The organism is Pseudoalteromonas sp. 0802 (assembly GCF_013350085.1).
Classification (GTDB): Bacteria; Pseudomonadota; Gammaproteobacteria; order Enterobacterales; family Alteromonadaceae; genus Pseudoalteromonas.
The window spans coordinates 57,672-115,342 of record NZ_JABVXE010000003.1 but is presented as its reverse complement, the minus strand read 5'-3'; the positions used below and the strand labels follow the sequence as shown (position 1 = coordinate 115,342).

At 42.4% G+C, this 57,671-nt stretch carries 57 protein-coding genes (2 of these 57 cut by a window edge); 21 read left to right on the top strand and 36 right to left on the bottom strand.

Annotated features, from left to right (window positions below):
* The 8 genes from era to rpoE all read right to left on the bottom strand — a co-directional run.
* Positions 1 to 432, bottom strand: the 5' portion of a protein-coding gene (era, locus tag HUS61_RS08185; protein WP_054554338.1) for a GTPase Era. The gene continues 501 nt to the left of window position 1, outside the view; the window shows 432 of its 933 coding nt (coding positions 1-432); its start codon is at positions 430 to 432; the stop codon falls past the left edge of the window.
* Positions 422 to 1,099, bottom strand: coding sequence for a ribonuclease III (rnc, locus tag HUS61_RS08180; protein ID WP_054554337.1), 678 nt, complete (start codon positions 1,097 to 1,099; stop codon positions 422 to 424). The genes era and rnc overlap by 11 nt, the downstream gene beginning before the upstream one ends.
* A 2-nt stretch (positions 1,100 to 1,101) precedes the next feature.
* Positions 1,102 to 2,037, bottom strand: coding sequence for a signal peptidase I (gene lepB / locus HUS61_RS08175; protein WP_062566752.1), 936 nt, complete (start codon positions 2,035 to 2,037; stop codon positions 1,102 to 1,104).
* A gap of 26 nt (positions 2,038 to 2,063) precedes the next feature.
* Positions 2,064 to 3,851, bottom strand: a complete 1,788-nt coding sequence (gene lepA / locus HUS61_RS08170; protein WP_175079985.1) for a translation elongation factor 4 — start codon at positions 3,849 to 3,851, stop codon at positions 2,064 to 2,066.
* 70 nt (positions 3,852 to 3,921) lie between these two features.
* On the bottom strand, positions 3,922 to 4,371 hold the full coding sequence (locus tag HUS61_RS08165) for a SoxR reducing system RseC family protein (RefSeq protein WP_054554334.1): 450 nt from the start codon (positions 4,369 to 4,371) through the stop codon (positions 3,922 to 3,924).
* Between the two features lie 3 nt (positions 4,372 to 4,374).
* Positions 4,375 to 5,328: a MucB/RseB C-terminal domain-containing protein gene (locus tag HUS61_RS08160; RefSeq protein WP_175082315.1), complete on the bottom strand. Its 954-nt coding sequence runs from the start codon at positions 5,326 to 5,328 to the stop codon at positions 4,375 to 4,377.
* Positions 5,329 to 5,332: 4 nt separating this feature from the next.
* Positions 5,333 to 5,959: a sigma-E factor negative regulatory protein gene (locus tag HUS61_RS08155; RefSeq protein ID WP_054562254.1), complete on the bottom strand. Its 627-nt coding sequence runs from the start codon at positions 5,957 to 5,959 to the stop codon at positions 5,333 to 5,335.
* Between the two features lies 1 nt (position 5,960).
* Positions 5,961 to 6,542, bottom strand: a complete 582-nt coding sequence (rpoE, locus tag HUS61_RS08150; protein WP_036969086.1) for an RNA polymerase sigma factor RpoE — start codon at positions 6,540 to 6,542, stop codon at positions 5,961 to 5,963.
* A 393-nt stretch (positions 6,543 to 6,935) separates the two neighbouring features.
* Here rpoE and nadB point away from each other — a divergent pair, with 393 nt between their 5' ends.
* On the top strand, positions 6,936 to 8,558 hold the full coding sequence (nadB, locus tag HUS61_RS08145; RefSeq protein ID WP_054554331.1) for an L-aspartate oxidase: 1,623 nt from the start codon (positions 6,936 to 6,938) through the stop codon (positions 8,556 to 8,558).
* Here nadB and HUS61_RS21880 read toward each other — a convergent pair.
* Positions 8,533 to 8,892, bottom strand: coding sequence for a protein YgfX (locus HUS61_RS21880; protein WP_353956787.1), 360 nt, complete (start codon positions 8,890 to 8,892; stop codon positions 8,533 to 8,535). The genes nadB and HUS61_RS21880 overlap by 26 nt on opposite strands.
* A 40-nt stretch (positions 8,893 to 8,932) precedes the next feature.
* The gene (locus tag HUS61_RS08140; protein ID WP_054562257.1) at positions 8,933 to 9,184 is read right to left on the bottom strand and encodes a succinate dehydrogenase assembly factor 2; all 252 of its coding nucleotides are present in this window, start codon (positions 9,182 to 9,184) and stop codon (positions 8,933 to 8,935) included.
* A gap of 120 nt (positions 9,185 to 9,304) precedes the next feature.
* On the opposite strand from HUS61_RS08140, the gene ygfZ reads away from it, so the two are divergent.
* Together ygfZ and HUS61_RS08130 are read left to right on the top strand one after the other, a co-directional pair.
* Complete coding sequence (gene ygfZ, locus HUS61_RS08135) at positions 9,305 to 10,216, top strand: tRNA-modifying protein YgfZ (RefSeq protein WP_175082314.1); 912 nt, start codon at positions 9,305 to 9,307, stop codon at positions 10,214 to 10,216.
* 12 nt (positions 10,217 to 10,228) lie between these two features.
* Positions 10,229 to 10,714, top strand: coding sequence for a peptidylprolyl isomerase (locus tag HUS61_RS08130; RefSeq protein ID WP_054554327.1), 486 nt, complete (start codon positions 10,229 to 10,231; stop codon positions 10,712 to 10,714).
* Between the two features lie 38 nt (positions 10,715 to 10,752).
* Here the strand turns inward: HUS61_RS08130 and HUS61_RS08125 are convergent, their stop codons facing one another.
* The 5 genes from HUS61_RS08125 to HUS61_RS08105 form a co-directional block, all read right to left on the bottom strand.
* A complete protein-coding gene (locus tag HUS61_RS08125) occupies positions 10,753 to 11,223 on the bottom strand; it encodes a hypothetical protein (protein WP_175079988.1) in 471 nt (156 codons plus the stop codon).
* 14 nt (positions 11,224 to 11,237) lie between these two features.
* Entirely contained in the window at positions 11,238 to 12,032 is a 795-nt protein-coding gene (locus HUS61_RS08120) for a YdiY family protein (protein WP_370316364.1), read from the bottom strand.
* A 59-nt stretch (positions 12,033 to 12,091) separates the two neighbouring features.
* Positions 12,092 to 12,412 (bottom strand): HI1450 family dsDNA-mimic protein, encoded by a 321-nt coding sequence (locus HUS61_RS08115; protein WP_054554325.1) that lies wholly within the window; start codon positions 12,410 to 12,412, stop codon positions 12,092 to 12,094.
* A gap of 118 nt (positions 12,413 to 12,530) precedes the next feature.
* Positions 12,531 to 15,644 (bottom strand): efflux RND transporter permease subunit, encoded by a 3,114-nt coding sequence (locus HUS61_RS08110; RefSeq protein ID WP_175082313.1) that lies wholly within the window; start codon positions 15,642 to 15,644, stop codon positions 12,531 to 12,533.
* A 9-nt stretch (positions 15,645 to 15,653) separates the two neighbouring features.
* Entirely contained in the window at positions 15,654 to 16,856 is a 1,203-nt protein-coding gene (locus tag HUS61_RS08105; protein ID WP_251600087.1) for an efflux RND transporter periplasmic adaptor subunit, read from the bottom strand.
* 258 nt (positions 16,857 to 17,114) lie between these two features.
* Between HUS61_RS08105 and HUS61_RS08100 the strand changes: the two genes are divergently transcribed.
* The 7 genes from HUS61_RS08100 to HUS61_RS21795 all read left to right on the top strand — a co-directional run bounded on the left by HUS61_RS08100 (position 17,115) and on the right by HUS61_RS21795 (position 23,287).
* The gene (locus HUS61_RS08100) at positions 17,115 to 17,906 is read left to right on the top strand and encodes a crotonase/enoyl-CoA hydratase family protein (protein ID WP_063706431.1); all 792 of its coding nucleotides are present in this window, start codon (positions 17,115 to 17,117) and stop codon (positions 17,904 to 17,906) included.
* A 69-nt stretch (positions 17,907 to 17,975) separates the two neighbouring features.
* Entirely contained in the window at positions 17,976 to 18,329 is a 354-nt protein-coding gene (locus HUS61_RS08095; RefSeq protein WP_175079990.1) for a CidA/LrgA family protein, read from the top strand.
* Positions 18,319 to 19,029: an LrgB family protein gene (locus tag HUS61_RS08090; RefSeq protein WP_175082312.1), complete on the top strand. Its 711-nt coding sequence runs from the start codon at positions 18,319 to 18,321 to the stop codon at positions 19,027 to 19,029. The genes HUS61_RS08095 and HUS61_RS08090 overlap by 11 nt, the downstream gene beginning before the upstream one ends.
* 33 nt (positions 19,030 to 19,062) lie before the next feature.
* Positions 19,063 to 19,902: a mechanosensitive ion channel family protein gene (locus HUS61_RS08085; protein ID WP_054562265.1), complete on the top strand. Its 840-nt coding sequence runs from the start codon at positions 19,063 to 19,065 to the stop codon at positions 19,900 to 19,902.
* 101 nt (positions 19,903 to 20,003) lie between these two features.
* Complete coding sequence (locus tag HUS61_RS08080; RefSeq protein WP_175082402.1) at positions 20,004 to 21,155, top strand: PepSY domain-containing protein; 1,152 nt, start codon at positions 20,004 to 20,006, stop codon at positions 21,153 to 21,155.
* Positions 21,155 to 21,625 (top strand): hypothetical protein, encoded by a 471-nt coding sequence (locus HUS61_RS08075; protein WP_175082311.1) that lies wholly within the window; start codon positions 21,155 to 21,157, stop codon positions 21,623 to 21,625. The genes HUS61_RS08080 and HUS61_RS08075 overlap by 1 nt, the downstream gene beginning before the upstream one ends.
* Before the next feature lie 249 nt (positions 21,626 to 21,874).
* Complete coding sequence (locus tag HUS61_RS21795; RefSeq protein ID WP_175079993.1) at positions 21,875 to 23,287, top strand: family 43 glycosylhydrolase; 1,413 nt, start codon at positions 21,875 to 21,877, stop codon at positions 23,285 to 23,287.
* A gap of 32 nt (positions 23,288 to 23,319) precedes the next feature.
* Here the strand turns inward: HUS61_RS21795 and HUS61_RS08065 are convergent, their stop codons facing one another.
* Together HUS61_RS08065 and HUS61_RS08060 are read right to left on the bottom strand one after the other, a co-directional pair.
* Positions 23,320 to 24,069 (bottom strand): RIO1 family regulatory kinase/ATPase, encoded by a 750-nt coding sequence (locus HUS61_RS08065; protein ID WP_062566739.1) that lies wholly within the window; start codon positions 24,067 to 24,069, stop codon positions 23,320 to 23,322.
* A gap of 86 nt (positions 24,070 to 24,155) precedes the next feature.
* Complete coding sequence (locus HUS61_RS08060; protein ID WP_062566738.1) at positions 24,156 to 24,620, bottom strand: MarR family winged helix-turn-helix transcriptional regulator; 465 nt, start codon at positions 24,618 to 24,620, stop codon at positions 24,156 to 24,158.
* Between the two features lie 127 nt (positions 24,621 to 24,747).
* On the opposite strand from HUS61_RS08060, the gene HUS61_RS08055 reads away from it, so the two are divergent.
* From HUS61_RS08055 to HUS61_RS08045, 3 genes are read left to right on the top strand one after another with little or no spacing between them, the layout of a single operon-like run.
* A complete protein-coding gene (locus HUS61_RS08055; RefSeq protein ID WP_175082310.1) occupies positions 24,748 to 25,899 on the top strand; it encodes a hypothetical protein in 1,152 nt (383 codons plus the stop codon).
* A gap of 48 nt (positions 25,900 to 25,947) precedes the next feature.
* A complete protein-coding gene (locus HUS61_RS08050) occupies positions 25,948 to 26,838 on the top strand; it encodes a dienelactone hydrolase family protein (RefSeq protein WP_175082309.1) in 891 nt (296 codons plus the stop codon).
* Positions 26,839 to 26,886: 48 nt separating this feature from the next.
* A complete protein-coding gene (locus HUS61_RS08045) occupies positions 26,887 to 27,102 on the top strand; it encodes a hypothetical protein (protein ID WP_054562273.1) in 216 nt (71 codons plus the stop codon).
* Positions 27,103 to 27,179: 77 nt separating this feature from the next.
* On the opposite strand, the gene HUS61_RS08040 is transcribed toward HUS61_RS08045, so the two are convergent.
* The 7 genes from HUS61_RS08040 to HUS61_RS08010 form a co-directional block, all read right to left on the bottom strand.
* On the bottom strand, positions 27,180 to 27,887 hold the full coding sequence (locus HUS61_RS08040; protein ID WP_175082308.1) for a TorF family putative porin: 708 nt from the start codon (positions 27,885 to 27,887) through the stop codon (positions 27,180 to 27,182).
* Positions 27,888 to 27,898: 11 nt separating this feature from the next.
* Entirely contained in the window at positions 27,899 to 29,116 is a 1,218-nt protein-coding gene (locus tag HUS61_RS08035; RefSeq protein WP_058586477.1) for a choline transporter, read from the bottom strand.
* Between the two features lie 130 nt (positions 29,117 to 29,246).
* On the bottom strand, positions 29,247 to 30,917 hold the full coding sequence (gene betA / locus HUS61_RS08030) for a choline dehydrogenase (RefSeq protein WP_175079998.1): 1,671 nt from the start codon (positions 30,915 to 30,917) through the stop codon (positions 29,247 to 29,249).
* Positions 30,917 to 32,380 carry a betaine-aldehyde dehydrogenase gene (gene betB / locus HUS61_RS08025; RefSeq protein ID WP_054554308.1) on the bottom strand — a complete coding sequence of 488 codons (1,464 nt, stop codon included), beginning with the start codon at positions 32,378 to 32,380 and terminating at the stop codon, positions 30,917 to 30,919. Before betB ends, betA begins: the two co-directional genes overlap by 1 nt.
* Position 32,381: 1 nt before the next feature.
* Entirely contained in the window at positions 32,382 to 32,972 is a 591-nt protein-coding gene (betI, locus tag HUS61_RS08020; RefSeq protein ID WP_055020667.1) for a transcriptional regulator BetI, read from the bottom strand.
* Positions 32,973 to 33,265: 293 nt separating this feature from the next.
* Positions 33,266 to 33,733, bottom strand: coding sequence for a nuclear transport factor 2 family protein (locus HUS61_RS08015; RefSeq protein WP_175079999.1), 468 nt, complete (start codon positions 33,731 to 33,733; stop codon positions 33,266 to 33,268).
* Between the two features lie 89 nt (positions 33,734 to 33,822).
* Positions 33,823 to 35,004, bottom strand: a complete 1,182-nt coding sequence (locus HUS61_RS08010; protein ID WP_175082307.1) for an MFS transporter — start codon at positions 35,002 to 35,004, stop codon at positions 33,823 to 33,825.
* 110 nt (positions 35,005 to 35,114) lie between these two features.
* Here HUS61_RS08010 and HUS61_RS08005 point away from each other — a divergent pair, with 110 nt between their 5' ends.
* Positions 35,115 to 36,002 carry a LysR family transcriptional regulator gene (locus tag HUS61_RS08005; RefSeq protein WP_175082306.1) on the top strand — a complete coding sequence of 296 codons (888 nt, stop codon included), beginning with the start codon at positions 35,115 to 35,117 and terminating at the stop codon, positions 36,000 to 36,002.
* A 98-nt stretch (positions 36,003 to 36,100) separates the two neighbouring features.
* Positions 36,101 to 37,192: an alkene reductase gene (locus tag HUS61_RS08000; RefSeq protein ID WP_175082305.1), complete on the top strand. Its 1,092-nt coding sequence runs from the start codon at positions 36,101 to 36,103 to the stop codon at positions 37,190 to 37,192.
* Between the two features lie 4 nt (positions 37,193 to 37,196).
* On the opposite strand, the gene HUS61_RS07995 is transcribed toward HUS61_RS08000, so the two are convergent.
* Complete coding sequence (locus tag HUS61_RS07995) at positions 37,197 to 37,634, bottom strand: MBOAT family O-acyltransferase (RefSeq protein WP_175082304.1); 438 nt, start codon at positions 37,632 to 37,634, stop codon at positions 37,197 to 37,199.
* Positions 37,635 to 37,785: 151 nt separating this feature from the next.
* Positions 37,786 to 40,206 carry an ATP-dependent helicase HrpB gene (hrpB, locus tag HUS61_RS07990; RefSeq protein WP_175082303.1) on the bottom strand — a complete coding sequence of 807 codons (2,421 nt, stop codon included), beginning with the start codon at positions 40,204 to 40,206 and terminating at the stop codon, positions 37,786 to 37,788.
* Positions 40,207 to 40,375: 169 nt separating this feature from the next.
* Between hrpB and HUS61_RS07985 the strand changes: the two genes are divergently transcribed.
* Both HUS61_RS07985 and HUS61_RS07980 read left to right on the top strand, forming a co-directional pair.
* Positions 40,376 to 41,143 (top strand): ABC transporter substrate-binding protein, encoded by a 768-nt coding sequence (locus tag HUS61_RS07985; RefSeq protein ID WP_055020661.1) that lies wholly within the window; start codon positions 40,376 to 40,378, stop codon positions 41,141 to 41,143.
* Between the two features lie 195 nt (positions 41,144 to 41,338).
* Positions 41,339 to 41,536, top strand: coding sequence for a CsbD family protein (locus HUS61_RS07980; RefSeq protein WP_054562286.1), 198 nt, complete (start codon positions 41,339 to 41,341; stop codon positions 41,534 to 41,536).
* A 40-nt stretch (positions 41,537 to 41,576) separates the two neighbouring features.
* On the opposite strand, the gene HUS61_RS21790 is transcribed toward HUS61_RS07980, so the two are convergent.
* The 4 genes from HUS61_RS21790 to metA all read right to left on the bottom strand — a co-directional run bounded on the left by HUS61_RS21790 (position 41,577) and on the right by metA (position 47,603).
* Positions 41,577 to 42,617, bottom strand: a complete 1,041-nt coding sequence (locus HUS61_RS21790) for a GGDEF domain-containing protein (RefSeq protein ID WP_175082302.1) — start codon at positions 42,615 to 42,617, stop codon at positions 41,577 to 41,579.
* Between the two features lie 341 nt (positions 42,618 to 42,958).
* Positions 42,959 to 45,589: a methionine synthase gene (gene metH, locus HUS61_RS07970; RefSeq protein WP_175082301.1), complete on the bottom strand. Its 2,631-nt coding sequence runs from the start codon at positions 45,587 to 45,589 to the stop codon at positions 42,959 to 42,961.
* Positions 45,590 to 45,598: 9 nt separating this feature from the next.
* Entirely contained in the window at positions 45,599 to 46,666 is a 1,068-nt protein-coding gene (locus HUS61_RS07965; RefSeq protein WP_175082300.1) for a homocysteine S-methyltransferase family protein, read from the bottom strand.
* Complete coding sequence (metA, locus tag HUS61_RS07960) at positions 46,656 to 47,603, bottom strand: homoserine O-succinyltransferase (protein WP_062566720.1); 948 nt, start codon at positions 47,601 to 47,603, stop codon at positions 46,656 to 46,658. The genes HUS61_RS07965 and metA overlap by 11 nt, the downstream gene beginning before the upstream one ends.
* 246 nt (positions 47,604 to 47,849) lie before the next feature.
* Between metA and ettA the strand changes: the two genes are divergently transcribed.
* The 3 genes from ettA (at position 47,850) to HUS61_RS07945 (ending at position 50,966) form a co-directional block, all read left to right on the top strand.
* Positions 47,850 to 49,523 carry an energy-dependent translational throttle protein EttA gene (gene ettA / locus HUS61_RS07955; protein WP_175082299.1) on the top strand — a complete coding sequence of 558 codons (1,674 nt, stop codon included), beginning with the start codon at positions 47,850 to 47,852 and terminating at the stop codon, positions 49,521 to 49,523.
* Between the two features lie 115 nt (positions 49,524 to 49,638).
* Complete coding sequence (locus HUS61_RS07950; protein ID WP_175080006.1) at positions 49,639 to 50,004, top strand: PilZ domain-containing protein; 366 nt, start codon at positions 49,639 to 49,641, stop codon at positions 50,002 to 50,004.
* A 53-nt stretch (positions 50,005 to 50,057) separates the two neighbouring features.
* Complete coding sequence (locus HUS61_RS07945) at positions 50,058 to 50,966, top strand: histone deacetylase (protein WP_175082298.1); 909 nt, start codon at positions 50,058 to 50,060, stop codon at positions 50,964 to 50,966.
* An 81-nt stretch (positions 50,967 to 51,047) separates the two neighbouring features.
* Here HUS61_RS07945 and cyoE read toward each other — a convergent pair whose 3' ends face one another.
* From cyoE to HUS61_RS07915, 6 genes are all read right to left on the bottom strand, one after another.
* A complete protein-coding gene (gene cyoE, locus HUS61_RS07940) occupies positions 51,048 to 51,932 on the bottom strand; it encodes a heme o synthase (protein WP_054554292.1) in 885 nt (294 codons plus the stop codon).
* 141 nt (positions 51,933 to 52,073) lie between these two features.
* On the bottom strand, positions 52,074 to 52,433 hold the full coding sequence (gene cyoD / locus HUS61_RS07935; RefSeq protein ID WP_175080008.1) for a cytochrome o ubiquinol oxidase subunit IV: 360 nt from the start codon (positions 52,431 to 52,433) through the stop codon (positions 52,074 to 52,076).
* A complete protein-coding gene (cyoC, locus tag HUS61_RS07930) occupies positions 52,433 to 53,068 on the bottom strand; it encodes a cytochrome o ubiquinol oxidase subunit III (RefSeq protein ID WP_054562296.1) in 636 nt (211 codons plus the stop codon). Before cyoC ends, cyoD begins: the two co-directional genes overlap by 1 nt.
* The gene (gene cyoB / locus HUS61_RS07925; protein WP_054554289.1) at positions 53,065 to 55,053 is read right to left on the bottom strand and encodes a cytochrome o ubiquinol oxidase subunit I; all 1,989 of its coding nucleotides are present in this window, start codon (positions 55,051 to 55,053) and stop codon (positions 53,065 to 53,067) included. The genes cyoC and cyoB overlap by 4 nt, the downstream gene beginning before the upstream one ends.
* A gap of 2 nt (positions 55,054 to 55,055) precedes the next feature.
* Positions 55,056 to 55,970, bottom strand: coding sequence for a ubiquinol oxidase subunit II (gene cyoA, locus HUS61_RS07920; RefSeq protein ID WP_175082297.1), 915 nt, complete (start codon positions 55,968 to 55,970; stop codon positions 55,056 to 55,058).
* A gap of 236 nt (positions 55,971 to 56,206) precedes the next feature.
* Positions 56,207 to 56,626 carry a hypothetical protein gene (locus tag HUS61_RS07915; RefSeq protein ID WP_175080010.1) on the bottom strand — a complete coding sequence of 140 codons (420 nt, stop codon included), beginning with the start codon at positions 56,624 to 56,626 and terminating at the stop codon, positions 56,207 to 56,209.
* Positions 56,627 to 57,041: 415 nt separating this feature from the next.
* On the opposite strand from HUS61_RS07915, the gene HUS61_RS07910 reads away from it, so the two are divergent.
* On the top strand, positions 57,042 to 57,671 hold the beginning of the coding sequence (locus HUS61_RS07910; protein WP_175082296.1) for a M14 metallopeptidase family protein. Its footprint extends 726 nt past the window's final position; the window shows 630 of its 1,356 coding nt (coding positions 1-630); its start codon is at positions 57,042 to 57,044; its stop codon lies off the right edge, out of view.

Genomic DNA, 57,671 nt, shown 5'->3' with positions numbered 1-57,671 from the left:
TAAATCACGGTCTTTAACTTGGTCAATTTTATTCATCACTAATAATACTGGACGACCGCTCTGACGTACTTTATTTAGTACCATCTCATCGTCTTCGTTCCAGTGTGTGCCTTCAACCACAAAGATGATAAGTTCCACATCGCCAATTGAGCTTGATGCAGCACGGTTCATTAAACGGTTAATAGCGCGTTTTTCTTCGACGTGTAAGCCTGGTGTATCAACATAAACAGCTTGGTATTTACCTTCGGTATGAATACCCATGATACGGTGGCGTGTGGTTTGTGGCTTACGTGAGGTAATAGACACCTTTTGCTCAACAATATAGTTAAGTAAGGTTGATTTACCTACATTTGGGCGGCCAACAATGGCAACCATACCGCAGTGCGTATCTAGCTCTGCAGGTTCTTTGCTAATTAAATCATCAAGATTCATTTTTAAGTATCTTTAAGGCTTTTTCAGCGGCTTTTTGCTCAGCTTTACGACGTGAGCTACCTACTGAGATAATGCTATCCATCCCTTCAACAATACATTCAACCGTGAATGTTTGATTGTGCGCTTGGCCTTTTGTATCAATTACAGTGTAGCCAGGTAACGATAATTTGCGCGCTTGTAAGTATTCTTGAAGTAATGTTTTCGGATCTTTTTGATTTAAGCCCGGCGAAATTGCGTCAAGACGCGACTCGTACCAACTTAAAATTAACTCACCACATTGTTCAATGTTTGAGTCTAAGAACACCGCACCAATAATCGCCTCTACGGCATCAGCAAGGGTTGATTCACGGCGAAAACCACCGCTTTTAAGCTCACCCGGACCTAAGCGTAAGTAATCGCCTAAGCCAAACTCTAGGCCAAACTCAGCCAACGTTTGACCACGAACTAGGGTCGAACGCATGCGGCTTAAATCACCTTCGCGTGCTTTTGGAAATTTAGTGTAAAGTGCATTCGCAATCACAAAGCTCAAAATCGAATCACCTAAAAACTCTAAGCGCTCGTTATGTTGGCCTTTATGACTGCGGTGCGTCATTGCCTGCTCAAGCAAAGCTTGATCAGTAAATGTATAACCTATTTTGTTGTATAACTCTGTTACGTTTTTTTTCATCGTTACTGAATATTACCTAGGCGTTCAAAACGAACACCAGTTGGAACCCAGCCTGGTAAAAAGTCATCTGGGCCATTCTCAAATTCAAAACTCATCCATATAAAGACGGCTTTACCTACCAAGTTTTCTTTAGGTACAAAGCCCCAAAAGCGACTGTCTTGGCTATTATCACGGTTATCACCCATCATGAAATAATGATCGGCAGGAACAACCCACTCGTCTGAGCGTGTACCTGGTTGTTGATAATAACGGCCTTTCATTTCAGGAGCTTGCGGGTTAATTAAAATATTATGATTCACTGTGCTTAGGTTTTCTTCTAAGCGCACTAAATTCATCGAACCCTGCTTGAACTCGTCACTATTGAGGATTTCCATATCAATTTTGTTGTATTCATTACACAGCAAATCACCTTGCTGTGTTACACCTTCGGCACATTTTGGCTGAATATAAAGGTGCTTATTGCGATATACAATTTTATCGCCCGGTAAACCAATCGTGCGTTTAATGTAATCCACGCGCTCGTCTAATGGGTATTTAAATACCACAATATCACCACGTTCAGGTTCATCAACATCAACTAACTGGCTGCGCCAAATTGGGTCTTTGATGCCATATGAGTACTTCTGCACTAAAATGAAGTCACCCACTAATAGGGTTGGCATCATTGAGCCTGATGGAATTTGAAACGGTTCAAAAATGAAAGAGCGAAAAATAGTGATCGCTGCAATCATCGGAAAAATTGACTTAGCCGTTTCAGTGATACTTGGCTCAGGTGCAATTAATGCAGCGGTTTCTTCGTCTAATTCGCCGCCTGCTGCGTTTTGAGCAAGGGCAATGCGTTGCTGACGTTTTGGCGCAAACATAAAGTGGTCAATTAACCAAATTAATCCTGAGCCTAGCGTTAACAACACTAAGAAAATAGAAAAGTAACCCGCCATGCATTAATTCCTTTATTTACTTCTAATTATTTACCAACTTTAAGGATAGCTAAGAATGCATCTTGAGGTACTTCAACGTTACCTAGTTGCTTCATTCGCTTTTTACCTTCTTTTTGTTTTTGTAGTAGTTTCTTCTTACGACTCACGTCACCACCGTAACATTTCGCGATTACGTTTTTACGTAATTGCTTAACTGTTGTACGGGCAATAACATGCTGACCAATCGCTGCTTGAATCGCAATATCAAACTGCTGACGTGGAATTAAGTCTTTCAGTGCTTCAGCTAACTGACGACCACGTGATTGTGCAATATCGCGGTGTACAATAATCGCTAACGCATCAACACGCTCACCATTAATTAATACGTCAACACGTACCATGTCTGAAGCTTGGAAATGCTTAAAGTTATAATCAAGCGATGCAAAACCACGACTTGTTGATTTTAACTTATCAAAGAAGTCCATGACTACTTCAGCCATCGGTAATTCGTATGTCACAGCAACTTGCTTACCATGGTAGCTCATTTTAGTTTGTACACCACGCTTTTCAACACAAAGCGTAATTACGTTACCTAAAAACTCTTGCGGAACTAGTATGTTAGCTTCAACAATTGGCTCACGGATTTCAAGAATATTATTCACCGGCGGTAAGTCAGACGGGTTATCTATCTGTTTAGTTCCGTCTTTAGTCTCTACTTCGTAGATTACTGTTGGCGCAGTGGTAATAAGATCAATGTCGTATTCACGCTCAAGACGCTCTTGAATGATTTCCATGTGTAGCATGCCTAAGAAGCCACAACGGAAACCAAAGCCTAGTGCTGTTGAGTTTTCTGGCTCGAAGAATAACGACGCATCGTTCAAGCTTAATTTATCAAGCGCATCACGGAATGACTCATAGTCATCTGATGAAATTGGGAACATACCTGCATAAACCTGCGGTTTAATGCGTTGGAAGCCCGGTAAACGCTCTGGAGCAGAGTTACGTTGTAGAGTGATGGTATCACCTACAGGTGCACCATGGATTTCTTTAATACCCGCAATAACAAAGCCTACTTCACCGGTTTTTAAGATACCCGTGTTGGTTTGTTTTGGTGTGAAAATACCCACTTTATCTGCGATATGAACTTGATCATTCGACATGATCTTAATTTTATCGCCCGCGCGCAATTCACCGTGCTTAATACGTACTAATGATACAACGCCTTGGTATGGGTCAAACCATGAGTCAATGATAAGCGCCTGTAGTGGCTCATCTTTGTCACCTTCTGGTGGCGGAATATCTTTAACAATGATTTCTAATACTTCTTCAATACCAATACCAGTTTTAGCACTACATTGCACAGCATCTAGGGCATCGATACCAATGATGTCTTCAATTTCTTCTGCTACACGAAGTGGATCGGCTTGTGGTAAGTCGATTTTATTTAGAACTGGAATAACTTCTAAGTCCATTTCGATTGCAGTGTAGCAGTTAGCTAAGGTTTGTGCTTCTACACCTTGACCCGCATCAACAACTAAAAGTGCACCTTCACAGGCCGCAAGTGAACGCGATACTTCGTATGTGAAGTCAACGTGTCCTGGCGTGTCGATAAAGTTTAACTGGTATGTTTCGCCGTCTTTAGCTTTATAATTTAGCGTTACACTTTGCGCTTTGATGGTAATACCACGCTCACGCTCAATGTCCATTGAGTCTAACACCTGCTGCTGCATTTCACGGTCTGTTAAACCACCACAAACTTGGATAAGACGGTCAGAGAGAGTCGATTTACCATGGTCAATATGGGCGATGATCGAAAAATTACGGATATGCTTCATAAACTGGATTCTAAACTTCTATATAAAATGGACTAAGTGTATAAAGCGACAATTTTACATTTAATTGGCTTTAATCACCATCTATTTGAGTGAAAGGAATAGTAATTGGGTGAATTTTTATTACTTTAATATCATGCTTAAGGCTCTTAACCCTTGATTTTGCTATCGCATAGCCCGTTAAGCCACCAATCACGGCGGCTAAAATTTGCCAGCCTTCTGCAAGTGAAAAAGCCGAAAATGCGATTAAAGCAAACCCTAAACTAAACAAAAGGGGTAGCATGTAAACAGCCATAGCATGTTTAACTAAGTGGCTATCATCAAGTGCTAAAGTTACTTTTTGCCCTACTTGGAGCTCTTTTTCGAAGGTATAAGGAAAGGTTTTTTTAGCTGTTCCAAACAACTTTGCAAAAACTTGCGAACCACAACGACCATTACAGCCGGCACAGGCTTGCTTTTGTTCTGCTTCTAAATTCGCTGTCGTGCCTTTAACCGACACGACAGTGAGTGTTTGTTCAATCATGATTTAAAGAGGTCGCGCTACCGACTCAGCTATAGCTTTGGCTGTCATAGCAGGAATATTACCAACAACCGATACATCAAAGCTACCACCATTGTGCACATACACAGTCGTTGCACCTGAGGTTAAAGCGCCGCTTGCGCGCTTACCCGGTAAAGGTCTTTGAATAAAAACAGACACTTCAACAAACCCATCTGAATATAAATAATAGTCAGCAAGTTCATTATTTAAATCAAGTTTATGACGATCTGACTTTAATAGCTTAAAGCCATCTGGCAACCAACCAATTTTCCAATCATTCGCTGCGCTGTCTTCATTATTGGCTAAATCGTTAGTCGCAAGTACTGCTGGAAAATCACGATTTTGCATTTCAACTAACATAGGAGCAGGCTGCTCTGTTACGCTGATATGAGTTAACTGTAACTGCTCAAGCATCTCACCTTTGTGATTCACATAGGCAGATTTAAGTAACAACGAAGACTCAGTATCTAGCCAAATCCAATAGTTATATTTGTATTCATCTTTTGACTCGATACGCACTAACTGTGCTGAGCGCCCTGCAATACGTCCTTTTCCGCCAAGCACAAAATCATAGTGAGCGCTTAGTCGGTTAATATCTTTAAAAAGTACTTCAGGAATTGGCCCGGCAATAGAGTCTGTTTTAACTGAATAAGGCTCTGAATGAGGCTCAAAATAGGTCACCTGATCGTCAACGCGCACCATTTCTAGGCCAGCGCCGTTGAGTAAACTTAGATGCTCAAGTTCAATATCACCTTGTTTTGCATGTAACCAGCGATAAGGTTCCATAGCTTGGCCTTTTACAACCACAAATGATGCGTCAAAGTTGCGAGTATGAACGGCCGTAGCCATATCATTTAATAAAGTCTTGGCGGGATTTTCGTCGCTGGCAATGGCTGGAGACGTTAATACCAGCGACAAAATAAAAGTAAAAACTTTCATTTAATTAGTTTTTTTCCTCGTCTGCATTTTCTGCAGTTTGCGATTTTTCTAGCGAATATGCAACACGTGCTTGACGTTGGTGCTCAAGAACTAATGCGCCAATACGCTGCTGTTGTAACTCACGTAAACCTTGCTCTGCATTTTCTAATGCAGGCTGCTCAGATGAGTAACTTACAGGAGAAGCCATACCTGTTAATGGTACTGTTTGTAATGTTGGAATGTCACTTTGCGGAGACTCGGTGTTTTGTGGCAATGTTTGTACGCCCACAATCGCAAACATAGCAACACTAGCAGCAATGGCCACTTGTGCAAATGGACGACGCCAATTAAATGCTACCACGTTATCAGTGCCTGTTGCCGCCACGATCTCTTCGCTTTTTGGTGCCGTTGTTTTATTCGCGAAATCTGCGTAAACAGGTTCTTGCTCAAGTGATTCTGCCACTGCATCTGCAATGTCAAAATTAAAAGCGTTGTTATTTGCCTCAGCACGCATTACATCACCAATCATTGCGTAACGACCAAATGTAGACACATCGTCGTTTGTGATCGCTTGATCAGTTAACTGCTGCTCGCCGTCAAGTAACGCGGACAACTGCTCATTATCCAACTTGTTAACGTCTGCTTTTGTCATACTAAGACTCACCTATTAATGGATTCAATTTATTATCAATCGCCTCACGGGCACGGAAAATACGTGAACGCACCGTTCCCACAGGGCAATCCATAACCACGGCTATTTCTTCATAGCTCATACCTTCAATTTCACGAAGGGTAATCGCGGTTTTTAGATCTTCAGGCAAACTATCAATCGTATTAAAAATTACAGCACGTACTTCGTCACTTAATAACAGGTTTTCTGGCGATGCGTTTGAACGCATTGCATCTGCACTGTCATAAAATTCTGCTTCTTCGGCGTCAACATCGTTAGCTGGGGGTTTACGACCCTGCGCAACTAAGTAATTTTTAGCACAATTTACGGCGATACGGTACAACCAAGTATAAAAGGCGCTATCACCTCTAAAGTTAGGTAAAGCACGGTAAGCTTTAATAAAAGCTTCTTGTGCGACATCAGCAACATCACCTTGGTTCGATACATAACGTGAAATCAAACCTGCAATTTTATTCTGATATTTTCTAACTAATAGGTTGAAGGCGTTTTTATCTCCTTGCTGGACCCTTTTAACTAGCGCTAAATCCAAATCCTGCTCGCTCATTCGAGCCGGTACTCCTCTGTTTGATTCTTGCTTGCTATTCATATACTCGCCATTGTTTACACAAACTCTGACTGCACCATGAATATAAAAGTTCAGTTTAAAATGATTTTTTTATAAAATAGCACGCAAATAAATTGAGTCATACCAATCTTATTACACGACAACCTCAATAACTGCTTAAGAATCAACGGTTATCTAAATTAAATTCACAATTTAAAACAGCTAACAATAAACTGTTTATGTGACGATAAAACTAATAAGATTGGTATAACGTATTAAAATGACTAATAGTGTTAAAGCAAATATGGTACATATACGTATACCACATAAAAATTTATTTGCTCAAACTTTTGGCACTACTAGCCGAGCATTGTAACCGCAAAGACCACAGACATGAACCAAAATAAACATCACATTACTGATGTCGCTATCATTGGCAGCGGCGCCGCTGGCCTTTCTCTTGCTTTATCGCTTGCTAATCACTGTAAGGTGACAGTACTTAGTAAAGGCGCATTAACTGAAGGTTCTACCTTATATGCTCAAGGTGGTATTGCAGCGGTATTTGATAAAAAGAATGACAGCATTGAATCTCATGTTGAAGACACTCTAGATGCAGGCGGCGGATTATGTGACCGTGATGCGGTTCACTACACAGCAAGCAATGCTAAAAAATGTTTAAAGTGGCTAATTGAGCAAGGCGTACCTTTTGACATGGAGTTCGATTCAAAAGGTAAAGAGCGTTTTCATTTAACTCGCGAAGGTGGTCATAGTCATCGCCGTATTTTACATGCCGCCGATGCAACTGGCCGAGCAGTGCAAACCACCTTAATTAGCCAAGTACAAGCACACCCTAACATCACCCTGTTAGAAAATTACAATGCCATCGATTTAATCACAGATAAAAGCTTAGCCAAAAAAGGCAAGCATGTTCACGGCTTGTACGTCTGGAACTGTGTTGATAAAAAAGTTGAAACCATTGCAGCTAAATTCGTATCACTGGCAACAGGTGGCGCAAGTAAAGTGTATTTATATACTTCTAACCCTGATGTATCGAGTGGTGATGGTATAGCAATGGCATGGCGTGCAGGGTGCCGTGTTGCCAATATGGAGTTTAACCAATTCCACCCAACAAGTTTGTACCACCCAGAGCTGCAAAACTTTTTGATCACCGAAGCAATGCGCGGTGAAGGTGCTTATTTAAAACGCCCTGATGGCACTCGCTTTATGAAAGACTTTGATGAGCGCGAAGAACTTGCCCCTCGCGATATTGTTGCTCGCGCTATCGATTTTGAAATGAAACGCCTTGGTGCGAACTGTGTGTACCTTGATATTAGTCACAAAGATAAAGATTTTATCATTGAGCACTTCCCAACTATCTACGCTAAATGTTTAAGTGTTGGCCTAGACATTACTAAAGAAGCCATTCCAGTGGTGCCTGCTGCACACTATACCTGCGGCGGTGTCATGACTGACTTTAATGGCCGTACAGATTTAGATAACTTATACGCTGTTGGCGAAGTGGCTTACACTGGTTTACATGGCGCTAATCGTATGGCGAGTAACTCGCTACTCGAATGTATCGTGTTTGCCCATGCTGCCGCGAAAGATATTTTAAGCAAAATCGATGCAAGCCCTGCCCTTGAAGCCTTACCACTTTGGGATGAAAGTCGCGTAACTAACTCAGACGAAGAAATCGTTATTACCCACAACTGGCATGAGCTAAGGTTATTTATGTGGGATTATGTGGGCATCGTACGCTCAACAAAACGTTTAGAACGTGCGCTTCACCGCGTAGAATTACTGCAGCAAGAAATTCACGACTATTACGCAAACTTTAGGGTTACAAATAACTTATTAGAACTTCGAAACCTAGTGCAGGTTGCAGAGCTTATTATTCGCAGCGCCCTTGAGCGTAAAGAAAGTCGTGGTCTTCATTACACGATTGATTACCCAGAGCAAAACGAAAATCCAACGCCGACAATTTTAACGCCTAAGTCGGTCGCTGCACTGCAATAATCGCACGCTTTAAACGCGAGAAACTTTCTTCATCAACACTGGCTGAGCTTATAATCAGCCAGTGTGATTGATAAAACCCAGCCAACCTCAGCACTACAAAATTAGCAAACACATAACTTTTAGCTGTTATCTGGCCTTGAATTTTAAGTTTGTCGTTAACAAACCTGAGCTCTGCTTGCTCTAAAATTATAAAACCCTTTTCAGGCTGTGCTTGTTGGACTTTTTTAAAACTAAGAATGGCTAAGAAGAAGCACGCTAAACAAGCCAAAAGTTGAGCGAAAACATGCTGGTAAACAAAGCATAAAGTGATGGCTGTTAAGCAAAAAAAGACCACAAAGGGTTTGTGGTCTGTGGTGTTGTTTGTAACGGTAAATCTATACACGAACTCGGTCTAAAATTAACGCGACCATACCGTTCAGTTCTGGGTCCTTACACTCTTCATGACCCATGAACCAGGCGAATAAATCAGGATCATCGCACTCAAGTAAGCGTTGAAAAACGGCTTGCTGTTCTTTTGATAGTGAGTCAAACGCTTCTTCAACGAATGGCATAAATAAAACATCTAGTTCTAACATACCGCGACGGCATGCCCAACGAATACGTTCTTTACTGTGAATTTCAGTCATTTTAAACCTCGTACTTATTTGTCTGCAGTTTACCAAATTGCTATCGAATAAACAGCTATTTAAATTGCTACCCTAACTAAGTTATCATTAGCGCTCATTCATATCGTAAAGAAGGTTTTTATGTCGACTGTTTACGCATGTCCTTTATCTTATTCACTTATCAGCCTAACTGGCAAAGATAAGTTGTCTTACCTTCACGGACAAATTACGCAAGATATCAACAAATTAACGGATGATAACTTCCTTTGGGCTGGCCACTGTAATGCAAAAGGCAAGCTTTGGGGTGTGTTTAGGTTGTTTTCACACCTTGATAGCTATTACCTTGCGGGCTCAAAACCTGAGGTAGAGCAATCGCTAGTCGAGTTAAAAAAATATGCGGTATTTTCGCAAGTAGACATTCAGCAATCTGAAAAACCGCTAATTGGCTTACTAGGTGATGACCTAACAGCGACTCTAGAAACCTTAGCAATTAATTTTGACGACGAGCACAGCGCAGTCGATTTTGCTGGCGGTAAAGCGTTAAAGCTTGCTGATAACCGCGTATTGCTTATGGTCAACGACGAATTTAGCTTACCTGATGACATAACAGCCCTTGATGATGACGCGTTATGGCAACAGGCAGCTATTGCCGCTGGCGAGCCGTCATTAAACAGCGACGCTATTGGCGAATATGTACCGCAAATGGTTAACTTACAAGCGCTTGGTGGTATCAGTTTCAGAAAAGGCTGCTACACAGGGCAAGAAACCGTCGCCCGTATGAAATACCTAGGCAAAAATAAACGTGCTATGTATATAGTTTCGGGCAAAGCTGAAGGCTTACTTGATGAGCTTGAGCTCGAAACGCAACTGGGCGAAAACTGGCGCCGTGCTGGCAAGCTTATTAGCCAAAGTTATAATCAACAAACGCAAACCTTAATGGGTCTGGTTGTGCTTCCTAACGACAATGAAGCAGGCCAAATTTTGCGAGCAAAACACCTCCCTCAGGTAGAGTTATCAATTCAAGCTCTGCCTTACTCTCTCGAAGATGAATAAATAGGAATGACTATGATCGTAGCAGCAAACAAAGTGGTAAAAATGCATTATTCAGTATTGGATAATAACAAAAACACCATCGACAACTCTTTCGATGGTGAGCCACTAGTGTTTATCGTTGGCACGGGTTTCTTAATTCCAGGCCTCGAAAATGCGCTATTAGGTAAAGAAGCGGGCGACACATTCAGCGTAACAGTTGAGCCAGAGCAAGGCTATGGTGAGCGTCACGATGACCTAATGCAAGCAGTGCCAAAATCAATGTTTGAAGGTATGGAAATTGAAGTTGGTATGCAGTTCCGCGCTACGACAGACGCTGGCGACCAATCAGTAATGATCATTGAAATTCAAGACGAAGACGTTATTGTAGATGGTAACCACCCTCTTTCAGGTATTACCCTTCATTTTGATGTTGAAGTACTTGAAGTACGCGATGCAACTGAAGAAGAATTAGCACATGGTCATGTGCACGGTGAAGGTGGTTGTGGTCACAGCCACTAAACCATTACTATAAAAAAAAAGCGCCATTGGCGCTTTTTTTATATCTGTTCAGCTGCTTTCTGTGCATCCAGTGCTGGCTCTGGTTCAGCAATATGCTCTCTAAGCGCAGCAAGTAAGCCTTCTTGGTCATTGGTTCCTAAGCGATAGTGCGTGCCATCTTTCATTGCCAATTCTACAGCACTAAATCCAGATACACTGTAAACCCAGCCATCATGCGTGATACGCAGACCAATACCATGTCGAAATGAATTACTTACCGCTCGAACAGATTCAATCTCATCAAAAGTCACTGTTTTACCAAATACCCCCGGACCAAATGCCCAGCTTACTGTTTTATCGCTCACCTTAATCGTTAAGCCATGAAACAAAAAGGCCACCAGCACTAAGATAGCGCTAAACACCATAAGAGGAATATCTGCACCAATTAAGTTCCAAGCTAAGGCAATGAAGGCGCCAATCCAGCCTAAGATAACAAAAATAAAAATAGCGTACTGTTTATGTTGATACATTCTGAAGTATTCTCTTAAAAGCTATAAACAAAGGTTGCACTCAGCTCAGAATCGTACTTGAGCTTATCTTCCTCTGGTTTTGAGTTATAGCGATACATGTAAGTAAATTTGAGTGATACATCACCCATAATTTTGCTGATCAGGGATGTTTCTGACTTTAAACGCGAGTTTAACCCTGACAATGATTGTTCATAACTGACATCTTGATTAAAGCGAGTACGAGCAGAGACTGTACGCTCCCACTGCAGCGCTAAACGAAGCAGGTAACCTGTTTTTGTTTCATCTTCTTCTGTTGCAGTCTCTTGATCAGCCACCGAGCGGTATAAACCCGGCCCCACATCGATATCGACTTTATTCTTGCTGCCTTGGTAAATGCGGTTACCGTACCCCGTCGCTATGGTGCTCTTAAACTCAAGACCACTAAACTTATCTCGCTCGTAGTCACCATAAATGAAAAATGACTCATTTTTCACATTTAGCTTATAGTTACCTTGGCCCGATACAAAAATACGGTCTGCAGAGACTTCTTCATCACCAGTTTCTTCATTACGGTCACGTTTGTATAAAGTATCGAGCTTAAATTGGTTACGCCACTTTTCGAAATCTTGGTATAGGTTACCTTTAAGTTTGAAGCTGGTTGAGTTGGTATTGCCACGGCTTACCATAAAACCAAACTCCATATCTCCGTACAGCAACTCGCCTTTATGAATTTTATGGATTTCTTCTTCTGATAATTGCCCGTACTCATGAAAGTCTTCAAACGGATCAACAGCAAAAGCCTGCCAACTGCAAACTAGCAGGGCGGGCAAAATAATTCGTTTTATTGAATTAAAACAACTAAAAGTAGAGTCAAACATCGGCTGGAGAGTTATTCGCTATCTTTCCAAAGAATGTGGCAAAACGGTGCATCTTTGTCTCGGCTAATTAAAATTTTCGCAAACAAGATATCTTGATTGTCGAATTCAAGTCCTACTAAGACTTGTACAAACAGCTCAGGTTCAATTTCTAGTGCAACAAAATCTTGCCACTGCTCGTCAGGCTCACCTTCTTCAATAAAGCCAAGCTCTTCTCTGTGCTCGTTAAAATCAGCAATATCTTGCTCGCTTAAATTATCAGGTGCTAACTCTAAAAAGATATCATAAGCCTGATGAGTTACTTCTTCTTCACTGTATAAGCGTGGACCAGCCATTCCTTAAACCTCTGCACATGTGTATCGCTTTGAATCTGGCTATGATAACAAACCTCTTTTGAGTTTTACCAAAAAAAAAGCCAGGTTGCCCTGACTTTTTTGTAATTAATAACAGATTTTACTCAGCACTTGCTGTGCCTTTTATTTTTTCGCGCATTGATTGCACGAGCGTATAAAATAGCGGAACAAGTAAGGTGCCAAAAATGGTTGCAGCTAACATCCCGAATAACACGGTAATACCGAGCGATATTCGACTGCCTGCCCCTGCACCACTTGCAAACACCAGCGGTAATACGCCAAGTACAAACGACAGTGCCGTCATCAACACCGCTCTAAAGCGTAATCTTGCCGCGTTAAGAGCCGCTTCAAAAATACTTTTGCCTGCAGCGCGTTCTTCCATAGCAAATTCAACAATCAAAATGGCGGTTTTGGTGGACAGGCCAATCAGTAGCACTAAACCTACCTGTGCATAGATGTTGTTTTCCATGCCAATCACATACAGCGCAAGCATGGCACCAAATAATGCCAGCGGCACCGCTGCAATGACCGAAAACGGAATTGTCCAACTTTCGTATTGAGCAACCAAGAATAGATACACAAATACTACCGCTAAGCCAAACAAGATTGGCGCAGTGTTACCCGCTTCAATCTCTTGTTTAGACTGCCCAGCCCACTCATACACATAGCCTGTAGGTAATTGCTCGGCCAACTCTTGCATTGCTTTAATGGCATCACCACTAGCATACCCCGCCGCAGGTTGTCCGCTAATGCTTGCACTGCGGTATAAATTAAAGTGCGTTAAGCTTGTAGGACCCAGAATTGGCTCAAGTTTAGCTAATGTAGTGAGCGGCACCATTGCTCCCTCATCATTACGTACATAGTAGTACTGTAAGTCAGCTGGGTTTTGGCGAAAACGGCTTTCCGCCTGCATGATAACGCGGTAAGTACGGCTAAATTGGTTAAAGTCATTAATGTATAACGAGCCTAGCTGCGCCTGCAAGGTTAAGAAAATATCGCTAAGCGCGACCCCTTGAGCTTTTGCCTTATTACGGTCAATTTCAAGGAAATACTGTGGCACATTCGCTCTAAATGTACTGTAAACATTTGATAGCTCTGGGCGTTGGTTCGCTTCATAAATCAGGCCATTTAATACTTGCGCAAGCTCAGCAGGCTCGCGCCCTTCACTGTCTTGTAACCTAAATTCAAAGCCAGCACTTGTACCAAGTCCAGGTATTGAAGGCGGGTTAAAGGCCATGATTTGCGCATCTGGCATTGCCCAAAACTGCCCCATCAAGCGCGTTAGTACCGCACGTAAACCAAGTTCAGGGCTAGTTCGTTCTTCCCAGTCTTTAAGTACTACGATACCAAGCGCATTATTAGAACCCGCACCACCGAGTAATGAAAAACCAGAAACCGCAATAAAATCGGTTGCCGCTGGTTCATTTTTAACAATATCCCCCAGCTTATGCATTACATCTTGGGTACGACCGCTTGCTGCCGCATCAGGTAATTGCACATCAACAAAAAGAAAGCCTTGGTCTTCTGCTGGTACAAAGCCTGTAGGCACCGTTTTTACCAACCAACCTGCAGCAGCAAAAATAACCACTGCAAACAATGCCATTCTCGCTGTACGTTTGAGGATAAAGTTAATCACTTTACTGTAACCATTGGTTGAGCGGGTAATGATGTTTTCAAACGGGGCTAGCCATTTAATCGGCTTCATGGCTTTTTCACTTAACAATAAAGCACACAAAGCAGGGCTTAATGTCAGTGCATTTAAAGATGAAATGAGTACTGCAAATGAAATCGTCACCGAGAACTGTTTATAAAGCTCCCCGGTTATTCCCGGCATAAAGCCTACTGGCACAAACACCGCAAGCAATACTAAGGTCGTTGCCACGATTGGCCCCGATACCTGCTCCATCGCTTTGGTAACCGCTTCTTTAATTGGCAGCTTTTCTTCTTTTAGTATTCGCTCAACGTTTTCAATAACGATAATGGCATCATCTACTACGATACCTATCGCAAGCACTAAACCAAACAAGGTGATTAAGTTGATGGAGTAATCCATCATCATCATAAACGCGAAAGTCCCCACCAAAGATACCGGAATAGCCACCGTTGGAATGAGCGTAGCGCGCCAATTTTGTAAGAATAAAAATACCACTAAAATAACCAAGCCAACCGCTTGGACAAGGGTGACGACCACTTCATCAATCGAGCGATTGATGAACTCTGTGGTGTCATAAGGAATAGAGTACTCAACGCCATCAGGTAGCTGTTTAGCAAGCTCAGCCATACGTGCTTTTACATCGTTGGCAACTTGCGTCGCATTCGCTTCTGTTAGCTGATAAATAACAATAAAGGCAGTGTCTTGCTGGTTTAACTTTGCTGTTGTGCTGTAGCTTGCTGCACCTAATTCAATTCGGGCAATATCGTGCAGGCGCACAAAGTTACCATCTTTGCTCGAGCGAATAATGGTTTGACCAAACTCTTCAGGGGTTTTTAAACGCCCTTTTGCCTGAATCGAATATTCAAATTGCTGGCTCGGTGCAGAGGGTGCAGCCCCCAGTTTACCTGCTGCTACGATAGTATTTTGTTCTTGCAGCGCAGCTTGAACTTCTGACACAGTTAAACCCAATGATGCCATTCGATCTGGGCGCAACCACAAGCGCATTGAATAGGTTTGTTCACCCATAACCTCAGCTGATGCAACCCCATTAATACGGCCAAGAGGCTCGGTTAAGTAGTTGGTTGCATAGTTGCTTAAGAAAATAGCGTCGATATTTTCTTGATTCGAGTATAAGTTGATACCAAGTAACATCGAGCTCGATTTTTTCTTAACCGACACACCTTGGCGTTTAACCTCTTCAGGTAAGCCTGCTTCAGCAAGTGCCACACGGTTTTGCACATTAACTTGGGCAATATCTGTATCTGTGCCGACTTTAAAATAAACAGTTATGTTGGCCGTGCCGTTATTAGACGATGTTGATTCGATATACATCATATCTTCAACGCCATTAACTTGCTCTTCTATGGGCCGGATCACCGACTCTTCGACAATTTGCGCACTTGCACCTGGGTAACTAGCACTAATTTGAACTTGCGGAGGGGTAATTTGCGGATACATATTCACTGGCAGCAAGGCCATTGAAATTAAACCCGCAATGGTAATAACAATCGAAATTACCAAGGCAAACTTTGGGCGAGATATAAAAGTTTTACTGATCATATCTCACTCCTAAGAGTTAGCTTTGCTAGAAATAGTGCCGGTTGTTTCATCGACATTTTTTTCAACTGCTTTCACTTCAGCGCCTTGGCGTACCTTTTGTAAACCTTCAATAATGACTTTTTCACCGGCCTCTAAGCCTGACTCAACCACCCACATCGCATTAATACGTCGACCCAGTTTAACAATCCGCATAGCCACTTTGTTTTCATCATCAACAACGAGCACAAACTTACCTTGCTGGTTTTCTTGTACCGCTACTTGAGGAATGAGTGCCAAGTCTTGTTTATTGGTGCTTTCAACGATCAAGGTGACAAATAAGCCCGGCATGACAATGCCATCAGGGTTATCAAAAGCGGCTCTAAGCTCAACCGTGCCTGTATTGCGGTTAATTTTGGTATCAGCAAAATCAAGTACGCCTTTATCAGCGAAGGTCGAATTATTCGGTAAGCGTAAAGTTAAATCGATAGGCACATCACGAGGGTCTTTATCTGACGGTGCTTGATGATTTTGACGATAAGAGATGTAGTCAGCTTCTTCAACCTGAAAACTTACATAAATTGGATCAACATCGGTCAGCTCCGCAAGCTCATTGGATGATGGCCCAACAATATTACCCACGTCATAGTTCACTTTACCAATACGCCCTGCAAACGGCGCACGAATTTCGGTATAACTTAGGTTGAGTTTTGCTTTTTCAAGTTCAGCTTCTGCGGCTTTAACAGCTGCAGTGGTTTGCTCAAAATTGGTGGTTAGTTTATCGAGGTCTGATTGTGAAATGAAACCTTGCGCAGCCACATCTTTACCACGTTTTAAATCGCGTTCAGCGGCGCCTGCTGCGGCAATTTTACTTTTTAAATCAGCCTCAGCTTCTGACACAGTCGAGCGGTACTCAGATGGGTCAATACGCAGTAAGAGCTGATCTTTTTCAACCGATGAGCCTTCATTAAAGTGACGTTCAATGAGTTCACCCTCAACACGGGCCCTAATCGCAACCTCTTGGAATGCTTCAGTGCGTGCAACAAATTCTCGGTAATTACCAACTTCTTGTGTAACGACATTAAATACTGATACAGCCGGTGGCGGCGTAGCTTGTTGTTGTGCTTTATCATCTGAACAGCCAACCAATGTGGTTGTTAATGCGACAGAAATTGCAACAAAAACCAAAGAACGAGATGATTGTTTTGTTATGCGAGCTGTTTTGCGCATCAGCATATATTTACTCCTTGTAGCGCGACTTAAAGCTAAGTCTAGTCGTGTCATGGGATTTTGCGAAAGTATCTAACTAATCACAAAATCAAACTAGCGATGAACTAGCATCTTTGTTTTAAAAATATACACCAATTTGTAACTAAATATATGACAAGGTTACCCATTTTTGGAAAATATAATGATTCCTTGCGACACATCAGCAATTCTTTACTTAGTTGTAATTAACTCGTAAGCTCTAACAAACAGGTCAGAGGAGTTACCATGATAAAACTAGAAATAAAACAACAAGTCGCATGGGTTAGCCTTGCTCGTCCCGAGAAACAAAATGCACTCAGTTTTGCCATGTTTGTCGAGCTTTCAAACGTAATCAAAAAAATTAAACGTGATCGCAGTTTGCGTGCGGTGGTTATCTCTGGCGAAGGCGAACACTTTTGCTCTGGACTGGATGTTGCTGCGGTGATGAAAAAGCCAAGCAATATCATCAAGCTTTTATTCAAGTGGTTACCAGGAAACCAAAACTTAGCGCAAAAAGTAGTGCTAGGTTGGCAAGACTTAAGTATTCCGGTGATTGCAAAAGTGACCGGGCACTGCTTTGGTGGCGGTATGCAAATCGCACTTGGTGCTGATTACCGCATCGTCGATAAAAACGCTAAATTAGCGATCATGGAAGCTCGTTGGGGCTTATGCCCTGATATGGGGGCTAACGTGGTGCTTGCAGGTTTAATGAAGCGTGACCAAGCACTTTGGTTAGCAAGTCATGCAGGGCCAGTCTCTGCTGAAGATGCTAAGGAGTATGGCTTAGTTACACAACTCACTGATGACGTTGATAAACAAACCGATGCTGTACTAGAAACCCTCATGGCGCGTTCGCCAGATACCTTGGCAGCAATTAAACGAATTACTCAGCAAAGCTACCGTTCACAGCAGCGTAAAATTCTCGCTAAAGAAACCTGGAGTCAAATTCGCTTACTTATGAACCCTAATACTAAAAAGGCGATTGCAAAGGCGAAAGGTGCAGAGGATATTCAATTTAATAATGCCAAATCATGGTAAGCTAAAGTCGCATAGTACAACTGACAAGGGTATGATGTAGTTGTACTTTATTCGCAATTATCCTGACTTATGAAATACCTTATCAGTAGTGTCATTATTCTTACCTGCTTAGCCGTTGCCAAGTTTTTAACGGCTTTGCTTGAAAGCTCTTTCCCTGCCCCATTACTCGGTATGGTGTTACTGCTCGTGCTACTATTAACGGGCCTCGTAAAAGAACAACATTTAAAACCAACAGCCAGCCCTTTACTTAATTACATGCCGTTGTTCTTCATCCCTGCAGGGGTTGGCATTATTGAGCACCTAGGTTTAATTTCGCAGAACTGGCCTTTATTACTAACTATTTTTATTGTCGTGCCGCTGAGTAGTGTTGTACTCATAGGCGCTGTTATCGCTTATTTTAAGGGCCGCGAAAATGACAGTTAGTTTATGGTGGCTCTGCGTTCCGTGCATTATTGCGCTTTTCTTAGTACTGCGTTTTTTAAACGCGAAAACCCAGCATGCCACTGCCAAAGCGCTTAGTAATCCTGTGTGCTGGGCAATTATATTAACTGCAGCCTTGTTAGTAGCATTAAAGCTTCCTTATGAGCCTTTTGCCGAGCACAGTAAAGTTTTAAGCTGGTTGCTTGAGCCTGCCATTGTGGCATTGGCTTTACCGCTTTATCAGCAATTTATCCATGTCAAAAAGAACCTGCTGCTAATCCTCATAAGTTGTAGCTTAGGGGTGATCAATGCCACCTTGGTCGCCTCGCTAATATGTTATTTTTTTGCAGCCCCTGCTCAGCTAAGCGCATCCCTAGCAAGTTTATCTGTAACAACACCCATCACCTTGTTAGTAACAGAGTCACTAGGCGGCATCCCTTCTTTAGCAGCAGCCATGGTGATTTTTATTGGCGTACTTGGGGCTATATTTGGTAATTTGATTTTCTCGCTTATCAATATCCGCAATGCCCAAGCAAAAGGTGTTGCCATTGGTACCGCTTGCCATGCCATTGGCACAGCATCACTGATTAGTGATCAGCCAAAAGCAGGTGCCTTTGCCTCTGTGGCGATGGCATTAAGTGCGCTTCTCAGCGCTATAATAGTGCCGATACTCTATCCTGTTATTCAGCATGTTCTGGTATAGTCAGAATTCGCAGTAACCTTGTTAGGAAAACACATGATTGACTCAGAAATTCAGCAAGTCGAAAAATACTACAATCTGATTATGGAATATTTGGTCACCTACAGTATGCAAATTTTAGGTGCCATCTTAATTCTATTTATTGGTTTATGGATTGCGCAAAAAGTATCGAATATGGTTGCTGGCCTCATGCAGCGTCACAATATCGATATCACCCTCACCAACTTTGTCAGTAATGTCATCAAAGTATTGCTGATCATTATGTTCTTGGTTATTGCCCTTGGCAAAATTGGCATTAGCGTGACCCCATTTGTCGCTGCCATTGGTGCTGCATCACTCGGTGCTGGTTTAGCAATGCAAGGCATGCTTTCAAACTACGGTGCGGGCCTTGCCATCATTGCAACAAGGCCATTTGTTGTTGGCGATACGATTGAAGTAAAAGGCGTGAGTGGGCAAGTTAAAACCATTGAGCTTGGTCACACAATTCTGATTAACGAAGAAAAAGTCGAAATCACCATTCCTAACAAACATATTGTTGGTGAAATTTTACATAACTCGTTTAGCTATTCATTAGTTAAAGGTGAAATAGACATCGCTTATGATGCCAATGCAGATCTCGCTATTGAGCTTATCGAAAAAGTGTTAGACGAGCATGAACTAGTTAGTGACTCTCCTCATGCACAAGTCGGTATTGAGCGTTTTGCTGAGAGCGGTGTTACCTTGAGCTATCGCTTTTGGGTGCCAACCACCAAAATTATTGAGACCAAATTAGCGGTGAACCGCAATGTATTTAAAGCAATTCAAGGGGCGGATATCGAAATTCCTTTCCCACAACGAATTGTTACCCTCAATCAAACTAATGATAAAGGCGCTTAATAGCGCCTTTTTTGCAGCTCGTCGACAGAGATTGTGTTTGTTCAAAAGACTGTAGTACAATTTAAATGATAACAATTACTATCATCAATTAACGTCGGGCTATTTTTACCATGAGTAAACGTCTTTGGTTCCAACTACATGGTTGGTTTTCGCTCCCAGTATGGGTGCTATTTTGCTTTATTTGCGTCACAGGTACTGTGTCGGTTATTAGCCATGAGCTTACTTGGCTGACCAACAGTGAAGCACGAGCAAACAACCCAAATGATTTACCAGCACTTGGTGTTGATCAAGTTATTAATAGCGTTGAAAAAGCCTACCCGACTGCCGATGTAATGAGTGTACTTACTTATGAGCCTTACTTGGTTAATGCGGTTATTTTCACTGATACCGACAAACCTTATGCTGTAGCTTACGTCAATCAATACACCGGCGAAGTACAAGCGGTTAATGACACTATCTCATTCATTGAATTTATGCGTACCCTACACGGCTGGCTATTCTTCCCTTGGCAAGAAGGTTACAGCGTAGGTTACTACCTCGTCAGCGCCATGGCTTTTGTCCTTTTAGGTGCACTAGTAACAGGCTTAGTGATTTATAAAAACTTTTGGCGTGCATTTAGCCAGCCAAAACTACGTTTTAATCAAGGTAAAAAAACCTTTCTAAAAGATTTACATACCTTAAGTGGCGTTTGGTCAATTTGGTTTATGGCAGTAATGGCACTAACAGGCCTGTGGTATTTAGTGCAAGCCATCATGTGGCATAACGAAATAGACATAGAAGAGCACGCACCGCTCGTGGCGGTTTCAACTTTACCTGCGGATAAACAAACACCGCCAACCGATTTAAAAGCGGCACTGGCTATTACCAAAGAGAAATACCCAGATTTCAAACCTAGCTATGTGATGCTGCCAGAGCATAACCGTGGCATGTTTAATATCATGGGCAGTGGCGATACTATTTTCTACGATAACTACGCTTACTCAACCTCAATCAATCCTTGGACAGGTGAAATTGCAGCAAGTAAAAGCCCAGAAGCTATGTCGGGACTACTCACCCTTTCACATATCGCCGATCCGCTGCATTACGGTAATATTGGCGGTCTGTGGACAAAGGTTATTTGGTTTATCTTTGGTTTAATTTTAAGTGGTATGTCAATCACTGGCTTTATGATGTACGCCGCAAAATTAGTAAATAACAAACCTGTAAAAGCGCGCCAATCAGCGCCAGTAAATAACGTTCAGGAGGCAAACTAATGGCTCGTTTACAAGCAACTTGGTGGCAGCGTAAAAAGTATCTTTTACATGCTGTGGTACTGGCTTTGCCTGTGTGGTTTATTTATCAGTCATTAAACCCTCAGTTTCCTGCACTTTGGCAAGAGCAACAAGCGGGCGAATTTAAAATCGCCCCGATGCCGCTAAATGAAGATGCCCCGTACTCACACCACAATGAGTATGTGAAAGATTTCTTTATCGCCTTTAATCAAGGTGACATAAGCAATGTTCGTCAGGCGTATTTAAACATTGGCCAAGCGCCTTTAGCACTAACGGAGTTTGCTAAAGATGAAGAAGGCATAATGCATGGCACCAATCATGGTCAGCACGCCCACGCGATAGCTCCTAAAACCATCTCAGCAGATGATAAACTGTGGATCACAATACAAACTTGGCAAGGCCAACTGCATACCCTCAAATGGGATATTCCCAGCCAGTTTATTACTCAATAACATCCGAAAAGCCACTCACTGAGTGGCTTTTTTGTATCTCAGCTAAACACTAAAGTCCCTTCCAAAACAGTCAAAGGTAAAATTTTTGTTAATTATCTTACCGATCACCTTTACAAATGTAATAATATAATAAAGTATTATAAATAGTTTTCATTTGCACCATTACTCTTTATTAATTGGTGTTGATCAAAACTCATCCAAGGAGCAGAACACACAAGGAAAGCTCAATAACAATGATTTGGAGACACAATGATACTTTCAAAAAAAGCCCTAGCTGCACTCAGCTTGGCAACAACACTCATACTGCCCAATGCTTATGCGATTGATAATGGCGTATACACCATTAAATCAAAGTACAGTGCTAAGTTTGTTGAAGTAGCCAGCGCGCAAACCAACGATGGTGCGAATGTTAGTCAATGGGCTGACACGAATCACGACACCCAGCGCTGGTTAATTACTAATATAGGTGGCAGCAACTATTCGGTTATTAACTTAAATAGTGGTAAAGCCCTAGAGGTGTTTGACTTCTCGACTGCCGATGGCGGCAATGTGGTGCAATATGAGTACGCTAATCTTGCCAGCCAACACTGGCAAATTAATGATGAAGGTAGCGGCTATTACAGCTTCATTAACGATCACAGTGGTAAGGCACTCGACCTTTATGCTTTTGATGGCAACGATGGCGCGAATATTAGCCAGTGGAGCTACAACGGCAGCGATGCACAGCAGTGGCAGCTAACCAAGCTTGCTAATGTTGAATCAACCCCTTGGGATCCATCCACAACCAATGGCGCTGCAGATCACTGGCCACTTACTGGTAATTTAGTCACCCACGATCCAACCCTTGGCTATGAAAATGGCACTTGGTGGGTTTTTCAAACAGGCCCTGGTATCTACGGTAAATATTCAAGTAACGGTGTAGATTGGAATGATGCGCAGCCAATTTTCTCAAATGGTTTAAGCTGGTGGAGTAACTATGTACCAGATCATGATGGAATTGATGTCTGGGCGCCTGAATTAAAAAGCTACAATGGTCGTAGCTGGCTTTATTATTCGATTTCGACCTTTGGTTCACGTGTTAGCGCTATTGGCCTTACCTCAGCAAGTAGTGTGGCAGCCGGTGATTGGCGTGATGATGGTTTAGTAATTAACACGACCAATAGCAATAATTATAACGCCATTGACCCCGATCTCGTGGTAGCAAAAGATGGTGCACCTTGGCTTGCCTTTGGCTCATGGAATTCGGGTATTAAACTAACGCGTATTAACCCAATGACCATGAAACCATTTGGTCAAATCTACTCTTTAGCAAGTCGCTCTGGTGGCATCGAAGCACCTACCATAGTGTATCGCCAAGGCTATTACTATTTGTTTGTTTCAGTAGGCAAATGCTGTGATGGCACGAATAGTACTTACCGTATTGCGTATGGTCGCTCTAGTGACATCCGCGGTCCATACCTAGATAAAAATGGCACCGACATGCTAGCTAGCGGCGGGAGCATTCTTGATGCGGGTAATAGCCAATGGGTAGGTCCAGGTGGACAAGACATTTTAAATACCGATGTGATTGTTCGTCATGCTTATGATGCAGGTGATAATGGTACCCCTAAATTGCTCATCAGCACCCTGAATTGGGATGCTAATGGTTGGCCTAAATACTAGTTCTCCCCACTAAGCGCGTGCAAGCGCGCTTTTTACAATCTATCTAATATACTGCGAACAAATTCAGAATTAAGAATCTGAGTTACTGCCCCACTACACCACAAATAGGCACGTTGAATCGGGTAACCTTTAAAAATCCAACGCTTACGCACATGATTAAAGTCGTGCAAATAATCAGCCTTTGCTTGCGGTAACGAGTCTTTGGCTAACTTATGCCATGCTTTATAAACCCCACTCATATCGGCACCACGCATAAAACGCTGTAACCAGCGCGGAAAGCGTGCAAAGCGAATCGCTGACTGAAAATCAATAATGTAAGGCTTGCCGTCTTTTGAACAAATAACATTACCTAAATTACGTAAGTCGAGGTGCACCACGCCGCGGCGATGCATTTTTGCTACCAAACGTTCAAATTCTTTAAAGAACTCACTCGGTAAATGCTGCTGTTGCAAGGCAAGCTGGCGAAGTGGCGTGCCTTCAATAAAGTCATAAGCAATGGCAATCGATGACAAGCGGCAAAAGTTATCAACCACTCCGTCTACGTCTTGCAGGCGTGCCAGCCCCTTGTACTCTTGATTGATAAAAAGCGGCGCGATTGTTTTTCTCACCCACCATGGGCTGTGCTGAAAATCTTTAATAATTAAATCAAATTTCGCGTCTTTATAACGATAAACAATGGCATTGGCAAAGCGGCCTGTGTGAACAACCGACAAACCTTCTGGGCTAAATTGATGAGCTGGAAATTGAGCGTGAAGCTCTGCAAGCAAAGATGATTCAAACATAACAACCCGGACTTGTTAAAATTAAATGCCTAGGCAACTATATTATCAAAATGCGTCTACAGCGACAATGTACCGCTTAGAGAAATTTATGCTTTTAAATTATGAATTGCTCTAAACAATAAGCTTGCGAGTTGCTCTTGCTCATCATCAGAGAAGCCTGTAAGTGCTTTGCGATAGATATCATTTACAGTGGGTAAAATTTCTGGGTAAAGCTGTTGGCCTTTTTCTGTGAGGCATAAAAGAGTTGAACGGCGATCTTCAACTGACTGCTTTTTTGCAACTAAGCCCTTGTCTTCTAAACGAGAAAGTAATCGACTCATGGCACCGCGGTCATACATCATGTGCTCACAAAGCTCAGCTAAGGTATTTACTTTACCACGCGCAAGTAGCACAACCACAATGTACTGAGCCGAGGTTAGCTCTTTATCCTCTAAAGCATTATCAAGATGAGTCACTAGGTTTGAACGTAAGTAAGAGACTAAGCGACCTAAGTCTTGCACTGGATCTAAATCTTCAATGCAGCACTGGCCAATTGATGCAGGTTCTTTCATATTTCCTCTAAAGCGATGAATAGCAATTCATAGACAGTTAATAGGCAAAATAATTCAATCCTATTAGATTGCTTCAACGGCTATGAATAGTGTAGCGTGAACAAGCGTACTAACTGTCGGGGGCGTTATGCTAACTAAACAACATATTATCAAGTATTTATCTCTTACAATACTGCTACTTCTTTGTTGGCTAGAGCATTATAACCATTTCATTATGCGCTTTATCGACAGCGCCCTTGTGCAATCAACCCTAGTGTATGCTTCATCTCGTACAGTTAATGCTGCTATATCGCTATTGCAATCAGCCGAAGTGGGCATTGGTATTGCGAGTATTCAACCTGCACAACTACTCGACCCAGTCAATGACTTAGCTGAATACATGTCGGATGCTATGCGCCTCGCTATAGGCTCGTTATTTTTACAGCGCATTTTATACACCATTTCTTCTGGGGTTATTTTTAGTGGTGTTTTTACTGTTTCGGTCGTCGCTTACTTTATATGTGAATGGCGTAACTATTTTCCTAACTTACGTCATAAGATTATGGCGAGCTTAATTTTAATTCGCTTTTTAGTGCCTGCTGTGGTGCTTACAACAGGCCTCGTGAGCCAAATATTCTTAGATGAGCAAATAAACCAGCAAAGTGAAATCGTGAGCGAAAAAGTCGAGACGGTGAATAGTAGTGCAAATAACACCTCTGCCCTATCAGCCAAGCTAAAAGCTGAGGTCGATAGTGAAAAACAAACCATCTTCGACAAGCTCTCTCTATTAAATGAGCAGCAGATTAAAAACCACCAGCGAGCCACTGAGCTCAAAGGTGATTTAGCAGAGCTCGAAGCCCAAATAGAAGCGATTCAAGCAACCCGCAGCTTGTCTGAGCGACTGACCTTTACTGAGCTTGAACAAGCAAAGCCATTACTTGATAAAAAGCAGCAATTAACAGCGCAGTTTAATGCGGTACTAAACCAGCAAAGACAGCTGAACTTAGACAAAGACGCCTTAAACGAACAACTAGAAAACCTTAACGCATCACTCAATCAAGACCAATCGTCGCAGGTGAGTAAAATTATCGACACCGTCACCTCTGGCATTAGCAACATGGTGGCAGCCGTCGAAGACTTATTTATCGACTTTTTGAATATCTTGTCACTGCTGATTTTAAAACTGTTATTAATGCCGTTGATTTTTTTATACCTATTTAACAAAGCCTTTAAGGCCATTTGGCATCGCCGCTTTATGGACGTAGTAATACAAACAAAGCAACTGGCTGTTAATCGCTGATATTTCAGCTAAAGTTATAAACCTAACTCGTTTTTAAAGGATATAAGTATGACTGAGCAACGCCATAACCACATTCCCCAAGAAGCTTTCGATTGGTACGATGAATACGCCCATGGCTTGATGGACCGCCGTACCTTTATGAAAAAGCTGGGTGGCTTAGTCGCCCTTGGTTATTCAATGGCAATGCTAAGTAGCGCTTTACTGCCAAACTACGCATTAGCTGAGCAAGTATCCTTTAATGACCCTGATATTAAAGCCAGTTATAAAGCCTTTGATTCGTTTAAAGGTCACGGCGAAGGTAAAGGCTATTTAGTCGAACCCGCTAATTTAACGGGCAAGCTCCCAATAGTATTAGTGATCCATGAAAACAGGGGCTTAAACCCTTATATTAAAGATGTTGCTCGCCGCCTTACCAAAGCAGGATTTATTGCCTTTGCGCCAGATGCATTACACCCTCTTGGTGGCTACCCTGGCAATGACGATGAAGGCCGCGCCATGCAGCGCTCTATGGATAAACAAAAAATCCAACAAGACTTTATCGCCGCAGCAGAATACATAAAAAGACACCCAAATAGTAACGGCAAACTTGGTGCGGTAGGCTTTTGCTTTGGTGGATATATGGTTAACTACCTAGCAGCAGTTGATAGCAAACTGATTGATGCGGGCGTGCCTTATTACGGCACTCCGGCCGTTAAAGAACTCAGACAAAACATCAAAGCCCCACTACTTGTACACTTAGCCGAGTTTGATAAACGCGTTAATGCAACATGGCCAGAATACGAGAGCGACTTAAAAGCGCATCAAGTTCCTTACACGATGCACATGTATGAGCAAGCAAATCATGGTTTTCATAACGACTCTACATCTCGTTATGATGAAAAACAGGCGGAGCTTTCATGGCAACGCACATTGGCCTTTTTCAATGAGCAATTGATTTGAACAGAGCAATTTCATACACTCTCGAAAAAATTTTAGGCTAGAAAAGAGATGGAATCGCAAGTCAGTTATCGCTTTGACTCACAGCAAACCGCCAATCGGTTTTTAAACAAGCTTAAACACTGGTCGGTGGCTAAAGTCACTGCGAGTCTTTGCCAAGGTGGTTATGGCGTAAAAATACGCTACGAAGTCGATACCAGTGGTTTTGATTACACTCTTGCAGAGCTTGATGATTTAGCAATGCAACACGAAGGCGAAGAAATTTAATTCTTATATTCTAGGCATAAAAAACGGCTAAACAAGGTTAGCCGTTTCATTTTAAAGCCGAGATTATAACGCTCTATTTATAAATCAAAGCTACGTGAAATAGACGCGACAATTCGCTCATCTGCGGTATCCCAGTCAAGGCTGGTATTTTCGCCAGCAAGCTCAAAATCAAAACCTGCAAAGCTTGTTTGATAGGCTAAACGATAATGGTTGTACGACTTATCATTACCATCCCAAGCAAACTTATTACCATCGAGTGAGTTAGAAATATCAAAGCTGGCACGAATTGCATGATTTGGCGCAATTTCAAAGGTATGGGCAACCATAGAAATCACATGCCCTGCATCGGTACCAAAGTAATCCCAAGCGTACCAGAAGTTAAGTTCTGTGAAACCTAGGCTATTGGTATAGCCAAACTTTGCATAAGTCTCAAAATAATTACCATCGCTTGAGTAATCTTCACCATGGTATGAGTAGTAAGCAATACCATAATCAACACTAAGGGTGTCAGTTAACTCAGCATAGTTACCAAAATACGCATCCCACTCGATGTCTGTGCCATCGCCAAAATCTACATTTGAAGCCCAAGTACCTACATACATACCTGAATCTGCAAAGGCATAATCTAAGCTGCCCTGAATCGCTGGGTCATTCATAGTTTGGCTTACACCATTGAAGGTGTAATCTGATGCCAATGTAACCGTAGTCGATAAGTCAGCCATGGCTGATGTCGATAGTAATGCCAATGGCAACGCTGCTGCTAATACTGTTTGTCTTGTTGTCATGTTGGTTTCCCTTAGCTAACTGTTTCTATTTTTGTGTAATCTAATTTATTGTCTTTTGGTGAACCTTCGATATTTTTCACTGTTTTTAACTTGCTGTAGCCAATAAACGCAGCACAGCCGAAAAATAACGCAATAACGAGCGCACCAACCCATTGGATCTGTAAAAAGTCGAACTTAAACAGCAGGGTTAACAATGAAAGCGCCACCACATTTAAGGCAATATAATTAAATTTACCTAAACGTTTCACCGTTAAGTTTAGGTTATCTGTGTATAAACGGATCAAAGAATCAAGTGAGTTGATCACAAACACCACACCAACAAACACCATAGCGATGTTTTTCAGGCCTGCTGTTGCAATACCCGCTTCATGATATTGATACAAAACACTAAACCAGATAGCGATTGGAATAGACGGGAAAATCAACATAGCCGCCAGCACTTGGTAAGTTTTTAAACCACCCACAAAACGTGAGGTAAATTGACCAATCATGATGCTCCAAGCAAACCACCAAAACAGGTAGAAGGCATGGTAATCATTCAGCGGTAATATAAATTCATTGATATTGCCAAAGTAACCGCCGATCAACGCAAGGTTATCAACAAATGCTGATGTTTGTGCATCAGAACCAACAAAGGCACCGAACCACATAAATGCAATTAAAGCGATAAACAACCAAGTAGTAGAAATACTTAAAAAGCGTACATACTTAATGTCTGTGCTCGAATACACAGCAAAACAAATCGCTGCAAACACCATTAAGTAGAATGTCGGAATAATTGACTCACCATCACCAAGTGACGGCAAATACCAAGGTAAATTCGACAGCAGTAAAAATGCAGTAAATGCGCATGTACCAATAATAACGATGTTATTAATTAGTTTTACCCAAGCAATTTCAAAGAACTTTACTTTGGGTTCTATTACACAGAAATAAAAGCACGTAAGGAAATAAAATCCCCAGATCAAGAAGCCCCAATAACCAAATTCAATGGCTAGAGGATTGGCAAACGCATACTCTGGGCTTGCTTTTATGTCTGCATAACCTGCAAACTCTGTCAGTGGAAACATAATCAAGCCAACATCTAGGCCCGATGTAAATAAAATTGCAATGAACGTAAACGTTCTAACCGGTGTGACGCCAACACACCTAACCGTACCCCATTTAAATAAAATAACCGCAATTGCTAACAGGGTAAAAATGATGCCAGCACTAAGCCAAAAGGTCATAGTTCCCCCCCCCAAAATAAGTAATAATACTTCATTGTTTCTCCAGTTTTATTCCTCGCATTAACGCACCACAAACAACTCGTGATGCGCGCCACTGCAAGCCCCACAGCCGAAACTGCGGGTGGCCTTATTAGATCTCCGAACTACGCTGCGTTGATTGCCATTGTTTTTCCATGGCAACATCTGCAGTTGATGCCGATAACACAGGCTTACCTAAAATGTGGTCCGCCGCTTTTTCTGCCACCATAATGGTTGGCGCATTTAAATTACCGTTTGGAACGGTTGGGAAGATAGATGAATCCACAACCCGCAAACCTTCGATACCGTGTACTTGAGTTTGCGAGTTAACCACGGCCATCTCGTCCTCACCCATCTTGCACGAACATGACGGATGGTAAGCACTCTCAACCGCCTGACGAACAAAAGCATCGATTTCTTCATCGCTTTGAACATCTTTACCGGGTTGAATTTCACCATCGCGATACTCATCAAACGCACTTTGCTCAATAATCTCGCGAGTTAGACGTACGCAAGCTCTAAAGCCTTCAATGTCATCTTGATGCTGTAAGTAGTTAAATTGGATCTTAGGCGCAACCTGAGGATCCGCTGACTTAATCGTTACTGCACCACGGCTTTTTGGTTTGTTATGCCCAACATGAACTTGGAAACCATGACCATCAAAGGCACTCTTACCGTCATAACGAATGGCTGCTGGTAAAAAGTGATACTGAATATCTGGCCATTCAACACCCGGTTTTGAGCGAATAAATGCACATGATTCAAAATGGTTAGTCGCCCCTAAACCTGAGCGATTTAATAACCAACGAGCACCAATTAGCCCTTTTGAAACAAGGCCTAATTTGCCGTTTAAAGTAATTGGTTGCTTACACTTATATTGGAAGTAAAACTCCAAGTGATCTTGTAAGTTTTGGCCAACACCTGGTAAGTGATGTTTAACCTCAACACCCGCTTCGCTCAGGATGTCTTTATCACCAATACCCGATAATTGCAGAATATGCGGTGAACCAATTGGGCCCGCACTTAAAATAACGTCTTTTGCTGCAAATGCTTGCTGCTTAGAGCCAGATACTGAATACTCAACGCCCACGGCTTTTTTGCCTTCTAGCAAAACTTTTTCAGCTAAAGCACCGGTGACTAGCGTTAAGTTTTTACGTGACTTAACTGGGTCTAAATACTCACGGCTAGCAGAGCTTCTTACGCCATCTTTAACTGTCATATGCATTGGCCCAAAACCTTCTTGCTGGGCTGCATTGTAGTCATCAGTGTGCGCATAACCTGCTTGCTGGCCCGCTTTGATAAAGGCTTTATAAAGCGGATTAGCCATTTCATTACCGTTATTAACCCCTAATGGGCCGTTATCGCCACGGTAACTGTTACCACCTAAGTAGAATGATTCCGCACGCTTAAAGTACGGTAAACATGCTTGGTAATCCCAACCATTAGCGCCGTGTTGCTGCCATTCATCAAAATCTTTGGCATGACCACGTACATAGACCATGCCGTTAATCGATGATGAGCCACCTAACACCTTACCTCGTGGGCAGTGCATTTGACGGTTATCTAAATATGGCTCTGGCTCGGTATGAAATTGCCATGCATATTTGTCAGTATTCATTGGGATTGATAGCGCGGTAGGCATCTTTATAAAAATGCTTTTATCACTACCGCCCGTTTCAAGTAATAACACCTTATTAGAAGGGTCTGCTGATAGTCGGTTTGCCAACACGCAGCCTGCTGAGCCAGCACCGACTATGATGTAATCATAGTTCTGTGTACTCATTAAAATGGACTCTCTATATTGCTCATACCCACATAAATCGATTTAGTTTGGGTATAGTGATCTAAAGTTTCGATACCGTTTTCACGGCCGATACCTGATTGCTTGTAACCACCTACTGGCATTTCTGCAGGTGAATTACCATAGCTGTTTATCCAACAAATACCGGCTTGTAACTGGTGGATCACGCGGTGTGCACGCTGAATATCTTTAGTAAACACGCCTGCGGCTAAGCCTAGGTGGGTATCGTTTGCACGCTGAATAACGTCATCTTCATCATCAAACACCAACACGCTCATTACCGGACCAAAGATCTCTTCTTTAACTATGGTCATGTCGTCTTTACAGTCGACAAAAACGGTCGGTTCCACAAAGTAGCCGTTTGGCGCAGATGCAGGTGATAGTGCCTTACCGCCGGTTAATAAGGTTGCGCCTTCTTGAATACCTTTATCGATATAGCCAAGTACTAGCTCTTGGTGTTTTTTAGAGATAAGCGCCCCTAAATTCACCTCAGGATCCATTGGGTCGCCAGCAATAATATTTTGCTCAGTGCGTGTTTTCAGCTCATCAATAAACTGCTGATAAACATTTTTATGCACATAAATGCGCGTACAGTTAGTGCAGATTTCACCTTGCGTATAAAAATTACCTAACATTGCCGCACTAACAGCTTGTGATACATCGGCATCATCAAATACTAATAACGGTGACTTACCGCCAAGCTCCATGGTCACATCTTTAAGTGAACCAGCAGCACTTGCCATTACTTTTTTGCCTGTGCCTACTTCACCAGTGAAAGACACTTTTTCAATATTTGGGTTTGCTGTTAACCATTGCCCGACTTCAGCAGCGCCTTGCACAACGTTGAATACGCCAGCAGGTACACCCGCTTCGATGAAAATCTCTGCAAGTTTGATTGCTCCAAGTGGTGTTTCTTCAGAAGGTTTGAAAATAACCGCATTACCCGCAGCCAGTGCTGGGCCTGATTTCCAACAAGCAATTTGTAGTGGGTAGTTCCATGCACCAATACCGGCACAGATACCTAAAGGCTCTTTACGTGTGTAGTAAAAGTCATTGCCAACCATTTGTTGCTGACCCACTTGTGCAGGCGCAAGACCAGCAAAATATTCGATAACATCAGCGCCTGTTTCAACATCGACACACTCGGCTTCTTGCCATGGCTTACCCGTATCAAGTACTTCTACTTTTGCCAGTTCATCGTTACGTTCGCGTAAGATTGCCACGGCTTTTAATAAAATACGGCTACGCTCAATTGGCGTCATTGCAGACCATGCTGCAAACCCTTGTTTTGCGCTTTCGATTGCCGCGTTTTGAATAAACTCATCAGCGATTTCAACGTGATAAATCACTTCATCCGTTGCAGGGTTCTTAACTGCAAAGGTATCGCCAGTTTGATTCTTTAAAAAATGGCCATTAATAAAATTTTCGTAAACAGGTGTGGTCATTTTAGGCTCCATACTGTTTTATCAGTGAACGAATGTAGTCTTTAGCTAATCGCTCACAATTTTCGAATTGATCTTGGTCTGACTTACTTAATACGGCTCTTAGCCATAAACCATCGATCATGGCTGCACTTAGCTCAGCAGCTAAATTGGCATCGCTATCGCTCATTAACTGTTTGAATGAGCTTAATAAGTTACTAAATAAACGTTTACTATTTACGTTTTGTAAGCGATGCAACTGGGCGTCGTGCATTGAATGCGCCCAAAAGCTCAACCAAGTTTTGGTGTTGTTGCTTTGCTGCTGAATACGCGAAAAGTTTGCTTCAACGATAAACATTAATCGTTGCTCTGGACTAGTCTGTGGCGTTACTTGATTCAAAAGTGCTTGCTTTAAGCTGGTCAATAAATAACGCACAGTGGCTTCAATTAAGCCCTGCTTACCACCAAAATAATGACTGATAATGCCAGACGATAAGCCTGCCTTTTTACTAATGCTATTTATGGTGGTGCCTTGCAAACCAAGCTCTGCAACCGACTCTATTGTGGCGTCAATTAACTGCTGACGACGAACAGGTTCCATTCCAACTTTCGGCATAATTTTTTATTGATTGAACGTTCAATTAAAATAAAGGTTAAGGTAATGAGCATGGCAATTCAAGGTTGACAAATTGTAAACAACCGCAAAGCTACACACGTAAGTTAAGCTAACCCACTGTTCTTACGTTTATTATCAGAAATATAAAAAAGTTTTAAATTTATTCAAAATAAAGCCTAAAAAGTATGAATTTAGGCTGAAATGCGGAAAAAAGAGAAAATTTATTGCAGGCGTATTATTAATAAAAAAGCGCTTATAAAAGCGCTCATGTTAGGCTAAAAGTTAAGCTAAGCTCATTCGTGGTATTTACGAATAACCGCTATCTTGCCATCTTCTATTTCGAGCACATCCATAATGGTTTGCGTGTATTCAATTTCTTGCTGGTTTTGTGGGTGTATACCTTTAGCGTGATGGGTATAACGCAAGGCAATGGCTGAATCATTAAAAATAAAGGTATCGAGTAAGTTTGCTTGGTATTCGGTATGCGCACCAAGGTAAAAAGTCATACCTTTACGCATCATTGCTTTGCCATCTGGCTCTCTTGCATCATCTGTTTGATAAGGCAAGTGTTGGTTTGCTACATCGTCAGTTAATAAAGCTAAAAAGGCTTCTAGCTCTTTGTTGGTGGCATTGGGTGCTTGTGTTGCAACCATGGTATTAAAGTACTGCTGTGCTAATGCTGTGAGCTCTGGGTTAACTTGCTTTGCTTGGCTGCTAAATGTGATTAACAGGCAAATAGCTAGAAAATAAAGGTGCTTCATCGTTATTCCTTGTGGTTTTAGTTATTCACTAATAATCAAACTGCGCACCTAAAATAACGACAAAGCATCGAACTATCAACAATTTAGTTTTAAGCTGTTTGTGGCTTTGGGATCTCGCGTTTATCTAAATAGCCGCTGTATCGTGTTGCAATTAACGCCGCTAAACTGATGATAGCGCCAATCCAAGCAGTGTCTTGCAATGAGTAGTTTTCAACGACAACACCACCTAACACTGAACCTAGCGCAATCCCGATATTAAACGCTGCAATGTTCAACCCTGAGGCCACATCGACGGCATTGGGGGTGAACTTTTCGGCAAGTTTAACCACATAGACTTGCAGCCCAGGCACATTACCAAACGCAAATGCCCCCCATACAAGTATGGTCAGTACCGCAGCGACTTTAGATTGCATGGTAAAGGTCAGCACTAACAGCACAATACTTAAAGCACTAAAGATAATAGTCAGCGCACTAATGGGGCCTTTTTTATCGGCTAACTTACCGCCGTAAATATTGCCAACAGCAACCGATACCCCATATACCAGCATGATTAAGCTAATAGTGGCTGATGCAAAACCAGTTTGCTGCTCTAAAATAGGCGCTAAATAGGTAAAGGCAGTAAATGTGCCGCCATAACCAAGTATGGTCATCAAGTACACGAGTAAAAGCCTAGGTTGCACCATTACTTTCAGCTGCTCACTCAAAGTCGCCGGTTTACTTTGCTTTAAGTTGCTCGGAATTAAAAACGCGCTACCAACAAGTGCAATTAAGCCCAGTAAAGACACTACTAAAAAGGTCGCTCGCCAACCAAAGTGCTGACCAATCCAAGTCCCTAATGGCACACCGGTTACTAATGCAACCGTTAAACCGGTAAACATAATCGCAATGGCACTAGCTTCTTTATCTTTACTGACAAGCCCAGTAGCTATCGTTGAACCAATTGAGAAAAACACCCCATGGGCAAGGCCTGTTAGAATCCTTGCGGTGATCAAGCTACCATAACTAGGTGCTTGCCAAGCCAGTAAATTACCAATTACAAATAGGCTCATTAAGCTAAGTAATACATGTTTTCGATTCCAGCGTCCGGTAAGCGCGGTTAATACTGGCGCCCCCACCGCAACCCCTAATGCGTACAAGCTAACAAGTAGCCCGGCACTCGGTAACGAAACCGCTAAATCATCAGCGATGGTTGGCACTAAGCCGACAATCACAAACTCAGTGGTGCCTATGGCAAACGCACTGAGAGTTAACGCAAGTAATGCTATTGGCATCACATATCCTCTGTTTAATTTTGAAAGTGCGGCTATTGTGGCTAAAATTAAATTTGCAAAAAATAGCAGTAGTGACAAAATACTTTTGTCAAAAATGAAAAGGTAAAACCATGAGCGTGATCTCCAACACCCAAGATTTAGAAGCATTTATTAGCGTGGTTGATACCGGCGGGTTCTCAAGTGCAGCCAATGCATTAGATGAGCAAGTAGCAAAAATATCACGGGCGGTAACTCGGCTCGAAAAATCCTTAAACGTTACCTTATTCAACCGCACTACAAGACGCATTGAGCTGACCGAAGAAGGTCAGTTATTTTTAGGCTATGCTAGAGAAGCACTCAGTCAGCTCGCACAAGGCGAAGAGGCCTTAAAGCTTTTGCACTGTGCGCCATCAGGAAAATTAAGAGTCGATGCTGCAAGCCCCTTTGTGTTTCATCAATTAGCGCCACATTTAAAAGCCTTTAACCAAGCTTACCCTGACATAAAACTTGAGATCACCAGCCACGACAACATTATCGATTTACTTGAGCATAAAACCGATATTGCTATTCGTATTGGCGAACTTGCTGACTCAAACTTGCATGCGCGCACTTTGGGAGTTAGCAAACTACAGCTCGTTGCCAGCCCTGATTATTTAAAAACGGCACCGCCATTAAATGAGCTAACCGATTTAGCCTCGCACCAGCTTATTGGTTTTACCGATGCGCCGCATTTAAATCACTGGCCGCTAACCACGCCTTTAGACCTTAAGTTTTCAATCAGTGCATCAAGTGGTGAAACTGTGCGCCAGCTTTGTATACAGGGTCATGGTATTACCTTGCTGTCGGAATTTATGATCAACGAAGATTTAAAAGCAGGCCGTTTAGTAAAAGTGCTTGAAGGCGAGGTGCTGAGCCCTAATCGCCGCGAAAAAGTGCATGCGGTGTATTATCAAAACAGCGGTGTGTCATCACGAGTATTAGCGTTTTTAGACTTTATAGCACCAAGGTTAACGCTGTAGTTTTTGCATTTTTAACAAAAGTGTTTTGTGATTAGTGGCATTAATTTCATAAATAATTTTCGTTATGCTGAAAGCATATTCGCTTTCAAGGAGCCGTAATGAACAAATTATTCGATACCGTACAACTTGCCGGTCATACATTAAAAAACCGCATTGTTATGCCACCGATGACCCGCTCTCGCTCATCACAACCGGGTGATATCGCCAATGAGTTAATGGCCGACTACTATGCACAACGTGCGAGCGCTGGCTTAATTATCAGCGAAGGCACACAAATATCAGCCCTAGGAAAGGGTTATGCTTGGACACCGGGTATTTACACTGTCGAGCAAATTGCCGGTTGGAAGAAAGTAACCGACAAAGTTCATCAAGCTGGTGGCATTATGTTCGCTCAGCTTTGGCATGTTGGCCGAGTGTCTCACCCAAGTAACACAGGTGGCGAGCAACCAATTGCGCCATCTTCTATTGCAGCTAAAGACGTTAAAGTTTTTATTGATGAAGATGACAAACCCGACTTTGTTGCCACAGCACAGCCACGCGCAATGAGCCATGACGACATCAAACAGGTTATAAACGAATACCGCCAAGCTGCCCGTAATGCTGTAGATGCAGGGTTTGATGGTATTGAACTTCACGCTGCCAATGGTTATTTAATTAATCAATTTATTGATTCAGAGTCGAACCAACGCACTGATGAATACGGCGGCAGTTTAGAAAACCGCTTACGCTTTTTACAACAAGTGGCACAAGCGGTATGTGATGAAATTGGCGCTGAGCGTGTTGGCGTTCGTCTTGCTCCACTCACAACACTCAATGGGACGGTCGATGATAACCCGTTCGAAACCTATATTGGCGCAGCAAAAGTACTCAATGACCTTAACGTTGCTTATCTGCACATTGCAGAAGCTGATTGGGATGATGCGCCTTTAATGGAGCAAAGTTTTAAGCAAGCTCTGCGTGAAAACTATGCCGGATTAATGATTTATGCAGGCAAATACACTGGCGAGAAAGCAGAGCAAGCATTGGCCGCAGGCTGGGCTGATTTAATTGGTTTTGGTCGCCCGTTTGTTGCCAACCCAGATCTGCCAGCGCGCATTGAACAAGGCATTGAACTGGCTCAGCATGATCCAGACACCCTATTTGGAGGCGGTGCTAAAGGCTACACTGACTACCCCTTAGCAACGCAATAACGCACTAAAAAAGGTGGCTCGTCAACCAAAAGCTCAATACAATAAAGCTGATGTTGGCGAGCGCTCTTAACCACCAAGGAGCAGAGCTAAACTGGAGTTGGCTGTACTTGCTTACTAATACCAACACGCCCATCACAGTAAACCAAGGAGTAAAAAAGAATATTGGCTTTAACTTCACTAAACCCACAGCTAAATCGTGCAGCGCTCCACTGACAGCAAAAGTAACAACAACCGCACACCAAACCGGCATAATGTCATTGCAAGGCTTCATGACATACCGAGATAAGTAATAGCTCCAGACCGGATTCCAATATCGCCAAAATAAATAAAACGAGCTAGCACCTAGAGAACGTGTCAGCATATTGCGCAAAGAATCTTTATGGCCAAGAGGCACACCTGTGCGTTTTTTAACGTATTGAGCAAGGGTAATAGCTGCAGACACCGACTTTCTCTTTTTTACTAATGACTAATTCAGACTACTAAACAACCAACAAAAGAGAAACCCAAACAAGGCTTGAAATTGTAACGGTTTATGAAGCGTGCAGATCTAAGGCAAGTGATGAAGCTGAGCTAAGCACTCAGCTTCATTAAAATCACATCTTACTTTTTACTTTATTAGTCGCTTGGCTGGTGGCAGGGTTGTCTGGCCAAAAATGTTTTGGGTAACGCCCTTTCATTTCTTTTTGCACATCGCGGTAACTTGTTTGCCAAAAGTTAGCTAAGTCTTGAGTTAACTGCAGCGGCCGCCTCGCTGGTGATAATAGCTCCATTAATAATGGCAGTTTACCTTGGGCCAGCAAAGGCGTGCTGGTCATGCCATACACTTCTTGCATGCGCACACTTAGCTTCGCAGGACCATCTAGCTGATAGGTCACTTTTACATTTGAACCACTTGGCACCGTTAATCGCAAGGGGAGCAATTCATTCAATAAGCTTTGCTGCTGCCAATCAAAACAGCTTTTAATTGCTTCGCTGTAATTGAACTTTTTTAATTGCTCAAGGTTTTTAATATCATCAAGATAAGGTGCAAGCCACTGGTTATCGGCAATTAATTCATCATGATTTAAAAGCGGGAATGACTCTGGTAACAGCTTACTTGCCAAATTCATTCGAATAAGTAACTGCTCACTGTCGGGCTGTTCATTAAATAACGAAAAGCCCTGCTTACTAAATAAGTTTAACCACGCTTTAGTACGCTCGCTCTTACCTAGGGGCTGCTTACTTGGCTGACTCGCTATGGTGATGGCACCCAGCTTTAGCTCATCTTGATGAATAAAACGCCCTGCTTTTTCATCGTATTCGCAGCGAGTTTGCTCAGTAAATAAATGCGAAAGCTCATCTTCAAGCTCACTTGGCATAAAGGCAACAGCAGCAAAAACACGGTTTCCCTTATGGCCGCCCATATGCGCAATGGCAATATAGTCATCGTTATGCCAAAACTCCTCACTTAAATCGGCGCCTGCACCATTGGCAAGTAAATAACCATTACCGCGTTTTTTGGCTAAACGGTCAGGAAAGGCAAGTGCCACCAGCAGCGACAAGTACTCTGTTTTAAGCTCATTAACCGGCTTGAGTTGCAAGCGCGATAGCCAATAATTTAATTGCTGCTTAAATACTGGGTGCGGTTTGCTGTGCTGACTATGCAATGCCAAATTAAGATCCGCTGGCATACTAATGCGGCTTTCAAGCAGTGCAGTTAAATACCCCGCTAATACATAAATACCAGACATGTGCTGCTCTAGTTGCTTTGCCTTAATGAGCATATGCGAGAGGCGAATATCGGCTCCATAGCTCAGCATTTGGCTGCCAAGAGGTGTCAGCTTTTCATTTTCATCAATGGCTTCGAGCATTTTTAAAAGTGCCGTTGCTTGTTTAATCTGCTGGCTACTAGGTGGGTCGAGTAAGCTAAGCTCAGCAAGTGATGCCCCCCACTGCTTTGCCTCTAATAACAACTGACTAATATCACTGGTCAAAATTTCTGGCGCATCATGGCTGTTACGGCGCTCAAAAGTTTGTTTAGAACCTAATCGATACACAACCCCCGGCTCAATTCGCCCAGCACGACCAGCGCGCTGAATGGCAGAAGAACGAGAGATGCTTTGCGTAACAAGCTCTGTAACACCGGTTTTTAAATTGAAATTGGCAGCACGGCGTTTGCCGCTATCTACCACAATGCGTATTCCTTCAATGGTCAAACTGGTTTCAGCTACATTGGTAGTTAATACCACTTTGCGTTTACCATTTTTAGTAGGCGCGATAGCAGCTTGTTGCTCGTTTTTATTTTGCTCACCATACAAGCTAAATACTTCGACGCTATCACCTAAATCATTTAAAGACTGCTGAACGCGCATGATTTCACGCTGCCCTGGCAAAAATACTAAAGCACTGCCCGTTTGCTCACTAAGCGCCTGTTTTATTGCTGCAGGTATGTCATCAAGCCAGCGGCTTTCGTCTTTAAGTGGAATATACACTTCATCAATGGGGTAGCTTCGTCCTTGTGATGAGATGATAGGACAGCTGAAAAACTCACTGTAACGTTCGCCGTCTAAGGTTGCCGACATCAGTAAGATTTTTAAATCATCGCGAAGTGCAGCCTGTGTTTCGAGGGCAAATGCCAAAGCCGTATCTGCGGCAATTGAGCGCTCGTGAAACTCATCAAAAATAAGTAAGTCTACATCACTAAGCTCTGGGTCATTTTGCAACATACGCGTCAGCATGCCTTCAGTGACAATTTCGAGTTTAGTTGTAGAACTTACTTTTGATTCGCCACGAATGCGTAAGCCGACACTGTCACCGACTTTTTCATTCTGCTGACTTGCCAAATACTGGGCAATATTGCGTGCGGCCAGTCGTCTTGGCTCTAACATAACAATGCGTTTAAAGTGACCTTCGCGCATTAGGGTAAGAGGCAGCCATGTCGATTTACCCGCTCCCGGTGGCGCTTGCAATAAAGCCATTGGGTTACTCTGTAATGTGGTTAACAGGGATTGATAAATATCTTGAACTGGCAGCACGTTAGGTATCTCTTACTTTCTTTTCGCGCATTGTATCAAAAAACTAAAAATTGCGATGGCTATAGGCTTATTTTCTATCTCGGGCTTTAGAAGTGAAAACATTGCATTCTGCCAGTTTAGACTTATTCTTGATTAAACGACCAAACAAAAATCAGAATAAGGAATTAACTTGTTCAGGATTTACACCCGTATTTTAATCACCTTGCTACTTTTAGTTTTCCCGTTTCAAAAAGCATTTAGTCAGCAAAAAATTACGGTTGCACTTGGCAATACACTACCACCTTGGGTGATGGTTGAAGACAACACAGGCATTATTCCTGACTTACTTCGTGCAACACTCGGTGTTCACGGTTATCAAATACACTTTGTCTACGTTCCCTATGCAAGGCGGATCCCTTTGTATACAGAGAACTTAGTTGATGTTGTGTCTGATATTAATGAGAAAGTTATCGAAACCCATCAAATGAGCGGTTACTTTTCAGATATTGCTTACAGCTACGAGAACTTCGCTTTTAGTCTGGCCAAGCAAAACCTGCAGCTTAGCTCTATTGCACAATTAAAACACTTTAGTGTTCTTTCATGGCAAGGTGCAAAAGAATTACTCACACCAGAATATCAAGCGATGGCCAGAGAAAACCCACAATACGCAGAAACCTATGATCAGCTTGCACAAGTACAGCTTTTGTATCGAGAGCGCTACGAGGTGATCCAGATGGACGGTAAAATTTTTGATTATTATCGAGCGTTAATTAATATCAATGACGAAATTGATGTCTCTAAACCTGTGCAACGATTTGCGTTATTTGGCAAAAACCCCAGTGGCTTTTTATTTCGAGACGAAGCCTTAAGAGACCTGTTTAACGAGAACTTGCGTAAACTAAAATCAACTGAAGAATACACGCGGATAATCAATCGCTATACATCTAAGAGCCACTAAGTATCTAAAAACTAGCGCAACAGAAAATATTACAGGCTGATGCTAAAAACTACGTAGTAATTGCAAACTTTTAAATTCCACTCATTATATGTAAAGACACAAAAAACTATAAATCAATGAGTTAACAAGTTACACCAAATTGGTACAGCGATTGCTCTTACTAAGATGAATGTTTAACAAAGTAAGGAGATTATGATGAACAGCGATCGTTTAGAAGGCAATTGGAAAGAGCTTAAAGGTAAAGCACAACGTAAATGGGGTGACCTTACCGATGATGATTTAGATAAAATTGAAGGTAGCCGTAAAGAGCTGGTTGGTAAACTTCAGCAAAAATACGGTAAATCTAAGGAAGAAGCTGAGCGTGAAGTCAGCGACTTTGAAAAAAGCCATTAATTTGAGCAATCAATAAAGCCGCTAATTGCGGCTTTATTTATCAAGCAGGCTCATGCTTTGCTAAATCTACCTCAGCAACCGTTTGATTTTTACCTTGCGATTTAGCGCGGTAAAGCCGTTTATCGGCAATGTTCAAACAATGATCCACGCTCTCATCAGCAACGCGCACGTACAAGCCAATACTTAAGGTGACATTAAAACGATGCTGGCCGCTCGTAAATGGCTTATCAGCAAGCTTCTTATGGATTTTTTCAGCGACTTTTCTGGCTCTAAGCTCATACCCTGTAGGGATCACTATTAAAAACTCTTCGCCGCCCCAACGGGAAATAACATCGTCTTCTGTGCACACGTTCTTAAATACATCAGCAAAGAATATCAGCACCTCATCACCCACTTGATGACCGTAGGTGTCGTTGATTTGCTTAAAGTTATCAACATCCATCAGCAAGAATACAGCCCCTTCGCCAAAGCGCTTATCTTGCAAGCATTCAGTTGTGTAGCGACGGTTAGCGAGTTCTGTCATTGCGTCAGTGCGAGCAAGCTTTTGATTAAGCTTAAGTTGCTCCATTAACTGCAAACTGTATTTGTTACGGTAATATTCATAGAAGCCAGCCAAAATACATAAAATCGAGAAACACAGCATGACACGTGTAGGAAAGTAATGACTCGGATAACTGTAATAACCAAATTGATCGGTAAAATAGAAAAGCACCGAGATAATAATGGCAAGCAAGATAAGATCGAACGCTCCGCGCTTTAAACCACGAATAAAAAAGGTCACAGGAGATACGATAAACAGCCATAACGGCCCAGTGCCATTACTACCTCCTGAGACGATTAAAAAACACATCATCGAATAGAGGGCGTACAGCATAAGTACTGCGATGGTTTCGTCACGATTTTTAATAACGAAAGGTGAGGCAAACACAAAGCCGCCAATAATCAATAAATAGCTAAGGGCATGGTAACCATCTTGATAGCTGGTGATCGCCATTAAAAACGAGGTAATCGAACCAATAAATGCAAAAACACGTAAAAATCGTGCTTTATCTTTGTCACTTGCATTCACTGTATCAATCACAATTTCACCTTAGATTTCTTGATCAATCTCAACAATACCAATCCGCAATAATACTTAATCATTTTGAGGGATTAAACCTGTCGCTACCTGCGTTAAAAATTTCTGATTTAGAACAACTAAATAACGAAATTTTTGCCTTGTTATCAACGAGGTTTTATTGCCTCAAAATAGACCACTTTATTAAGCGAATTGGTATAACTTTAACACAAATATTTAAAATAGAAGGAATTTGCCAGTATTAAAACAATTAAAAAGAAAAAAGTATGATAAAAAATGAGCATAAAAAACGAGCCATTTGGGGCTCGTTTTTAATTTAAACAAAAGCTAATAACTAAAGGTTATTATTCTGGTTCATAGCCCAAATTAGGCGACAACCAACGCTCAGCGTCTGCAAGAGTCATGTTGGTACGCTTAGCGTAATCTTCAACCTGATCTTTTTGAATTTGCGCCACTGCATAGTACTTAGCTTCAGGGTGAGAGAAATACCAACCAGAAACCGCCGCCCCCGGCCACATTGCATATGAACTGGTTAGCTTCATGCCGATACGCTGTTCGGTATCAAGTAACTGCCAGATTTTCTTCTTCTCTGTATGTTCAGGACAAGCAGGATAACCTGGCGCTGGGCGAATACCTTGGTAGTTTTCACGAATAAGTTCATCGTTCGATAGATTTTCATCTACCGCATAGCCCCAATACTCTTTACGCACTTGCTCATGTAAGTACTCTGCAAATGCTTCTGCTAAACGGTCTGCAACGGCTTTAACCATGATCTTATTATAATCATCTTGCTTAGCATCGAAGGCATCGGCAAGGTCGTCTTCTTCAAGACCACCAGTAACCGCAAAAGCACCAAAGTAATCAGGAGTGCCTTTTGGCGCAATATAATCAGCTAAACAATAGTTAGCAAAGTCGGTTTTTTCAGTTTGCTGACGTAAATGACACGATGTAGTTAAAAGCGTTGTACGCGACTCATCGGTGTAAATCTCAATGTCATCTCCTACTCGGTTTGCAGGGAATAAACCAATGACACCTAAAGGTTGCAGCGCACCTGATTGCTCAAGCTCATCAAGCATTGCGTTGGCATCAGCGAATAAGCTTTTAGCCTGTTCACCTACAATTTCATCTTCAAGAATACGTGGGTACTTACCAGCGATTGACCACGTCATGAAATAAGGTGTCCAGTCGATGTACTGTCTTAACGTCGCAATCGAAACATCTTTAAACTCAGTCACACCCAGCTTTTTCGGCACAGGTGGCGTGTAGTTATCCCAATCGAGTTTTACTGCGTTGTCGCGAGCACGCTGTAAAGTAACGGGTTTTGAGCGTGGCTTTTTACGTGCTTGTTGTTCACGTACTTTTTCATACTCAGCCTTGGTTTTCTCTAAAAATGCCGGCTTTAACTCTTTCGACAATAAATTAGAAACCACACCCACAGCGCGGCTGGCGTTATTTACGTAAACCACACCTTTATCATACTGAGGCTCAATTTTAACCGCGGTATGCGCTTTAGAGGTTGTTGCACCACCAATCAGTAACGGTAATTCAAAACCACGACGAGTCATTTCTTTCGCAACATGTACCATTTCATCAAGTGATGGGGTAATCAGCCCTGATAAACCAATAATGTCGGCTTTTTCGTCTATGGCGGTTTGCAAGATTTTCTCTGCCGGCACCATCACACCAAGGTCGATAACCTCGTAGTTATTACATTGCAGTACCACGCCTACAATATTCTTACCAATGTCGTGTACGTCGCCCTTAACGGTTGCCATAACCACTTTACCATTGGTTGCGCCCTCTTCTTTTTCAGCTTCAATGAAAGGGTCAAGATAGGCAACGGCGCGCTTCATCACACGAGCTGACTTAACAACCTGAGGTAAGAACATTTTACCCGCACCGAATAAGTCACCTACTACGTTCATGCCGTCCATAAGCGGGCCTTCGATCACTTCGATAGGCTTAGCTTTGCTCTTGCGGCACTCTTCGGTATCTTCGTCGATGTACTCGGTAATGCCTTTTACTAACGCATGTTCAAGGCGCTTTTCGACAGGCCAAGTACGCCACTCTAAATCTTCTACTTTCTCTGCTTGCGCCATACCTGAGTATTTTGGTGCAAGTTCAACAAGTCGCTCACCAGCACCTGGGTCGGTATTGAGGATCACATCTTCTACAGCTTTGCGCAGCTCTTCGGGGATATCGTCGTAAACCGCTAACTGACCCGCATTAACAATGCCCATGTCCATACCCGCTTTAATCGCGTGGTATAAAAACACAGAGTGAATAGCTTCACGAACTGGGTTATTACCACGGAACGAGAACGACACATTCGATACACCGCCCGACACTTTACAGTGCGGTAAGCCTTGCTTAATTCGACGCGTACCTTCGATAAACTCAACAGCGTAGTTATCGTGCTCTTCAATGCCCGTTGCGACGGCAAAAATGTTCGGGTCAAAAATAATGTCTTCTGGCGGAAAGCCAATATCATCAACGAGTATTTTGTAACTACGCTGACAAATCTCGAACTTACGATCAGCAGTTTCAGCTTGCCCGGTTTCATCAAACGCCATTACAACCGCAGCAGCACCAAAGCGTTTAATTAACTTAGCTTGGCGGATGAACGGCTCTTCACCTTCTTTAAGTGAAATTGAGTTAACAATGGCCTTACCTTGAATACACTTTAAGCCTGCTTCAATCACGTCCCATTTAGATGAGTCGACCATGATAGGTACTTTTGAGATATCAGGCTCTGAGGCAATTAAGTTTAAAAACTTTACCATCGCCGCTTTCGAGTCCAACATGGCTTCATCCATGTTGATATCAATCACTTGCGCGCCATTTTCTACTTGTTCACGGGCAACATCGAGAGCGGTCTCGTAATCTTCTTCCATGATCAAGCGCTTAAACTTAGCCGAGCCTGTTACATTGGTACGCTCACCGACGTTAGTAAATACAGCAATTTGGTCAGTCATGTCGGTTTCCTAGTTTAAGTTACACGCTTCAAGGCCCGATAAGCGCATACGCACTTCAAGCTCAGGTAATTGGCGAGGTTTAACACCTTCAAGGCCTTTCGCAAACGCCTTAATATGAGCCGGTGTGGTGCCGCAACAACCACCTACAATATTGATAAAGCCAGACTTGCCCCAATCAATAATTTCTTGGGCCATTTCAGGAGCTTCTAAATCATATTCGCCAAACTCGTTCGGTAAACCTGCATTTGGATGCACCGAGGTAAAGGTTTCACAAACGCGCGATAACTCTTCAACATACTGGCGCAGTAAGTCAGGGCCAAGGGCGCAGTTAAGGCCGATTGATAGCGGTTTAATATGGCGAATTGAGTTATAAAATGCTTCTGTGGTTTGCCCTGATAAAGTACGGCCTGAGGCATCGGTAATGGTGCCTGAGATCATCACAGGTAAACTACGACCAGCTTGTTCAAATGCTTCTTCTACAGCAAACGAAGCCGCTTTTGCATTAAGGGTATCAAAGATGGTTTCTATTAAAATAAGGTCAGCACCACCTTCCATCAGTGCCAGTGTTGACTCAACATACGCCGCCACCAGCTTATCAAAGTTGATATTACGATAACCTGGGTCATTTACATCTGGTGAAATAGAACAGGTTTTTGACGTTGGCCCAAGTACACCGGCTACATAACGCGGTTTGCTAGGATCTTTTGCTTCAAGTTCATCACACACGCTGCGTGCAAGCTTCGCTGACTCGAGGTTGATTTCGCGGCTAAGGCTCGCCATATCGTAATCTTCCATCGAAATAGTCGTGGCATTAAAGGTATTCGTTTCGATGATATCAGCACCGGCTTCTAAATAAGCACGGTGAATATCAGCAATGACTTTTGGCTGAGTTAGGCTTAATAAATCGTTATTGCCTTTAATAAGTACATGCCAGTCTTTAAAGCGCTCACCGCGATAATCCTGTTCTTCTAACTTATATTCTTGGATCATGGTGCCCATCGCGCCATCGAGGATTAAAATTCGCTGTTTTAGCGCCTCGGTTAATTGTTCGCGTTTATTCACTGCATTACTCGGCATAGTTGTTAGTCCTTACATCTTGGCTAACTAAGTTAATATCATACGGTGTAGTTTGGTACACATAATAGTTTAACCAATTCGAAAACAATAAAAAGGCATGACTTTGCCACGTTTTCGACGGTTCGTTGTCTGGGTTATCGTCAGGGAAGTAATTTTCTGGCTTAGGTGCATCCGCTGATTTTTCTTGGTCGCGTAAATACTCCCCTTTTAAGGTATGAGCATCGTACTCTGGATGGCCAGTAATATACACTTGGCTACCTGATTTATTTTTAATTAAGTAGGCACCTACTCGCTCTGATCCGGCTAACACCACCAGCTCTTCGCAGGCATTGATCTTATCGATATCAATATGACCATAACGAGAATGTGGCACTAAAAAGGTATCATCAAAGCCACGCGTTAGCGCTGCGTGGTCAAAATAGCTTTTATGGGTAAATACGCCACTGAGTTTGTTTGGTTTCAGATCACGTTTAAGGCCATAGTGATGATAAAGCCCAGCATGGGCCGCCCAACACGAAAACAGCGTAGACGTCACATGCTGCTCTGCCCAATCTAAAATAACTTTTAGTTCGTCCCAGTAAGCAACTTCGTCATATTCTAAATGAGCAAGCGGCGCGCCCGTTATGATCATGGCATCGTAGTTATTATCTTTCACTTCTGAAAAATAACGATAAAACGTATCCATGTGCTGCTCAGAGTTACTACTGGTGCGATGGGTATCTAAGCGCAACAGCTCAACATTAACTTGCAGCGGTGAGTTTGCTAACAAGCGAATAAACTGCACTTCGGTTTCAACTTTGTTTGGCATTAAGTTTAAGATGGCCAAACGCATTGGGCGGATTTCTTGCGTTTTAGCACGACTTTTTGGCATTACAAACACGTTTTCTTGACGTAACTTTGCAATGGCAGGCAATTCATCTTTTACTGTAATGGGCATAGCTGGCTCCGAGCATACTTATCTGACTGCTAATTATGAACGGATAGTTAGAAATTTCAACCTCTAGATGTTTAGATGTCCAAATGAAATGATATTTCTGAGTGGTCATTAATTAAAATGTATGACTCTTTGAGTAAATAACACCTTGATATTAAGCCTATCATAAACGCTGAATTCTGTATTTTGAGGTGGTTTGGGTATACAATATACGCTGTTAATTTTTCTTATAAATTGAAGGCTCCTTTCATGGTGTTACCAGATAAGTTTATATTCTCGATGAGTCGAGTTTCTAAGGTTGTGCCACCTAAGCGCACTATCTTAAAAGATATTTCTTTACACTTTTTCCCAGGCGCAAAAATTGGTGTGCTAGGTCTAAACGGTGCAGGTAAATCAACGTTACTTCGCATTATGGCTGGTGTTGACCAAGACTTTGAAGGTGAAGCTCGCCCTCAACCAGGCACTAAAATCGGTTACTTACCGCAAGAACCTGTACTAGACGAAAGCAAAACAGTTCGCGAAACAGTAGAAGAAGCAGTTAGCGAAGTTAAAAATGCACTAAACCGCCTTGATGAAGTATACAACGAGTATGCAATGGACGGTGCTGACTTCGATGCGCTTGCGAAAGAGCAAGGCGAATTAGAAGCTATCATCCAAGCACACGATGGTCACAATATCGACAACGTGTTAGAGCGTGCAGCTGATGCATTACGCCTTCCACCTTGGGATGCAAAAATTGAACACCTTTCGGGTGGTGAGCGTCGCCGTGTTGCGATCTGTCGTTTACTACTTGAAAAACCAGATATGCTTATTCTTGACGAACCTACCAACCACTTAGACGCTGAGTCAGTTGCTTGGTTAGAGCGCTTCTTACACGACTACGAAGGTACCGTGGTTGCTGTAACCCACGACCGTTACTTCTTAGATAACGTAGCAGGTTGGATTTTAGAGCTTGACCGTGGTGAAGGTATTCCTTGGGAAGGTAACTACTCATCGTGGCTTGAGCAAAAAGATTTACGTTTACAACAAGAACAGAAATCTGAAAAAGCACGTCAAAAATCAATCGCACAAGAACTTGAATGGGTACGTTCAAACCCGAAAGGCCGTCAAGCTAAGTCTAAAGCACGTATGGCACAGTTCTCTGAGCTTCAGCAAAACGATTATCAAAAGCGTAACGAAACAAATGAACTATTCATTCCACCGGGTCCACGCTTAGGTGACCAAGTTATCGAAGTGAAAGGCCTGAAGAAGAGCTTTGGCGACCGTGTATTAATCGATGACTTAAACTTTGCAATGCCGAAAGGCGCTATCGTAGGTATTATCGGCGCCAATGGTGCGGGTAAATCAACGCTATTCAAAATGTTAAGTGGTGAAGAAACGCCTGATAGCGGTGAGATCATTGTTGGTGACACAGTTGAGCTTGCAACGGTTGATCAGTTCCGTGGCAACATGGACGAAAGCAACACTGTTTTCCAAGAAATCTCTAACGGCCAAGACGTATTAAAAATTGGTAACTTTGAATTCCCAAGCCGTGCCTATGTTGGCCGCTTTAACTTCAAAGGTAACGACCAACAAAAATTCGTTAAAGACCTATCAGGTGGTGAGCGCAACCGTTTACACCTAGCTAAGTTACTAAAAGCAGGTGGCAACGTATTACTACTGGATGAGCCAACCAATGACCTAGACGTTGAAACACTACGTGCACTCGAGAACGCTATTTTAGAGTTCCCTGGCTGTGTAATGTGTATCTCGCATGACCGTTGGTTCCTTGACCGTATTGCTACACATATTCTTGATTACCGTGACGAAGGCCAAATTAACTTCTTCGATGGTAACTACACAGAATACGAAGAGTGGTTGAAGAAAACCTTAGGCGCCGAAGCAGCACAACCTAAGCGTATCAAATACAAAAAAATTGGCTAATTAGCTGATACTCAAAAAGCCCCTACTTAGGGGCTTTTTTGTTGCAGTAAGCTTTACTATCACTCACTCCATTATGATCTATACTTATTAGATCACTAAAGTTGGAGATACAGCTATGAATGAACGCAGAGAGTTTTCGCGGGTATTATTTTCTTGCCCTGCGATACTTCGCATTGAAGGTAACGACTATCACTGTCAGTTACTTGATCTATCTTTGCAAGGTGCGCTTATTACTAAAAGTGATTCATTTTTAGTGCCTATTCATAGTAAAGCTGACTTAATCTTTACCCTGCCAGAGTCATCAATCGAGATTAAAATGCAAGTGGAGCTGTGCCATGTTGAGCATCAGCATGCAGGCCTTCGCTGCGAACATATCGATATTGATAGTATTACTCACTTAAAACGGTTGATTGAGCTCAATCTGGGTGATGAAGCATTATTACATCGCGAATTAGCTCATTTAATTCACGCACCAGAGTAAACTTTTGTCGGTAGATTCGTTATGCTGTAGCAAATTCAGCTATTCAATGAGCTATGCAGTTAAATCCCCACTTACCCTTGGTGTATCACCCAAATTTCTCGTTTAGTTTCGATCCTAACCATCGCTTTGTGATGAGTAAGTTTGCTTATTTATATGAGCATGTACAAAACCTTGGATTAATAAATGACAACCTAACTCAACCGATGCTTGGCAGCCCTGAGCCCCTTGAATTAGTGCACTGCGAAAACTATATCCACGACCTTTGGCACAACCGCTTAGATGAAAAAGCGATGCGCCGTATTGGCTTACCTTGGTCAAAAGAGCTGATGGCACGTACCTTTACTGCGCCTCTAGGCACCTTACAAACAGCACGTTTAGCACTTAAACATGGCATTGCTTGTCACTTAGCGGGTGGCACTCACCATGCCCATACTGATTTTGGCTCAGGCTATTGCATGGTAAACGACCTCGCTTTTACCAGCGAAACCCTGATAAAAAGTGGTGAAGTAACCAATATACTGATTTTTGATTTAGATGTTCATCAAGGTGATGGTACCGCAGCAATGCTAGCGCATCAGCCCTATGCTTATACCTGCTCTATTCACTGTGAAAAGAATTTTCCGTTTCGAAAGTCAGCCAGCGATTTAGACATAGGTTTAGCACCGAATGTCGCTGATAGTGAATACCTAGGCGTTGTTGACGATACGCTGAGTTATTTATTAAACACCCTAAACCCAGATTTAGTGCTTTATGATGCAGGTGTAGATGTATGGCAGCAAGATGGCTTAGGAAAACTTGATATAAGCTGGCAAGGGATAGCGCAACGCGACCATTTAGTTCTCAAACGTTGCCTTGAGCACAATGTACCTGTCGCAACAGTAATTGGTGGTGGTTATGATAAAGACCATCGCCGTTTAGCGGCTCGCCATGGCATTGTGGTAGAGCAAGCTGCTCGATTTTAAAAACGAAAAAGAAAAAAGGCCCGGTGGAGAAAAAACCGGGCCTTTGCTACTGTAACATTGGGATATGTTAGCAACTTTTTTCTAAGTTAAAACAAGTAGCTGTGGAGCTACCGAATGGTAATCTAAAGCCATCGCTATGCTCAAAACCGTGATGTTTACAATTGAAAAAGCAAACACTTGGCGCGCCCAGCCGCTTACGTCAATATTGCGACGATAGCCACGAAGCGCCATTAGCAACCACCAAAAACTCGTTGTACAGGCTACAGCCATAAAGGCTAAACCTGTATAACCACTAATGGTTAATAACATCACAACCAACGCATACACGGCGATATATAAAACAATGTGATGCTTTGCCTTCTCGATCCCCTGCGCTACTGGTAACACGGGAATTCTGGCCGCTTGGTAGTCGTTATAACGAAAGATTGCAATTGCATATGAATGAGGCATTTGCCATAGACTAAACATAACCAATAAAATCACAGCACCAGCATCAAACTGCCCAGTTACGGCACAATAACCCACTACAGGTGGTACTGCGCCAGATAAACTTCCTACAAAGGTGCCGTACACAGAACGACGTTTCATATATAAGCTGTACACACCTACGTAGATGACGTAACCAAAAGTAGCAAATAAGAGTGCCACTACGTTGGTATACACAGCTAATAACCCGAAACCAATAACACCAAGCACGATGCCATGTGCCATAGCCGCCTTTGCTGACATTTCGCCAGTCACTGTGACGCGTTTGCGAGTGCGCGCCATAGCAACATCAATATCACGATCAATTACGTTATTGATCGCGCATCCTGATGCCACTACTAAAGATAACCCTAGTAAGGTTGCGATCATTAACCATGGGTCAATATCACCGCGAGAGGCTAGCAAGAATCCCCCCGCGACAGAGATCAAATTGCCCATGATAATGCCAGGTTTAGTGACATTTAAATAACGTCGAAACACTTCCTCGACTCCTCTAATTTTCAGCACAAACGCAATATTACGAAAGAAACTAGTTAGTAACAGACTGTGAGAACTGGAGACACAACCTCAGACTAACCAGCTCCTCTCGTAAATCTTTTACCAATTACCAAGTAATTGTTATTAGTACATCATCATGGCGTTCGATTCGTAGATGATCCACACCGACAAACCAACCACCATTACAATGATTAAAGCACTAAAGATAAACGACAATGAACTTGCCTTGCCGTCTTCAGTTTTGAAGTTTAGGTGTAAGAAATATTTCAAATGCACCCAAATTTGCACAATCGCCATGCTCACGATGCACCATGCAGTGGTCGTTTTAGAAAACGAACCACTCATCACTGCCCAAAATGGAATAGCCGTTAAAACCACTGACAATACAAAACCAATTAAATAGTCTTTAACGCTGCCATGTGATTGTTCATTTTGTGCATGAACTTCTAAGTTATTCATTACATGTGATTCACTGTGGCTCATTACATTGCTCCCATTAAATAAACAACGGTAAATACACAGATCCACACCACATCTAAGAAGTGCCAGAATAGGCTTAAACAACTTAGGCGTGTCACTGTTTGTGGGTTTAAACCACGGCGCACAACTTCAATCATCAGGACAGTCATCCAAATAAGACCAGCTGTTACGTGAAGACCATGTAAGCCCACCAAAGAGAAGAACGATGTTAAAAAGGCACTTTGCTGAGGGCCATTACCGTGCGCAATTAGGTGATGGAATTCGTAAACTTCCATACCAATAAACACTGCACCAAAGGCAAAGGTAACCAGCAACCAAGTTAATGTAGCCGCCTTTTTCTGCCCGTGAGCAGAAATCATCGCAAAACCAAAAGTGATACTACTAAGTAGTAGAGCTGCGGTTTCAACCGCAACAAAATCAAGTTCAAAAATATCTTTACCCGACACACCGCCTGCAGTGTTCATGAACAATACTGCGTAGGTTGCAAAGAATGATGCAAACAACAGGCAGTCGGTCATAAGGTATAGCCAGAAACCAAATACGGTGTTACCACCTGTATCGTGGTGCTCATGGTCATGTGCATCGACATGACCGTGTGCGCCGTTTAAGGTGTCGAGTCCTGCAGAAATGGTACTCATGCATTCACCTCCTTCGTAGCGGCTGTATTGTGAGCCGTTTCTAGTTCAACAATTTCATCTGGTTGCACGTAGTAATCAACATCGCTGGTATAACAACGCTTGATGAACACCACGATAGCACCCAGTAAACCAAAGGCTGCAAGCCACCAAATGTGCCAGATCATGGCAAAACAGAAGGTTGTTAAAGCTGCGCTCATTAATACACCTGCCGATGTATTTTTTGGCATATGAATTGGGCTATAAGAGGCTTCTTGCTTGTAAGCTAAGCCTTTCTCTTTCATGTCTGTCCACGCATCAATGTCATCAACATGAGGGATTTTCGCAAAGTTGTAGTACTGCGGAGGTGAAGCCGATGCCCACTCAAGAGTATGACCATTCCACGGATCGCCCGTTGTATCATCAAGTTGCTCGCGGTTTTTGAAGCTCACTACAAGTTGCACAACTTGGAACAAGATACCGAACATAATGATCACCGCACCGCCAGCTGCAATGTATAACCAAATGTTCCAATCAGGGTTGTTTGTGTGGTTTAAGCGACGTGTCATACCTAAGAAACCAAGTACGTATAACGGCATAAATGCCACGAAGAAACCAATTAACCAGCACCAGAAAGATCGTCTGCCCCAGCTCTCGTCAAGTTTGAAGCCCATTGCTTTAGGGAACCAAAACGCAAAACCAGCTAAATAACCAAATACCGCACCACCAATAATAGTGTTATGGAAGTGAGCGATTAAAAATAAGCTGTTATGTAATACGTAGTCAGCACCAGGAATAGCAAGTAACACGCCGGTCATACCACCGATAGTGAACGTCACCATAAAACCTAAAGTCCAAAGGACAGGCACAGTAATACGTAAACGACCACGATACATAGTGAATAACCAGTTAAACAACTTAACCCCGGTCGGTACCGCGATAACCATGGTCATAACACCAAAGAAGGCATTAACGTTAGCGCTTGAGCCCATAGTAAAGAAGTGGTGAAGCCAAACGATGAAACCTAAAATTGAAATTGCACCACTTGCGTAAACCATCGACTTATAACCAAACAGGCGTTTACCAGCAAACGTTGAGATAACTTCTGAGAAAATACCAAACGCAGGTAAGATCAGAATGTAAACTTCAGGGTGACCCCATGCCCAGAATAAGTTGATGTACATCATCGCGTTACCACCTAATTCATTCGTGAAGAAGTGGAAATCAAGATAACGATCAAGCGTTAACATAGCCAGTACAGCAGTTAAAATTGGGAACGATGCTGCAATTAAGATATTTGCCCACGTACATGCCCAAGTAAAAATAGGCATTTTCATTAATGTCATGCCTGGTGCACGCATTTTAAATACAGTCGCTAAGAAGTTTACCGATGTTAATAAGGTACCCAAGCCGGATATCTGCAAGGCCCATATATAATAGTCGACCCCGACACCTGGACTGAATGACAACTCTGACAACGGTGGATATGCCACCCAACCCGTTTTCGCAAACTCACCAAAGAATAATGAGATATTGATTAGGATTGCGCCGCCAGCAGTTAACCAAAAGCTAAGGTTATTTAAGAATGGGAATGCAACATCACGGGCACCAATTTGTAGCGGTAAGATGATGTTCATTAAACCAATCATAAACGGCATCGCCATAAAGATGATCATGATCACCCCGTGTGCCGTAAAGATTTGGTCATAGTGCTCTGGTGGTAAGTAACCACTTGCACCGCCGGTAGCCATTGCTAATTGCAGTCGCATCATAATGGCATCCGCGAAACCACGGAAAAGCATGATAAGCGCAAGAATGATGTACATGACACCTAAACGCTTATGGTCAATTGAGGTGATCCAGTCGTGCCAAATCACGCCCCACTTTTTATATTTTGTTACTAAGCCTGCCACTAACAGACCTAAGACAGCAACAACCGTCATGGTAACCATGATAATTGGTTCATGAAACGGGATTGCGTCTAATGTTAATTTACCTAACAACGACATGATTATTCCTCGTCCTCGCTGTGCTTCTTATGAGCTAAGTGCTCTGGCATAGCGTGTTGCATTGCACCGTGAGAGCCATGCGCTTGCATATATTTCATTACGATTGAATGGAACATATCTTTATCTACGCTGGCATAGTATTTAACTGGGTCGTATTCACTTGGTTTTGCAAGTTCAACATAGCTTTGCTTAGTCAATGCAGAACCGGTATTTTTTACTTTGTTTACCCAAGCATCGAAATCAGCTTCTGTGGCTGTTGCAATGGCATCGAACTTCATACCAGTGAAACCTGCACCACTGTAGTTAGCAGAAAAGCCTTTAAAAGTACCCGGCTCATCAGCGATTAAGTGAAGCTTTGTTTCCATACCGGCCATTGAGTAAATTTGGCTACCAAGCTGTGGAATGAAAAACGAGTTCATGGTGCTTTCTGAGGTGATCTTGTACTGCACTGGCACATTGGCAGGAAAAACAAGCTCATTCACTGTGGCGATGCCTTGCTCTGGATAAATGAATAGCCATTTCCAGTTCAAAGAAACAACCTCAACAGTAAGATGCTTACCTTTACCCTCAAGTGGTTTATATGGGTCAAGTTGTTGCGTTGACTGCCATGTGATCACACCTAAAATCGCAACGATGATGATAGGAATGGTCCAAACTACAGCTTCAATCTTATTAGAGTGCGCCCACTTTGGAGCGTAAATTTCTTGATCTCGTCCATCACGGTATTTCCATGCAAAATAAATTGTCATGGCAATAACTGGAATCACAACAATCAGCATTAACACCGTAGCTACGATAATTAAATACTTCTCGTCGACACCAATTTGACCTTTTGGATCGAGTACCCCGCCTTTACAGCCAGACAAAGCCAGCACTAAAGACGCTAGAGCAATATTACAAAGGTTTCGAATTGACAAAGGAATATCCTACAACCTAAAAGTTAACACTTGTCGAAATAAGAACACGACGCTTTTCTGCAACAGATGCTACAGATATCCCTCGGCTGAATAACGAGCACGACAAAAAGGCACGCTAAAAAGAGAGGGATTTTAGGTTGGCTGACTGAAATTTGGGCGTAAAAAGCCCACTAGGTGCTTAGTAAAGACAACTTAGTAAACGACTAAAATGGCTGAACTTAAGCAACAAAGCTTATTTACAGACAACCACTTACACGAGGAGGAGCACGACAGCCATGAGCGCTGTGTACTACTAAAGACTTTATCGTTTCACGCGCAGCGAAGGCCGCTTTACGTAAAATGACACCTGCACGACGCGCAGGGAAGAAATGGAAGACCAACCAGCATAAACCAATAAGTAATTGGCAAGACACCACAGGGTAAGCTAAAAAACTCAACACATTAAGCAACGGTGTTTCGTATAAAGCACCTTCGCTTAATAAGTTTCTTAGCCCTTGAGCATCTTCTAATGTACCGTTGATTAGCATCGCTGAATTAATCAGCAACAAGGCTAAAACTGACATTAGCTCTTTACCAGCAAAAAGCGCACGCGCAGCCAATTGCAATCTAGCTAAGCTAGACTGTTTGACACCTTGTGACTGATTAATTGCTCGCAAAACTCACGCCTTTTTATCGCTTTTACTGCATTAGAGGTAAGTGGCTTACCCTATTTTTTAATGCGGTAACATGATCTTCATCAATAAAGTTTCAGTAATTACTGAAATTTCGATGTGGAGTATAACAAAGTCAACAGACGGTACAAGTAGAATTTAACAGCACACGGTTAAGTATTATTTAGCCATTTGATAACAAACTGTAAAAAAACCAAATCATTAAAGCTAAGTAATTAAAAGTAATACTGTATTTTATATAGCGAAAAGCAATGAAGAAAAAGAAAATAGCATAAAAATAGCGATTTAAAGCATACTTAGTCAGTAGCAATCGAAGATTTAATACTGAACAAGGATTAGCCAAACCATTAAAAATATAATATTCTAAAGAATACCAAAATAAAGAATAAAAGAGATAATTATGCGTCAATATGCACTTGCCACAGCCCTTTTAGTATTAAGTAACACGACATTTGCAAGTACGATTGAAGACACAGCTGTAGCAGGCTTAGATAAACCTGCGATTTACTACGCCGATATAGAGCCCCACCTAAAAAACGCAGCAAAACACCCAAGCGTTACACTAAAACAAATCGGCACCTCTTTCCAAGGACAGGCACTTAACTCTCTTAAAATCGGCACAGGCCCAATCAAAGTGATGATGTGGAGCCAAATGCACGGCGACGAAAACACAGCTACTGCCGCACTAATGGATTTTTTAAGCTTTATAACTGCCGATGAAAACGCACAATGGCTAGAAAAATGGCAACAGAAAATAACCCTTCTCATTATCCCTATGGTGAACCCGGATGGCGCTGCTGTTCAAACCCGCCATAATGCACAAGGTATTGATTTAAATCGTGATGCAAAAGCTCTTCGCACAAAAGAAGGGCAAATACTCATGGCTGCGGCAGATGCATTCAAACCTGACTTTGGCTTTAACTTACATGATCAGAATGCCTATTACGGTGCAGGTAAAATGGGAAAACAAGCCACCATTTCAGTGCTAGCACCCGCCTATAATGAAGCAAGAGAAGTAAATAAAAGTCGT

Bases quoted from the DNA above. Each gene is read 5' to 3' on its own strand.
- cyoC (WP_054562296.1), bottom strand. From the start codon at position 53,068: ATGAGTACCATTTCTGCAGGACTCGACACCTTAAACGGCGCACACGGT.
- HUS61_RS07945 (WP_175082298.1), top strand. From the start codon at position 50,058: ATGCAGTTAAATCCCCACTTACCCTTGGTGTATCACCCAAATTTCTCG.
- rpoE (WP_036969086.1), bottom strand. From the start codon at position 6,542: ATGAGCGAGCAGGATTTGGATTTAGCGCTAGTTAAAAGGGTCCAGCAA.
- HUS61_RS08055 (WP_175082310.1), top strand. From the start codon at position 24,748: ATGCTAACTAAACAACATATTATCAAGTATTTATCTCTTACAATACTG.
- ettA (WP_175082299.1), top strand. From the start codon at position 47,850: ATGGTGTTACCAGATAAGTTTATATTCTCGATGAGTCGAGTTTCTAAG.
- ygfZ (WP_175082314.1), top strand. From the start codon at position 9,305: ATGTCGACTGTTTACGCATGTCCTTTATCTTATTCACTTATCAGCCTA.
- HUS61_RS07965 (WP_175082300.1), bottom strand. From the start codon at position 46,666: ATGCCGAGTAATGCAGTGAATAAACGCGAACAATTAACCGAGGCGCTA.
- HUS61_RS08050 (WP_175082309.1), top strand. From the start codon at position 25,948: ATGACTGAGCAACGCCATAACCACATTCCCCAAGAAGCTTTCGATTGG.
- betI (WP_055020667.1), bottom strand. From the start codon at position 32,972: ATGCCGAAAGTTGGAATGGAACCTGTTCGTCGTCAGCAGTTAATTGAC.
- betA (WP_175079998.1), bottom strand. From the start codon at position 30,917: ATGAGTACACAGAACTATGATTACATCATAGTCGGTGCTGGCTCAGCA.
- HUS61_RS21795 (WP_175079993.1), top strand. From the start codon at position 21,875: ATGATACTTTCAAAAAAAGCCCTAGCTGCACTCAGCTTGGCAACAACA.
- HUS61_RS08155 (WP_054562254.1), bottom strand. From the start codon at position 5,959: ATGACAAAAGCAGACGTTAACAAGTTGGATAATGAGCAGTTGTCCGCG.
- HUS61_RS08000 (WP_175082305.1), top strand. From the start codon at position 36,101: ATGAACAAATTATTCGATACCGTACAACTTGCCGGTCATACATTAAAA.
- HUS61_RS08075 (WP_175082311.1), top strand. From the start codon at position 21,155: ATGGCTCGTTTACAAGCAACTTGGTGGCAGCGTAAAAAGTATCTTTTA.
- HUS61_RS08035 (WP_058586477.1), bottom strand. From the start codon at position 29,116: ATGACCTTTTGGCTTAGTGCTGGCATCATTTTTACCCTGTTAGCAATT.
- HUS61_RS08010 (WP_175082307.1), bottom strand. From the start codon at position 35,004: ATGCCAATAGCATTACTTGCGTTAACTCTCAGTGCGTTTGCCATAGGC.
- HUS61_RS08090 (WP_175082312.1), top strand. From the start codon at position 18,319: ATGACAGTTAGTTTATGGTGGCTCTGCGTTCCGTGCATTATTGCGCTT.
- HUS61_RS08065 (WP_062566739.1), bottom strand. From the start codon at position 24,069: ATGTTTGAATCATCTTTGCTTGCAGAGCTTCACGCTCAATTTCCAGCT.
- HUS61_RS08160 (WP_175082315.1), bottom strand. From the start codon at position 5,328: ATGAAAGTTTTTACTTTTATTTTGTCGCTGGTATTAACGTCTCCAGCC.
- HUS61_RS08110 (WP_175082313.1), bottom strand. From the start codon at position 15,644: ATGATCAGTAAAACTTTTATATCTCGCCCAAAGTTTGCCTTGGTAATT.
- cyoB (WP_054554289.1), bottom strand. From the start codon at position 55,053: ATGTCGTTGTTAGGTAAATTAACATTAGACGCAATCCCGTTTCATGAA.
- HUS61_RS08005 (WP_175082306.1), top strand. From the start codon at position 35,115: ATGAGCGTGATCTCCAACACCCAAGATTTAGAAGCATTTATTAGCGTG.
- lepA (WP_175079985.1), bottom strand. From the start codon at position 3,851: ATGAAGCATATCCGTAATTTTTCGATCATCGCCCATATTGACCATGGT.
- HUS61_RS08130 (WP_054554327.1), top strand. From the start codon at position 10,229: ATGATCGTAGCAGCAAACAAAGTGGTAAAAATGCATTATTCAGTATTG.
- metA (WP_062566720.1), bottom strand. From the start codon at position 47,603: ATGCCCATTACAGTAAAAGATGAATTGCCTGCCATTGCAAAGTTACGT.
- HUS61_RS08085 (WP_054562265.1), top strand. From the start codon at position 19,063: ATGATTGACTCAGAAATTCAGCAAGTCGAAAAATACTACAATCTGATT.
- HUS61_RS07980 (WP_054562286.1), top strand. From the start codon at position 41,339: ATGAACAGCGATCGTTTAGAAGGCAATTGGAAAGAGCTTAAAGGTAAA.
- HUS61_RS08105 (WP_251600087.1), bottom strand. From the start codon at position 16,856: ATGCTGATGCGCAAAACAGCTCGCATAACAAAACAATCATCTCGTTCT.
- HUS61_RS08060 (WP_062566738.1), bottom strand. From the start codon at position 24,620: ATGAAAGAACCTGCATCAATTGGCCAGTGCTGCATTGAAGATTTAGAT.
- HUS61_RS07950 (WP_175080006.1), top strand. From the start codon at position 49,639: ATGAATGAACGCAGAGAGTTTTCGCGGGTATTATTTTCTTGCCCTGCG.
- metH (WP_175082301.1), bottom strand. From the start codon at position 45,589: ATGACTGACCAAATTGCTGTATTTACTAACGTCGGTGAGCGTACCAAT.
- HUS61_RS08095 (WP_175079990.1), top strand. From the start codon at position 17,976: ATGAAATACCTTATCAGTAGTGTCATTATTCTTACCTGCTTAGCCGTT.
- HUS61_RS08045 (WP_054562273.1), top strand. From the start codon at position 26,887: ATGGAATCGCAAGTCAGTTATCGCTTTGACTCACAGCAAACCGCCAAT.
- HUS61_RS08115 (WP_054554325.1), bottom strand. From the start codon at position 12,412: ATGGCTGGTCCACGCTTATACAGTGAAGAAGAAGTAACTCATCAGGCT.
- lepB (WP_062566752.1), bottom strand. From the start codon at position 2,037: ATGGCGGGTTACTTTTCTATTTTCTTAGTGTTGTTAACGCTAGGCTCA.
- HUS61_RS08140 (WP_054562257.1), bottom strand. From the start codon at position 9,184: ATGACTGAAATTCACAGTAAAGAACGTATTCGTTGGGCATGCCGTCGC.
- HUS61_RS08165 (WP_054554334.1), bottom strand. From the start codon at position 4,371: ATGATTGAACAAACACTCACTGTCGTGTCGGTTAAAGGCACGACAGCG.
- nadB (WP_054554331.1), top strand. From the start codon at position 6,936: ATGAACCAAAATAAACATCACATTACTGATGTCGCTATCATTGGCAGC.
- HUS61_RS08125 (WP_175079988.1), bottom strand. From the start codon at position 11,223: ATGTATCAACATAAACAGTACGCTATTTTTATTTTTGTTATCTTAGGC.
- rnc (WP_054554337.1), bottom strand. From the start codon at position 1,099: ATGAAAAAAAACGTAACAGAGTTATACAACAAAATAGGTTATACATTT.
- HUS61_RS08040 (WP_175082308.1), bottom strand. From the start codon at position 27,887: ATGACAACAAGACAAACAGTATTAGCAGCAGCGTTGCCATTGGCATTA.
- betB (WP_054554308.1), bottom strand. From the start codon at position 32,380: ATGACCACACCTGTTTACGAAAATTTTATTAATGGCCATTTTTTAAAG.
- HUS61_RS08015 (WP_175079999.1), bottom strand. From the start codon at position 33,733: ATGAAGCACCTTTATTTTCTAGCTATTTGCCTGTTAATCACATTTAGC.
- cyoD (WP_175080008.1), bottom strand. From the start codon at position 52,433: ATGAGCCACAGTGAATCACATGTAATGAATAACTTAGAAGTTCATGCA.
- HUS61_RS08100 (WP_063706431.1), top strand. From the start codon at position 17,115: ATGATAAAACTAGAAATAAAACAACAAGTCGCATGGGTTAGCCTTGCT.